The organism is Candidatus Methylomirabilota bacterium (assembly GCA_035764725.1).
GTDB lineage: Bacteria > Methylomirabilota > Methylomirabilia > Rokubacteriales > CSP1-6 > DASRWT01.
The window spans coordinates 1-57,671 of the sequence record DASTYT010000115.1 but is presented as its reverse complement, the minus strand read 5'-3'; the positions used below and the strand labels follow the sequence as shown (position 1 = coordinate 57,671).

The 57,671-nt window shown below is 70.5% G+C and carries 51 protein-coding genes and 1 riboswitch (1 of these 52 running past the window's edge); of the genes, 24 read left to right on the top strand and 27 right to left on the bottom strand.

Features of this window, described 5'->3' with window-relative positions; genetic code table 11:
• The 3 genes in view from VFX14_18630 to VFX14_18620 are tightly spaced (at most 22 nt apart) and all read left to right on the top strand, a layout consistent with a single transcriptional unit that may run on beyond the window.
• Positions 1-209: the final stretch of a CBS domain-containing protein gene (locus VFX14_18630; protein HEU5191707.1), read on the top strand. It extends 226 nt beyond the left edge of the window; the window shows 209 of its 435 coding nt (coding positions 227-435); the start codon falls outside the window, past its left edge; the stop codon is at positions 207-209.
• Positions 210-231: 22 nt separating this feature from the next.
• Complete coding sequence (locus VFX14_18625) at positions 232-378, top strand: hypothetical protein (GenBank protein HEU5191706.1); 147 nt, start codon at positions 232-234, stop codon at positions 376-378.
• Entirely contained in the window at positions 375-608 is a 234-nt protein-coding gene (locus VFX14_18620) for a response regulator (GenBank protein HEU5191705.1), read from the top strand. The genes VFX14_18625 and VFX14_18620 overlap by 4 nt, the downstream gene beginning before the upstream one ends.
• 15 nt (positions 609-623) lie before the next feature.
• On the opposite strand, the gene VFX14_18615 is transcribed toward VFX14_18620, so the two are convergent.
• Positions 624-1,325: a Crp/Fnr family transcriptional regulator gene (locus tag VFX14_18615; GenBank protein ID HEU5191704.1), complete on the bottom strand. Its 702-nt coding sequence runs from the start codon at positions 1,323-1,325 to the stop codon at positions 624-626.
• A gap of 196 nt (positions 1,326-1,521) precedes the next feature.
• Here VFX14_18615 and VFX14_18610 point away from each other — a divergent pair, with 196 nt between their 5' ends.
• The 8 genes from VFX14_18610 (at position 1,522) to VFX14_18575 (ending at position 9,890) form a co-directional block, all read left to right on the top strand.
• Positions 1,522-2,019, top strand: a complete 498-nt coding sequence (locus VFX14_18610) for a CBS domain-containing protein (protein HEU5191703.1) — start codon at positions 1,522-1,524, stop codon at positions 2,017-2,019.
• 97 nt (positions 2,020-2,116) lie between these two features.
• Positions 2,117-2,263: a universal stress protein gene (locus VFX14_18605; GenBank protein HEU5191702.1), complete on the top strand. Its 147-nt coding sequence runs from the start codon at positions 2,117-2,119 to the stop codon at positions 2,261-2,263.
• Between the two features lie 79 nt (positions 2,264-2,342).
• Complete coding sequence (locus tag VFX14_18600) at positions 2,343-3,959, top strand: ABC transporter substrate-binding protein (protein ID HEU5191701.1); 1,617 nt, start codon at positions 2,343-2,345, stop codon at positions 3,957-3,959.
• Between the two features lie 10 nt (positions 3,960-3,969).
• Positions 3,970-5,514, top strand: coding sequence for an AMP-binding protein (locus VFX14_18595; protein HEU5191700.1), 1,545 nt, complete (start codon positions 3,970-3,972; stop codon positions 5,512-5,514).
• A 96-nt stretch (positions 5,515-5,610) separates the two neighbouring features.
• Positions 5,611-6,084: a VOC family protein gene (locus VFX14_18590; protein HEU5191699.1), complete on the top strand. Its 474-nt coding sequence runs from the start codon at positions 5,611-5,613 to the stop codon at positions 6,082-6,084.
• Between the two features lie 246 nt (positions 6,085-6,330).
• Complete coding sequence (locus VFX14_18585) at positions 6,331-8,604, top strand: ABC transporter substrate binding protein (GenBank protein HEU5191698.1); 2,274 nt, start codon at positions 6,331-6,333, stop codon at positions 8,602-8,604.
• 85 nt (positions 8,605-8,689) lie between these two features.
• Complete coding sequence (locus VFX14_18580) at positions 8,690-9,073, top strand: response regulator (GenBank protein ID HEU5191697.1); 384 nt, start codon at positions 8,690-8,692, stop codon at positions 9,071-9,073.
• 34 nt (positions 9,074-9,107) lie between these two features.
• The gene (locus VFX14_18575) at positions 9,108-9,890 is read left to right on the top strand and encodes an SDR family NAD(P)-dependent oxidoreductase (GenBank protein ID HEU5191696.1); all 783 of its coding nucleotides are present in this window, start codon (positions 9,108-9,110) and stop codon (positions 9,888-9,890) included.
• A gap of 10 nt (positions 9,891-9,900) precedes the next feature.
• Here the strand turns inward: VFX14_18575 and VFX14_18570 are convergent, their stop codons facing one another.
• From VFX14_18570 to VFX14_18485, 18 genes are all read right to left on the bottom strand, one after another.
• Positions 9,901-11,448 carry an amidase gene (locus VFX14_18570; GenBank protein ID HEU5191695.1) on the bottom strand — a complete coding sequence of 516 codons (1,548 nt, stop codon included), beginning with the start codon at positions 11,446-11,448 and terminating at the stop codon, positions 9,901-9,903.
• Entirely contained in the window at positions 11,445-12,401 is a 957-nt protein-coding gene (locus VFX14_18565) for an ROK family protein (GenBank protein ID HEU5191694.1), read from the bottom strand. Before VFX14_18565 ends, VFX14_18570 begins: the two co-directional genes overlap by 4 nt.
• Positions 12,398-13,105 carry a HemK2/MTQ2 family protein methyltransferase gene (locus VFX14_18560; GenBank protein HEU5191693.1) on the bottom strand — a complete coding sequence of 236 codons (708 nt, stop codon included), beginning with the start codon at positions 13,103-13,105 and terminating at the stop codon, positions 12,398-12,400. The genes VFX14_18565 and VFX14_18560 overlap by 4 nt, the downstream gene beginning before the upstream one ends.
• Positions 13,102-14,145: a glycosyltransferase gene (locus VFX14_18555; GenBank protein ID HEU5191692.1), complete on the bottom strand. Its 1,044-nt coding sequence runs from the start codon at positions 14,143-14,145 to the stop codon at positions 13,102-13,104. The genes VFX14_18560 and VFX14_18555 overlap by 4 nt, the downstream gene beginning before the upstream one ends.
• A 109-nt stretch (positions 14,146-14,254) precedes the next feature.
• Positions 14,255-15,334: an aspartate-semialdehyde dehydrogenase gene (gene asd / locus VFX14_18550; protein ID HEU5191691.1), complete on the bottom strand. Its 1,080-nt coding sequence runs from the start codon at positions 15,332-15,334 to the stop codon at positions 14,255-14,257.
• A 243-nt stretch (positions 15,335-15,577) separates the two neighbouring features.
• Positions 15,578-16,423: a DMT family transporter gene (locus tag VFX14_18545; protein ID HEU5191690.1), complete on the bottom strand. Its 846-nt coding sequence runs from the start codon at positions 16,421-16,423 to the stop codon at positions 15,578-15,580.
• 55 nt (positions 16,424-16,478) lie between these two features.
• Positions 16,479-17,894 carry an adenosylhomocysteinase gene (gene ahcY / locus VFX14_18540; protein ID HEU5191689.1) on the bottom strand — a complete coding sequence of 472 codons (1,416 nt, stop codon included), beginning with the start codon at positions 17,892-17,894 and terminating at the stop codon, positions 16,479-16,481.
• A gap of 24 nt (positions 17,895-17,918) precedes the next feature.
• Positions 17,919-18,008, bottom strand: a riboswitch (S-adenosyl-L-homocysteine riboswitch).
• A 57-nt stretch (positions 18,009-18,065) separates the two neighbouring features.
• On the bottom strand, positions 18,066-19,082 hold the full coding sequence (locus VFX14_18535) for a branched-chain amino acid ABC transporter permease (GenBank protein ID HEU5191688.1): 1,017 nt from the start codon (positions 19,080-19,082) through the stop codon (positions 18,066-18,068).
• Entirely contained in the window at positions 19,079-19,954 is an 876-nt protein-coding gene (locus VFX14_18530; protein ID HEU5191687.1) for a branched-chain amino acid ABC transporter permease, read from the bottom strand. The genes VFX14_18535 and VFX14_18530 overlap by 4 nt, the downstream gene beginning before the upstream one ends.
• 4 nt (positions 19,955-19,958) lie before the next feature.
• Positions 19,959-20,657, bottom strand: coding sequence for an ABC transporter ATP-binding protein (locus VFX14_18525; GenBank protein ID HEU5191686.1), 699 nt, complete (start codon positions 20,655-20,657; stop codon positions 19,959-19,961).
• Complete coding sequence (locus VFX14_18520; protein HEU5191685.1) at positions 20,654-21,325, bottom strand: ATP-binding cassette domain-containing protein; 672 nt, start codon at positions 21,323-21,325, stop codon at positions 20,654-20,656. Before VFX14_18520 ends, VFX14_18525 begins: the two co-directional genes overlap by 4 nt.
• 56 nt (positions 21,326-21,381) lie before the next feature.
• Positions 21,382-22,677, bottom strand: a complete 1,296-nt coding sequence (locus tag VFX14_18515; protein ID HEU5191684.1) for an ABC transporter substrate-binding protein — start codon at positions 22,675-22,677, stop codon at positions 21,382-21,384.
• Between the two features lie 18 nt (positions 22,678-22,695).
• Complete coding sequence (locus VFX14_18510; GenBank protein ID HEU5191683.1) at positions 22,696-23,688, bottom strand: hydroxyquinol 1,2-dioxygenase; 993 nt, start codon at positions 23,686-23,688, stop codon at positions 22,696-22,698.
• Positions 23,689-23,698: 10 nt separating this feature from the next.
• The gene (locus tag VFX14_18505) at positions 23,699-24,142 is read right to left on the bottom strand and encodes a hydroxyquinol 1,2-dioxygenase (GenBank protein HEU5191682.1); all 444 of its coding nucleotides are present in this window, start codon (positions 24,140-24,142) and stop codon (positions 23,699-23,701) included.
• Positions 24,037-24,573, bottom strand: a complete 537-nt coding sequence (locus VFX14_18500) for a MarR family winged helix-turn-helix transcriptional regulator (protein ID HEU5191681.1) — start codon at positions 24,571-24,573, stop codon at positions 24,037-24,039. Before VFX14_18500 ends, VFX14_18505 begins: the two co-directional genes overlap by 106 nt.
• Before the next feature lie 147 nt (positions 24,574-24,720).
• Positions 24,721-25,491, bottom strand: a complete 771-nt coding sequence (locus tag VFX14_18495) for a sulfite exporter TauE/SafE family protein (protein HEU5191680.1) — start codon at positions 25,489-25,491, stop codon at positions 24,721-24,723.
• Between the two features lie 10 nt (positions 25,492-25,501).
• The gene (locus tag VFX14_18490; GenBank protein ID HEU5191679.1) at positions 25,502-26,539 is read right to left on the bottom strand and encodes a cobalamin-independent methionine synthase II family protein; all 1,038 of its coding nucleotides are present in this window, start codon (positions 26,537-26,539) and stop codon (positions 25,502-25,504) included.
• On the bottom strand, positions 26,536-27,300 hold the full coding sequence (locus tag VFX14_18485; protein ID HEU5191678.1) for an enoyl-CoA hydratase/isomerase family protein: 765 nt from the start codon (positions 27,298-27,300) through the stop codon (positions 26,536-26,538). The genes VFX14_18490 and VFX14_18485 overlap by 4 nt, the downstream gene beginning before the upstream one ends.
• A 125-nt stretch (positions 27,301-27,425) precedes the next feature.
• Between VFX14_18485 and VFX14_18480 the strand changes: the two genes are divergently transcribed.
• The 5 genes from VFX14_18480 to VFX14_18460 all read left to right on the top strand — a co-directional run bounded on the left by VFX14_18480 (position 27,426) and on the right by VFX14_18460 (position 35,425).
• Positions 27,426-28,514 carry a hypothetical protein gene (locus VFX14_18480; protein HEU5191677.1) on the top strand — a complete coding sequence of 363 codons (1,089 nt, stop codon included), beginning with the start codon at positions 27,426-27,428 and terminating at the stop codon, positions 28,512-28,514.
• On the top strand, positions 28,511-31,579 hold the full coding sequence (locus VFX14_18475) for a hypothetical protein (GenBank protein ID HEU5191676.1): 3,069 nt from the start codon (positions 28,511-28,513) through the stop codon (positions 31,577-31,579). Before VFX14_18480 ends, VFX14_18475 begins: the two co-directional genes overlap by 4 nt.
• Before the next feature lie 49 nt (positions 31,580-31,628).
• Positions 31,629-32,735 carry a DUF6282 family protein gene (locus VFX14_18470; GenBank protein ID HEU5191675.1) on the top strand — a complete coding sequence of 369 codons (1,107 nt, stop codon included), beginning with the start codon at positions 31,629-31,631 and terminating at the stop codon, positions 32,733-32,735.
• A 27-nt stretch (positions 32,736-32,762) separates the two neighbouring features.
• Positions 32,763-34,835 carry a molybdopterin oxidoreductase family protein gene (locus tag VFX14_18465; GenBank protein ID HEU5191674.1) on the top strand — a complete coding sequence of 691 codons (2,073 nt, stop codon included), beginning with the start codon at positions 32,763-32,765 and terminating at the stop codon, positions 34,833-34,835.
• 410 nt (positions 34,836-35,245) lie between these two features.
• Positions 35,246-35,425 (top strand): hypothetical protein, encoded by a 180-nt coding sequence (locus tag VFX14_18460; protein HEU5191673.1) that lies wholly within the window; start codon positions 35,246-35,248, stop codon positions 35,423-35,425.
• 23 nt (positions 35,426-35,448) lie between these two features.
• Here the strand turns inward: VFX14_18460 and VFX14_18455 are convergent, their stop codons facing one another.
• From VFX14_18455 to VFX14_18445, 3 genes are read right to left on the bottom strand one after another with little or no spacing between them, the layout of a single operon-like run.
• Positions 35,449-36,567 carry a zinc-binding dehydrogenase gene (locus tag VFX14_18455; GenBank protein ID HEU5191672.1) on the bottom strand — a complete coding sequence of 373 codons (1,119 nt, stop codon included), beginning with the start codon at positions 36,565-36,567 and terminating at the stop codon, positions 35,449-35,451.
• 34 nt (positions 36,568-36,601) lie between these two features.
• Positions 36,602-38,227, bottom strand: coding sequence for a DHA2 family efflux MFS transporter permease subunit (locus VFX14_18450; GenBank protein HEU5191671.1), 1,626 nt, complete (start codon positions 38,225-38,227; stop codon positions 36,602-36,604).
• Between the two features lie 9 nt (positions 38,228-38,236).
• Positions 38,237-39,115, bottom strand: coding sequence for a TauD/TfdA family dioxygenase (locus tag VFX14_18445; protein HEU5191670.1), 879 nt, complete (start codon positions 39,113-39,115; stop codon positions 38,237-38,239).
• 151 nt (positions 39,116-39,266) lie between these two features.
• Here VFX14_18445 and VFX14_18440 point away from each other — a divergent pair, with 151 nt between their 5' ends.
• On the top strand, positions 39,267-40,538 hold the full coding sequence (locus tag VFX14_18440; protein ID HEU5191669.1) for a serine hydrolase domain-containing protein: 1,272 nt from the start codon (positions 39,267-39,269) through the stop codon (positions 40,536-40,538).
• 4 nt (positions 40,539-40,542) lie between these two features.
• Here VFX14_18440 and VFX14_18435 read toward each other — a convergent pair whose 3' ends face one another.
• On the bottom strand, positions 40,543-42,462 hold the full coding sequence (locus VFX14_18435; protein ID HEU5191668.1) for a hypothetical protein: 1,920 nt from the start codon (positions 42,460-42,462) through the stop codon (positions 40,543-40,545).
• A 112-nt stretch (positions 42,463-42,574) separates the two neighbouring features.
• On the opposite strand from VFX14_18435, the gene VFX14_18430 reads away from it, so the two are divergent.
• The gene (locus VFX14_18430) at positions 42,575-43,693 is read left to right on the top strand and encodes a 5-methyltetrahydropteroyltriglutamate--homocysteine S-methyltransferase (GenBank protein HEU5191667.1); all 1,119 of its coding nucleotides are present in this window, start codon (positions 42,575-42,577) and stop codon (positions 43,691-43,693) included.
• 7 nt (positions 43,694-43,700) lie between these two features.
• On the opposite strand, the gene VFX14_18425 is transcribed toward VFX14_18430, so the two are convergent.
• The gene (locus VFX14_18425; protein ID HEU5191666.1) at positions 43,701-44,582 is read right to left on the bottom strand and encodes a helix-turn-helix transcriptional regulator; all 882 of its coding nucleotides are present in this window, start codon (positions 44,580-44,582) and stop codon (positions 43,701-43,703) included.
• A gap of 100 nt (positions 44,583-44,682) precedes the next feature.
• Here VFX14_18425 and VFX14_18420 point away from each other — a divergent pair, with 100 nt between their 5' ends.
• The 6 genes from VFX14_18420 to VFX14_18395 all read left to right on the top strand — a co-directional run bounded on the left by VFX14_18420 (position 44,683) and on the right by VFX14_18395 (position 50,958).
• A complete protein-coding gene (locus VFX14_18420; protein ID HEU5191665.1) occupies positions 44,683-45,090 on the top strand; it encodes a PaaI family thioesterase in 408 nt (135 codons plus the stop codon).
• Positions 45,087-46,076 carry a 2-hydroxyacid dehydrogenase gene (locus VFX14_18415; protein HEU5191664.1) on the top strand — a complete coding sequence of 330 codons (990 nt, stop codon included), beginning with the start codon at positions 45,087-45,089 and terminating at the stop codon, positions 46,074-46,076. Before VFX14_18420 ends, VFX14_18415 begins: the two co-directional genes overlap by 4 nt.
• 21 nt (positions 46,077-46,097) lie before the next feature.
• Positions 46,098-46,946 (top strand): SDR family NAD(P)-dependent oxidoreductase, encoded by an 849-nt coding sequence (locus VFX14_18410; GenBank protein HEU5191663.1) that lies wholly within the window; start codon positions 46,098-46,100, stop codon positions 46,944-46,946.
• Between the two features lie 71 nt (positions 46,947-47,017).
• A complete protein-coding gene (locus VFX14_18405; GenBank protein HEU5191662.1) occupies positions 47,018-47,986 on the top strand; it encodes a DUF6607 family protein in 969 nt (322 codons plus the stop codon).
• A 13-nt stretch (positions 47,987-47,999) separates the two neighbouring features.
• Positions 48,000-49,961, top strand: coding sequence for a cytochrome c/FTR1 family iron permease (locus VFX14_18400; GenBank protein HEU5191661.1), 1,962 nt, complete (start codon positions 48,000-48,002; stop codon positions 49,959-49,961).
• A gap of 13 nt (positions 49,962-49,974) precedes the next feature.
• A complete protein-coding gene (locus VFX14_18395; GenBank protein ID HEU5191660.1) occupies positions 49,975-50,958 on the top strand; it encodes an aldo/keto reductase in 984 nt (327 codons plus the stop codon).
• 10 nt (positions 50,959-50,968) lie between these two features.
• Here the strand turns inward: VFX14_18395 and VFX14_18390 are convergent, their stop codons facing one another.
• The 3 genes from VFX14_18390 to VFX14_18380 form a co-directional block, all read right to left on the bottom strand.
• On the bottom strand, positions 50,969-52,363 hold the full coding sequence (locus VFX14_18390; protein HEU5191659.1) for an efflux RND transporter periplasmic adaptor subunit: 1,395 nt from the start codon (positions 52,361-52,363) through the stop codon (positions 50,969-50,971).
• The gene (locus VFX14_18385) at positions 52,360-55,461 is read right to left on the bottom strand and encodes a multidrug efflux RND transporter permease subunit (protein HEU5191658.1); all 3,102 of its coding nucleotides are present in this window, start codon (positions 55,459-55,461) and stop codon (positions 52,360-52,362) included. Before VFX14_18385 ends, VFX14_18390 begins: the two co-directional genes overlap by 4 nt.
• A 13-nt stretch (positions 55,462-55,474) precedes the next feature.
• Positions 55,475-57,671, bottom strand: a 2,197-nt coding sequence (locus VFX14_18380) for an efflux RND transporter permease subunit (protein ID HEU5191657.1), incomplete at its 5' end; no start/stop codon positions are given.

Sequence of the window (57,671 nt, the reverse complement as noted above, 5' to 3'; positions counted from 1 at the left end):
TCACCGTCGGCGACGTCATGACCGAGACCGTGATCTCGGTGGGTCCCACGCGGCCGGCGCGGGACGCCGCCCAGCTGATGGTGGACCGCCGGATCGGCGCGCTGCCGGTGGAGGATGCCGGTCGCCTGGTGGGGATCGTCACCGAGACGGACCTCCTGCGCGCATTCATCAAGATGGAAGCTCCCGTCGGGACGGCGGGGCGCCCCTGAGGGACCGCCGACGGCCTCGGCCATGACGGTGCGGGTGCTCGTGGTCGACGACGAGGTGGACTTTCTCGCGACCTACGAGCGCCTCCTCCGCCGCCAGCGGTACGAGGTCACGGCGGTGTCCTCGCGTGCCGCCGCGCTCGACGCGGTCGCTCACGAGTCCCGTCCCTGATCATCTCGGATCTGCGCCTTGCGGACGGCGAGGGGCTGGACATCGTTCGCGCGGCCCGCGCGGGGCCGCGCCCCTTGCCGGTCATCGTCGTGACGGGCTACGCTTCCGAGGAGCGGCGGCGGGCCGCGCTGGCGGCGGGAGCGACGGCCTTCTTCGCCAAGCCCTTCCTCGCCGCCGCGCTGCTTGCCTCCGTGCGCACCCACCTGGGACGCTCAGTCCCAGAAGACTGACCGCGCGGCCGCGCCCTAGCGCGCTTGCCCCTCCGCCCGGGCGCGCAGGGCGTCGAGATCCCCCAGCACGAGATGGCCGCCCACGTCTTCCAGTAGACCCTCCTTGAGCCAGCGGCCGATGATGCGGATGGTCGTCTCCACGGTGGTGCCGGTCATGTCGGCCAGGCTCTGTCGCGTGAGGTGAATGGGCAGCGTGACTCCGTCCTTGCCCCGGGTCCCCTCGCGGGCGGCCAGACGGAGGAGGGCCGCGGCCAGACGCGCTTCCACCGGATCGACGGCGAGCGACGTCACGGAATCGTGCGCGGCGCGCAGCCGGCGTCCGATCAAGCGCGCCATCTCGCGAATGAAGCTCGGGTGCCGGTCGGCGAGGGCGATCATGGGCTCGGCCGCGATCTTGATCACGACTGCCGGTTCGATCGCCTGCGCCGCCGCTGGATACGGCCGTTTCTCGATCACCGCGACGCCGCCGAAGATCTCTCCCGGCCCGAGCAGCTCGAGCACCACGTCCTTGCCACTCTTCGAGTGCCGCACGATCTTGATGTGCCCGGTCTTGACCAGGTAGAACCAGCGGGCCTGATCTCCCTCCATGAAGACGTAGTCGCGCGCGCGATGCGGTTCCTCCAGGGCGAGCCGGGCCAGCGACTCGATCTCGCGCGGGGGAAGTCCGGCGAAGGCGGGATTCTGGGTCAGGAACGTGAACAGATCCTTCGGGGACATCGGCGGGAGGATAGCACGGCGTTCGCGCGACTTCGGTGCCCCACCCGAGGCGGCCGCGCCCCAACGCCCGACGATCGACTCGCGCAACTGCCCGGAATGTCTCGGTGATGCGGTGGCACCCGCGTTGCAACGCATATCGTTGCAACGCATGTCAGCGAGACGGTGCGCAGACGCGCGCCGGGGGGGGGAGGCCGCCATGCTGGTCCGCGATGTCATGAGCAGGAAGCTGACGACGATCGCGCCTACGGGAACCTGTTTCGAGGCGGTGCAGCGTATGCACATGGGCCGGATCCACCATCTTCCGGTGGTCGCCGCAGCCGATCGGCTCGTCGGCATCCTGACCGACCGCGATCTGCGCCACCACCTCTTCTCGCCCGCGGTATTCCCGGTGCTCGGCATGACACCCGTCGACACGCTGCTCGGGGCGATGCGCGTGTCCGACGTCATGGTCACCGACGTGATGACCGTGCGGCCGGACCAGTCACTCGGCGAGGCGGCACAGCTCATGATGACGAGGCGTGTCGGATCGCTCCCGGTGATCGAGGAGGGGCGACTCGTCGGTATAATCACCGAGACAGATATGCTCCGCACGATCGTTCGAGGCGACGTGGGGGCGGCGTGCGCGGACATCATCGTCGCCCTTCCGTGGGGGAGGGGGCCAGTGCCGGATGCGCTAGAGGGCCGGTGGCGATGAAGACACCTCGCCGGATCGCTTTCGGCATCGACGGCTCGACCCCGGCCCGGCGCGCCGTGGAGTTCGTCGCGCGCTTGGCGCCACCACGCTCGCGGGCCTGCTCGACGCCGTGAAGAGGTCGCGCGCCGACGTTTTGGTGCTCGGCGCCAGGGGCCCGGGCGGCCGGGCCGCGCGGGCGCTCCTGGGCAGCGTGGCCGACGGCGCGGTCAAGCGGGCCTCCGTCTCGGTGGTGATCGTCAAGTAGCGCGATCCCGCTCCCGCTCGTTCTCCGCGTCGGGCATGGTATGGTTACCGACACCTTCCACCCCACACGGAGGTCGGACATGGCCCCATTCCCTCGGCGCGCTCTCCTGCTGCGCACCCTCTCCCTGGGCGTGGCCGCGCTCGCCGTCGCGCTGGCCGGCGTCCTCCCCGCCGCCGCGCAGGACAAGCCGCGCGCCGGCGGCGAGCTCGTCTTCATCGTGCCTGCGGAGCCCCCGAGCTTCGACGCCCATCGCGAGGAGACGTTCGCGATGCTGCATCCCGGCGCCCCCCACTACAGCCTCCTGATGCGGGTCGATCCCACCGACAAGACCGGGACCAAGTTCATCGGCGACCTCGCCGAGTCCTGGAGCTCGTCGGCCGACAAGCGGACGTGGACGTTCAAGATCCGCCGGGGCGTGAAGTTCCACGATGGCAGCGTGCTCACGTCGAAGGACATCAAGGCCTCGTACGACCACATCATCTTCCCGCCCCAGGGCGTGGTGTCGAGCCGCAAGGAGCAGTACCGGCCGGTGGAGGCGGTGGAGGCGCCGAACTCCGACACCGTGGTGTTCCGGCTCAAGTGGTACGAGGCCTCGTTCCTCGCCACGCTCGCCTCGCCGTGGAACTGGATCTACAAGGCCGACATCCTCGCCACGGACCCGCGCTGGTACGAGAAGAACGTCATGGGCACCGGGCCCTTCGTGTTCGGCGAGTACGTCCGGGGCTCGCACTGGACGGGGAAGAAGTTCGCGGACTACTGGGACAAGGGCAAGCCCTACCTCGACGGCTTCCGCGCCATCTTCATCCCCAGCGCCTCCGCGCAGGTGGCAGCGATCCGGGGCGAGCGCGCCATGATCCAGTTCCGCGGCTTCACCCCCGCGGACCGCGACGCTCTCGTGGCCGCGCTCGGTCCCAAGATCACCGTGCAGGAGAGTCCCTGGAACTGCTCGATCCAGGTGGCGATGAACCAGCAGAAGAAGCCCTTCGACGACAAGCGCGTCCGCCGGGCCCTCACCCTGGCCCTGGACCGCTACGAGGGGTCGAAGGCCCTGTCCCGGATCGCGCTCGTGAAGGAAGTCGCCGGCATCCAGGTGCCCGGCACGCCGTGGGCGACGCCGCCCGAGGAGCTGGCCAAGCTCGCCGGCTACAGCCATGAGATCAACGCCTCCCGCGCGGAGGCGAAGCGCCTCCTCAGGGAGGCAGGCCAGGAGAACCTCACCTTCACGCTCACGAACCGCGCCGTCCCCCAGCCGTATGAGCCGGTGGGGATCTGGCTCATCGACCAGTGGCGGCAGATCGGCGTCAATGTGAAGCAGGAGGTGCTCGAGACCGCGCAGTGGCTGCAGAACCAGAAGAACGGCGACTTCCAGGTGTCCACCAACGCCCCCTGCAACTCCATCGTCGAGCCGGACATGGATCTGCACTGGTTCCTCACCACGTCGCCGGTGAACTTCAGCAAGCACAAGGACACCGTGATGGACGACCTCTATACGCGGCAGTCGCGGGCGCAGGATCCGGAGGAGCGGCGGAAGCTCCTGCGGGCATTCGAGAAGCGGCTGTACGACGAGGAGGTCCACTACATCCACACCTTCCAGTGGCAGCGCATCGTGCCGCATCTCGCCAAGGTGCGGGGGTGGACCATCACGCCCAGCCACTACATCAACCAGCAGCTCGACACCGTCTGGCTGTCCGAATAGGAGGCCACGCATGATCGTCCCCCTCACCCTCGCCGACTTCCTCGAGCGCGCCGAGCAGGTGTACGGCGACCGCGTGGCGGTGGTCGACGAGCCGTCGCCGCCGGGCGGTGGCCTCGGCCGCGTCACCTACGCCGAGTTCGCCCGCATGGCGCGGAGCCTCGCCACGACCCTCGACGCGCTCGGTGTGGGGGAGGGGGAGCGAGTGGCCATCATCTCGCCGAACGCCGGCCGCTTCCTCGTGAGCCTCTACGGCGTGAGCGTGTTCGGGCGTATCCTCGTGCCCGTCAACTTCCGGCTCAATGCCGACGAGATCCGCTACATCCTCGAGCACTCCGGCTCGACGGTGGCCCTGATCGATCCCGAGATGGAAGAGATCGTTCGCCCCATCTCGGTGAAGCATCGCTTCATCCTCGGCACCGACACCGACGCCGCGCTCTTCGGCCGCCGCGACGCCCCGCCGCGCTTCACGACCACCGACGAGAACGCCACCGTGTCCGTCAACTACACCTCGGGCACCACCGCGCGCCCCAAGGGCGTGCAGCTCACGCACCGTGGCTGCTGGCTGAATGCGGTCACCTTCGGCTGGCACGTGGGGGTCAGCGACCGCGACGTCTACCTGCACACCCTGCCCACCTTCCACTGCAACGGCTGGGGCATGCCCTACGCGGTCACCGCCATGGGGGTGAAGCAGGTCGTCATCCGCAAGATCGATGGCGAGGACATCCTCGCGCGCATCGAGGCCGAGGGCGTGACGCTGCTCAACGGCGCGCCCGCGGTGGTCGCCGCCGTGCTCAACGCAGCCCAGGCCCGCCGGCAGCGGGGGCAACCCGTGCCGGGGGCCGGGACGGTGCGCATGGTCGTGGCGGGCGCACCGCCTCCGTCCAAGACCATCGAGCGCGTGGAGACCGAGCTCGGCTGGGAGTTCATCCAGATCTACGGGCTCACCGAGACCTCGCCGCTGCTCACCATCAATCGCGCGCCCGAGGAGTGGGACGCTCTGGACGCCTCCGAGCGCGCCCGGCGACTGTCGCGCGCGGGCGTACCTGCGGTGGGGGTGCGCATGACGGTGGACAAGGAGGGCGAGATCCTCGCCCGTTCCAACCACGTCTACGAGGGCTACTGGCATCAGCCGGAGGAGACCGCCAAGGCCATCGTGAACGGCTGGTTCCACACCGGCGACGGCGGCTATGAGGACGGCGCCTACATCGTCATCGCCGACCGCAAGAAAGACGTGATCATCACGGGCGGCGAGAACGTGTCGTCCATCGAGGTCGAGGACTGCCTCTTCCAGCATCCCGCGGTGCTGGAGGCGGCCGTCATCGGCGTCCCCGACGAGAAGTGGGGCGAGACCATCAAGGCTTTGGTGGTGCTGCGGCCCGGGCACGCCGCTACCGAGCGCGACCTGATCGACTTCTGCCGGAGCCGCATGGCGCACTTCAAGTGTCCGTCCTCGGTCGAGCTCCGCGACGCGCTCTCGCGCACCGCCACCGGAAAGCTCCAGAAGTTCAAGCTGCGCGAGCCGTACTGGGCTGGACGCGATCGACGCGTGAGCTGACCTCCAGGTTGCACGACGCGCGGGGCGACGGTACGCTCCGCCATCGAGTCGATGGACAGCAGACCCTGAGATCTCGATGACCGAAGGAGGACACTCATGGCCAAGGTCAAGCCGATCCCCGATGGTTACCACAACCTCACGCCCTACCTGATCGTCGACGGCGCCGCCAAGGCGATCGACTTCTACAAAAAGGTGTTCGGCGCCACCGAGAAGATGCGGATGCCGGCGCCGGGCGGCAAGGTCGGCCACGCCGAGCTGACCCTCGGCGACTCGATGATGATGCTCGCCGACGAGCATCCCGAGATGGATCACCGGGGCCCGCACGCCTACAAGGGAACCGCGGTGAGCCTGATGGTGTACGTCCAGGATGTCGACGCCACCGTGAAGACCGCCCTCGCCTCGGGCGCCAAGGTCATCCGGCCGGTCGAGAACCAGTTCTACGGCGACCGCATGGGGACGATCGAAGATCCGTTCGGCCATCAGTGGTACGTCGCGACGCATGTCGAGGACGTGCCCCAGGAGGAGCTGGCCAAGCGGGCCGCCGCCGCGATGGCGAAGAAGTCCGGCTAGGAGCCGGAGCCGCACGCTCAGAATCTGCCCATCCTGAGCCGCCGTTGGAGTACCATCGGGAGGTCGCGGGCATGCTCGCGACGGCACTCGATGCGTAACGGTTCCATGACAAGCCCGGCCCCGGGTCGGCGAAATCGCCGACCCGGGGTTCTTGTTGCCGTCCTCGTGCTGGGACTCATAGGCGCGGCCCCGGCCGGCGCGGCTCCCGCGCCGGCTCCCGTCGATGAGAGCGGTTCCCAGCGCAGCGTGCTCCTGCTGTACGGCGAAGCCCGGGCGCTGCCGGCGTCTCTCGACATCGACGATAGCATCCGGAGCCGGCTCCAGACCGCCGGCTTCGAGGTCCGCTTCTTCACCGAGTACCTGGACCTGTCCTGGGCGTCCGACCCCGACTACCTGGATCGCCTGCGCGCGTTCCTGGCGTCGAAGTATCAGAATCGCCGCATCGACGTGATCGTCACCGTCGGGGCGCCGGCGCTGCGCTTCGCCCTGGAGCATCGCGCGGCCCTCTTTCCCGGGGTGCCGCTCGTCTTCACCGCCGTGCCGCGCGGTGGCGCCGTCCCGATGGGCGAGGAGCAAGGAGTGACCGGCGTGTGGATGGCCACGGACGCCGCGGCGACCGTGGACGCGGCGCGGCGGCTCCAGCCCCAGGCGCGGCGGCTCGTGGTGGTGGCGGGATCGGCCACGCAGGATCGCTTCTTCGTGGAAGACGTTCGACGTGACCTCAAGGGGCGGGAGCTGGGCCTCGAGACGTCCTACCTGGTGGGCCTGCCGATGGCGCGCCTCCGCGCGGCGCTGGCCGGGCTCTCGCACGACGCGATGGTGCTCTACGTCTCGCTGCTCCGGGACGGCGACGGGAAGGCGTACTCGACGCGCGAGAGCCTGAGTATCCTCGTGCCGGCCTCGGGCGCGCCGATCTACGGGCTCTCCGAGACCATGATGGGGCAGGGCATCGTCGGCGGCCGCGTGGTCAGCTTCCGCGCGCAGGGGACGCAGGCCGCCGACCTCGCCCTCCGCGTGCTGCGTGGTGAGGCAGCTGCGCGCCTGCCCCCGGAGGCCGCGCCCACCAACGTGTTCATGTTCGATCGTCGCGCGCTCACCCGCTGGGGCCTGCGTGAGGCGGACCTGCCCGAGGGCAGCGTGATCATCAATCGTCCCCCCTCGCTCTGGGCCACGTACGGGATGCATCTCGCACTCGGTGCCACGGTGATCGCGGCCGAGGGCGCGCTGATCGTCATGCTGCTCGTCTCGCGCCGCCGGCGCCGCCGAGCCGAGGCCGCCCTCCGTGAGCGCCTGGCGTTCGAGCGGTTGGTGTCGGAGCTATCGGCCACCCTGGTGGCCGCGCACGGAGCCGACGTCGAGCCCGCCATCATCCGCGGGCTCCGGCAGGTGGGCGAGCACCTCGGGGTGGACCGCGCGTCCATCGTCGAGATCTCGCCGGAGCGCGAGGTGGACTTCAGCTACGTCTGGGTCGCCCCCGGCATCGAGCCGGCGACCCTCGTGGACCTTCGGGAGTTCCCCTGGGCCTCGGAGCGGCTGGGCCGCGGCGAGAGCTACGCGTTCGCGAGCCTCGACGAGCTGCCCGCCGCCGCGGCGGTGGATCGCGAGTCCTACGCGCGCCGGGGGATCACGTCGTCCGTGGCCTGCCCCCTCCGGATCGAGGGCACCACCGTCGGCGCGCTGTCCCTCAGCCTGATGCGCGCCGGGCAGGCCTGGCCGGTGGACCTGATCGCGCGCATCGACTTCATGGGTGGGATCTTCGCCACCGTCCTGTCCCGTCGGCGCGGCGAGCACGAGCTCCGGGCGCTGCGTCGCGACCTCACGCACGTGGGGCGGGTGGCGTCCATGGGCGAGCTGGCCGCCTCGATCGCCCACGAGCTCAATCAGCCCCTGACCGCCATCCTGAGCAACGCGCAGGTCGCCCAGCGGCTGCTGGAGCGAGGCAACCTCGACCATCAGGAGCTGGAGTCGATCCTCGCCGACATCGTGTCGGACGATCGCCGCGCGGGCAGCGTGATTCGCCGGCTGCGCGCGTTCGTCCGCAAGGACGAGGCGCAGCGCAGCTTCGTCGACATGAATGCGGTGGTGGAGGACGTGGCCGGCCTGGTCCGGAGCGACGCGATCTTCCGCAACGTCGCCCTCGCGGTGGCGCTGGCGCCGCGATTGCCCCTCGTGGTGGGCGACCGCATCCAGCTCCAGCAGGTCGTCCTCAACCTCGTCCTCAACGGCCTCGACGCCATGAAGGACGCCGTGGAGCGGCATCTGCTCGTCACCACCAGCGCCGACGAGGAGAACGGGGTGAGCGTGATGGTGAGCGATCACGGGCCCGGGGTGGCCGAGCGCGACCTCCAGCGCATCTTCGAGCCCTTCTACACGACCAAGGCCCACGGGTTGGGCATGGGACTGGCGATCGCACGTTCGCTGGTGGAGAGCCACGGCGGCCGGCTGCGCGTCGAGAACAACAAGAACGACGGCGCCACGTTCACCTTCACGATTCCCGCCGTGGAGGCGTCCGGCGACTGAGGGCCGCGCGTGGGCCGAGGTGCCTACGCGAATAGGGCCAAGGTCTCATTTCTCTCCGGCGCGGAGGCGCCTACAGTCCGTGATCATGGCCCCGATGGCCGCGCGGCCGGTGCCCCGGATCTCGATCGTGGACGACGATCCCTCGGTCCGGCGCGCGCTGGGCAGGCTGGTCGAGGTGGCGGGCTTCGACGTGCAGACCTACGCATCCGGCGCCCAGGCCCTCGACGGGGGGCTGCCGTCCGACGTGGCCTGCCTCATCGTTGACGTGTACCTGGGCGACATGACCGGGTTCGAGCTCTCGCGCCGGCTCGCCGCGCGCGGGCTCACGGCGCCCACGATCTTCATCACCGCCCACGACGACGCGGTGACCCACACGGAGGCATGCCGCGCCGGCGCCGCCGCCTACTTCACCAAGCCGGTGGACGGCGAGCTCCTGGTGGACGCCATCAACGCCGCCATCCGCCCTTGACGCGGCCCGCCGAAGCAGGCGACCATTCGGAGCCATGGACCTCTTGACCGGGAAGGTCGCGATGATCACGGGAGCGAGCAAGGGCATCGGGCGCGTCATGAGCCGCCTCTTCGCGCGGGAGGGAGCCGCCGTGGTCTGCACGGCGCGCTCGGGGGCGTTGGTCGAGGAGACCGCGGCGCTCATCAAGAAGGACGGCGGCCGGGCCATCGCGGTGACCGGCGACGCCGCCCGCGAAGCCGACGTCCGCCACGTCATCGCCGAAGGCGTCAAGGCCTTCGGCAAGATCGACACCTTGGTGAACAACGCGGGCGACGGCGGGCCGACCAAGCCCGTGCAGGAGTACACCGAGGAGGACTGGTTCTACACGATCAACTCGTGCCTGACTTCCTCCTACATGTGCATCCGCTTCGTCGTGCCCGAGATGATCAAGGCGGGCGGCGGCGCCATCGTGAACATCTCCTCCGGCGCGGGACGGCGCGGCCTGCCGTTCCGCATCGGCTACTGCTCGGCCAAGGGCGGGCAGGTGGGCATGACCTATGGCATGGCGCTCGAGCTGGCCCCGCACAACATCACGGTGAACTGCGTGGCCCCGGGCGCCATCGAGGGCGACCGCATCGACCGGGTCATCGAGGGGCAGGCCAAGCAACGGGGCCTGTCCGTCGAGGCCATGCGCAAGGCCATGCTCGAGCGCTCGCCGCTCAAGCGCATGGCCACCGCGGAGGACATCTCGGCGGCGGCGGCCTTTCTCTGCAGCCCGGCCGCGCGAAACATCTCCGGCCAGGTGCTCCCCGTCAACGCCGGCGAGCCCGCGGGCTAGCGCGCGCCCCTCAGAAGCCGGGCGGCGGGCGGAAGCCGCCCACCACCTCGGCGAGCCGTCCCGCCACGTCGATCGGCGTGGCGTCCTCGAGGTATGGCCCCAGGATCTGCATGCCCACCGGCAGGCCGCCGCGCGTGAGCCCCACCGGCGCGGTGGTCGCGGGCAGCCCCGCCACCGACGCGAAGGAGACCCAGAACGTGAGGTCGAGATAAGGACGCGGTCCCGCCGGCGTTGCCAGCACCCTCGCGAGCTGGTCCGGCGAGGCATCGTGCGGGAAGGCGGGCACGAAGGCGGTGGGCATGAGGAACGCGTCGTGCGTCCGGAAGTACGCCCCCCAGATCGCGCGCGCGGCGCGGCGGCGCCCGTCCATCGCCCGGTACTGTCGCACGTCCGCGGTGACGGCGGCGGCCCAGCGGGCGCGCGCCGAGCCGTCGCGGGTGGTGGCGAGCGCGCGCACCGGCTCGAGCTGCTCGTCGCGGAGCGACGGCGTGTAGAGCGCCATCAGCAAGAAGAAGTAGGTCTCGTACTGCTCCTCCACGTTGACGCGCTCCGGCCAGCCTTCCTCAAGAGTCGCGCCCGCCTTGCGGAGCGTCTCCACCGCGGCCGCCAGGGGCTCCGCGACCTCGGGCGACACCGCGCAGCGGGGATGGTCCAGCACATAGCCGATGCGATAGTCCCGCAGCCGTGTGGCACGCGCGGGCGGCAGCGCCCAGCGATAGGCTCGTGCCTCCGCGTCGTCGGGCCCACCCAGCACCTCCATGGCCGCGCGGAGGTCGGAGGCCGAGCGCGCCAACGGCCCGGCCACGGGGAGGAATGACGGGGGTCCCGCGGCGATGCCCGGCGGGGGCGGGACGTGGCCCCGCAGCGGGACGAGATCGAGGGTCGGTTTGTGGCCGTAGAGCCCGCAGAAGTGCGACGGGATGCGGATGGACCCGGCGAGGTCGCTCCCGGGCTCGAGATAGCTGAGCCCGGCGGCGAGCGCGGCGGCCCCGCCCCCCGTCGAGCCGCCCGGCGTGCGCGTGAGATCCCAGGGATTGTTCGTGCGGCCGAAGATGGGGTTGTCGCTCTGCCAGTCTGCCGCGGCCGGCGGCACGTTCGTCTTGCCGAGGATCACCGCGCCCGCGCGCTTGAGCCGCGCCACCACCACCGCATCGCGCGGCGAGATGTGATCCTTGTACTCGGGGAGGCCGGCGGTGGTGCGCACACCGTCCACCTCGTACGTGTCCTTGATCGTGATGGGAACGCCGTGGAAGGGGCCCCAGTTCTCGCCCTTGGCCCGCGCGGCGTCGGCGGCACGTGCGCGGGCTAGTGCGGTATCGGCGGTGAGAGTCACGATCGCGTTGAGCTTCGGATTGTGCTGGGCGATCCGGGCCAGGATGCGGTTGGTCAGCTCCACGGACGAGACCTGGCCAGCGCGGATGGCGCGTGCGGCATCGAGGGCGGAGACGAAGTCGAGGTCCTCGACGGCGGCGCGCGTGGGGCGTGGGCGCAAGAGGCTCGCTCCGGCCAGGGCCAAGCCTCCACCCAGCAGCTCGCGCCGTGTGATCGCTGCGCTCACGACCGCGAGTGTAGCCGCTCGCGCTCGTGGAGGACCAGGGCGGCGCCGCCGCGCACCGAGCTGTCCTTGCCGAGATCGAGGAAGCTGATCTGCGTCGTGGCGAGCGCGCCGGCATAGGCGCGGCGGGCCAGCCGGGCGCGGAGATCGGCCTCGCGCTCGGCGAAGGCGCGCCCCACGCTGCCCGCGACGAGGAGCCGCTCGGGGTTGATGCCGTTCACGATGACGGTGAGCCCCGCGGCGAGGGCCTCGGTGGCGTCGGCAAGCACGGCCTCCGCGGCGGGGTCGCCCTCGCGCGCACGCACGAACAGCGCGGCGGCATCGAGCGGGCGCCCCAGGCGCCGCGTGGCTTCCTCGGCGAGGTCGGGGCCGGCCACGTACGCCTTGAGGCAGCCCCGCGCCCCGCACACGCAGGGGCGGCCGTGGAGATCGATGGGCACGTGGCCCAGCTCGCCGCCGAAGCCGCCGGCGCCACGATAGAGGCGCCCGTCCAGCACCATGCCGCCGCCCACGCCGGTGCCGATGGCGAGGAGCACCAACGAGCGAGCGCCGCGCCCCGCGCCCCAGCGTGACTCACCGAGGGCGAGCGCATTGACGTCGTTGTCCACCACGGCGGCCGCGCCCGCCGTCTCGGCGAGCAAACGCGCCACCGGCACGCCCGAAAGCTCCGGCACGTGATGCGCCTCGCCCCCTACCATGCCCGCGGCCACGTCCACGAGGCCCGGAAGCCCCGCGCCCACGCCGGCGAGGCCCCGCTCGCGCGCGAGCGGGAGTCGCGCGATCTCCGCGGTGAGGGCGAGCAGCCGCTCGAGGGCGCCGCCGCCGCGCGGTCCGTGAGTGGGCTGGCTCCGCGAGAGCAGCACACGTCCGTCGGGGCCGACGAGCCCGGCCGCGGTCGTGGTGCCGCCGACGTCGATGCCGAGGAACAAACCCTCCGCCCGGTCCGGGCCGCTCATGCCGGGAGATGGCCCGCCACCACGTAGCGATCGACGCCGTCGGGGAGAGCGTCCCGCGGGATCGTGCGCTCGGGATCCTGCGTGCGGAGATAGTCGAGGCGCTCGAAGCCGATGCGCGGGAAGCCGTGACGCTCGCGCGCGACCACCACGGGATCGAGGCCGACAGCCCGCAGACGCGCCTTCGCGCCCTCGATGCCGAGGAAGCCGAACAGGGTGAAGAGGAAGCGGCCGCCGGGGACGAGATGCGCGGGCGCTTCGCAGATCAGGCGATCGAGCAGGGCCCAGCCGTCGGGGCCGCCGTTGTCAGCGGCGGCCTCCGCGTCGTCGCGGTCGCGGCCGGGCGGCGTCGGCATCTGGGGCGGGCTCGCGCAGACGAGATCGAAGCGGAGCTCGGCCACGGGGGCGTAGCCGTCGCCGAGCCGCACGTCCACCGCGTCCGCCACGCCGTTGCGCGCGGCATTATCCCGCGTGCAGGCGACCGCCTCGGGACGGACGTCCGTGGCGATCACGCGCGCGCCCGCCCGTGCCGCGAGCACGGCGGCCAGCCCCATGCCCGAGCCGATCTCGAGCACGCGCTCGCCCGCGCGCACGCCGAGATGCCGGCAGAAGAGGAGCGAGCCGGCCTTGGGCGGCTGGGCGCCGGCGCCGATGCGGAACACGCAGCCGCGGTAGTGGAAGAGGAGCAGACCCTCGTCGTCGCTCACACGAGGCTCCGTCCCGCCGCCTGCGCGTAGGTCTCCAGATAGCCGTCGATCTCGCGGGCCGGCGCGAGCCGCGTGGCCACGAGGCGGCGGCCCGCCTCGCCGAGGCGTCGGCGCAGGGCGGGGTCCCCGGCGAGGCGCGCGGCCTGCGCGATCAGCGCCGCCCTGGAATCGAACAGCAAACCGGTCACGTCCTCCTCGATGAGCGAGCGGTTGCCCGGAATGTCGGACGCGAGCACGGCGCGCCCGAGGGCCAGGGCCTCGACCACCGAGTTGGCCATCCCGCCCTCGGACTCCGAGCAGTTCAGCACGATGTCGGCGGCGTCGAGCAGCGCGGGCATCGCCGCGTGCGGCACCGCCCCCAGGTACCGTGCCCAGGGACGGCCGATCAGTCCCTGCTCGAGCCGGCGCAATTCGGCGGATTCGAGCCTCGGGCCCGCGTACCAGAGCCGGAGTCCGGGGCGCTCGCGCTGCAGCCGCTCCAGCGGCTCGAGCGGCAGCAGGGGACGCTTTACGGGGCGAATGCCGGCTGGAAAGAGAATGCAGGGGTCGCCGTCGATCGCGGGGGCTCTCACCTGGCCATCCGGGCTTGGAGGGAATCGCACGCTCTGGGGGACGATGCGAACACGCCCGGCCAGGGACGGCAGGGCGGCCTCGACCTCGGTGGCGATGCTCTCGTGGAACGCGACCACCGCGGCGGCGGAGTCGAGCACCTCTCGGACGCTGGCGGCCCGCGACGGGTCGCGCAGATCATGGCTCACGTCGGTGCCGGTCAACGTCACCACGAGCGGCACGCCCGAGACCCGGGCGAAGGCCAGCGCGAGCCGGCCGGTACGGTAGGCGTGGAAGGCGTGGACCAGCGCGAGCGGCTGCGCGAGCATGCGCTCACCGAGCCCGGGCGTGTCCAGGTCCCACACGTCGAGGTCGACGCCTCGCGCACGCAAGCCCTCGGCGATGCGCCCCACCGTGACGGCATTGCCACGGGGCGAGTCGAGCGGAAACGGCGAGAGGATCGCGACGCGCGGCACCGGACGTGCGGCCAAGGGAGCCATGGCCGCGAACTGTAGGCGCCTTCGCGGCGGAGAGAAATGGGACCTTGGCCCTATTCACATAGGTTACCCGGCCCGGCTGCCCCGCGCAAATGTCAGCGAATTAGAGGTGGCCGCGCGCCGCGAGGTACTCCGCCACCAGCATGGCGCCGCGGGCCGCGCCCATCTTCGTATTGTGGGAGACGAGGACGTACTTCACCCCGTTGGGCAGCGCATGGTCGGGTCGCACGCGCCCCACGCTGGTGAGCATGCCCTGCTCGCGGTCGCGATCGAGCCGCGGCTGGGGCCGGAAGGGGTCCTCGCTCACGTCGATGAGCCGGGATGGGCACGAAGGGAGGCCGAGCCGCGCGAACTCCCGCCCATGCTCGCGCAGGGCGGTCTTGACCTCGTCCATCGTGGCCGCGCGCCGCAGCGCCACGCTCACGGACTCGGTGTGAGCCTCCAGCACCGGCACGCGAGTGCAGGTGGCGGAGACGGGGAAGGCCGCGGGCTCCACCGTGTCGCCGCGCATCACGCCCAGGATCTTCTGCGTTTCTTTCTCGACCTTCTCCTCTTCCTTCGGGACGTAGGGGATCACGTTGTCGACCACGTCCATCGCGATCACGCCCGGCGAGCGGCCGGCACCCGAGAGGCCCTGGAGCGAGGTCATCACGACACGCTCCACGCCGAAGGCAACATGCAAAGGCTTGAGGGTCATGGCCAGCCCGGTGGTGGTGCAGTTCGGCACCGGCGTGACGAAGCCCTTCCAGCCGCGGTTCCCGCGCTGCGCGGCGATGAGGGCGTCGTGGTCCATGTTGACGCCGGGGATGAAGATCGGCACGTCGGGCTCGTAGCGGAAGGCGGAGGCGGTCGAGACCACGGGAGTCGTCTTCGCGTAGCGCGGCTCGAGGTCGCGCGCGGCGTCCGATTCCACGGCGGTGAAGACGAGGTCCACCGACTCTGCGTCGAGCTGGGCCGCGTCCTGCACGGTGAGCGCGGCGAAGGCAGGATCCAGCGGCTCCGCGCAGTACCAGCGCACGGCGCCGGCCGCATCGGTGATGGCCTCGCGGTACCGCTTTCCCGCGGAGCGCTCGGAGGCCGCGAGAGCGGCGACCTCGAAGTAGGGGTGACCGGCGAGGGCGGCCAGGAATTGCTGGCCCGCCACGCCGGTGGCGCCGATCACGGCGACGCGCATCGTCCGCATAGCTTCCTCCATGGATTTCCGAACACCCTGAAACAAGAGAGGCCCGCGACCTTGGGTGGTCGCGGGCCTCGTGGATCCGTTTCGTCGTTCGCTGCGGGGCTAGAATGCCTCGCGGCCGCGCGCCACCGTCGTCGCTGGGCGTCCCGTCGGGGACCCCAGCCGGGTCTTGTCGGTGCTCTTTGAAGTTCGCGCGAGCCGCATGTCGATCACGGATTCGAGTCTACGAAGCGTGCGGCGAGACTGTCAAGCCTGGGCGGTGCCGAGGGCGACGCCGCCCAGGATCAGCACGATGGCCAGGAGCAGGCTCGGCGTGAGCGGCTCGCCGAGGAAGATCGTGGCCGCGATCACGCTCACGACAGGTGTCGCCAGGAGCCCCAGCGATGTGGTAACCGCTGGTAGATAGCGGCTGGCCATGGCCACTGCCCAGTAGGCCAGGGCGGAGCCCGGGATTCCCGCGTAGAGGACCAGCAGCGTCAGCGACGGGGTCCATGCCGGGTGGGGCCAGGGCGAGGAGGCCAGCGCGATCACGCCGAGGATCGCGGTCGCGAGCAGGGTCTCCCACGGCAGGAGCTCGAACGGCGTGGAGATCCAACGATGCCCGCGGATGTGGAGGATGCTGAGTGCCCACAGCATCGCGGCGGCCACGATGGCGAGATGGCCCAGCACGATGGCGCGATCCGACCAGTCGAGCGCGAGTGGGTTGAACAGCGTGAGCAGGCCGGCGAGCCCGATCACCACGCCCAGCCCGCGCCGCCGCGTCAGCCGTTCGTCGAGGAACAGCCACGCGCCCGGAATCACCCAGAGCGGCGTGGTGTAGGCGAGCACCACCGAGCGGCCGGCGGGCACGCGCATGAGGCCCCAGGTCGAGAGCACCGAGAAGCCCACGATGTGCAGCAGCGTGATCGAGAGGAGCACGGGCATGTCGCCCCGGGGCGGCCGGACCAGCCGGCCCCGGAGCGATGCCACGAGCACGAGGACCACCGCCGCGAGTGCGGTGCGCAGCGCCACCGCCCACAGCGGCGGCAGCGATCTCAGGATCACCTTGTTGATCGGCCACGTGAGGCCCCAGGCGAGCACCACCGTGACCAGGAAGAAGAGACCTTCCCGGTAGGTGACGCGGTCGCCCGGTGCGCGCCGCAGACGTCTAGTACCGGTAGTGATCCGGCTTGAACGGCCCGGTCTTCGCCACCCCGATGTACTTCGCCTGCTCGTCGCTGAGCACGGTGAGGGTGGCGTTGAGCTTCTTGAGCTGAAGCCGCGCCACCTTCTCGTCCAGGTGCTTCGGCAGCACATACACGCCGACCGGATACTTGGTGGGGTTATTGAAGAGCTCGATCTGCGCGATCACCTGATTGGCGAAGGACGAGGACATCACGTAGCTGGGGTGACCGGTGGCGCAGCCGAGGTTCACGAGACGCCCTTCGGCGAGGAGGATGATGCGCTTGCCGTTCGGGAACACCACGTGATCCACCTGCGGCTTGATGTTCTCCCACTTGTACTGCTTGAGCGAGGCGATGTCGATCTCGGAGTCGAAGTGGCCGATGTTGCAGACGATGGCCTGATCCTTCATCCGCCGCATGTGGTCATGGCTGATCACGTGGAAGTTGCCGGTGGCGGTCACGAAGATGTCGGCCTTGTCGCAGGCCTCGTCCATCGTGACCACGCGATAGCCTTCCATCGCCGCCTGCAGCGCGCAGATCGGATCGACCTCGGTCACCCACACCTGGGCGGAGAGCGCGCGCAGAGCCTGGGCCGAGCCCTTCCCCACGTCGCCATAGCCGCACACCACCGCCACCTTGCCCGCCACCATCACGTCGGTGGCGCGCTTGATGCCGTCCACGAGCGACTCGCGGCAGCCGTAGAGGTTGTCGAACTTGCTCTTGGTGACGGAGTCGTTGACGTTGATGGCGGGGAACTTGAGCCGCCCCTCCTTGTGCATCTGATAGAGGCGCTTGACCCCGGTGGTGGTCTCCTCGCTCACGCCCTTGATCTTGGCCACGCGCGTCGAGTACCAGGTCGGGTCCTTGGCGAGCCGGGCCCTGATCGAGGCGAAGAGGGCCGTCTCCTCCTCGTTGGTCGCCTTCGCGATCGCGGAGGCGTCCTTCTCCGCCTTCGCGCCCAGGTGCAGTAGCAGGGTGGCGTCCCCGCCGTCGTCCAGGATCATGTTGGAGTGCCCGCCGTCCGGCCACTCGAAGATGCGGTGGGTGTACTCCCAGTACTCCTCCAGCGACTCGCCCTTCTTCGCGAAGACCGCGGTGCCATTCGCGGCGATGGCGGCGGCGGCGTGATCCTGGGTCGAGAAGATGTTGCACGACGCCCAGCGCACCTCGGCGCCGAGGGCCTGCAGCGTCTCGATGAGCACCGCGGTCTGGATGGTCATGTGCAGCGACCCGGTGATGCGGGCGCCCTTGAGCGGCCGGGCGCTCGCATACTCCTCGCGAATGGCCATGAGGCCGGGCATCTCGGTCTCGGCGATCTGTATCTCCTTGCGGCCCCAGTCGGCGAGGGTGAGATCGGTGACGGCGTGGTCGGCGGTGGGCTTGGCGGTCGTGGCGCTCATCTCGCGCCCTCCTCTGAAATCGGGAGTTTGCGAGCGCCGTTCGTCTCGCTGACCGGGTCGGTCAGCCGCCCCGAGCCTGGCGGGATGGCTCCCGTCGCAACGCTCCTCGGGGCAGGTCCTCGGTGATTATCACGCCGGCATCCGCCCGAGGCAAGTCTTTCGGCGCCCGGCTCAGCGCGGCGCGCGCACCCGCCGGCGCACGGGGAACATGTCGAGGCCCCAGCGCTCGGCCACCAGCCCCCACAGGCCCTGTGGGAAGCGCAGCATGGCGACGATCGCGAGCACGCCCAGCAGGATCATGTACCAGGCGCCGTACTCGGACAGGATCTCGCGGAGGAAGAAGAAGAGGAGCGTGCCGACGATGGGCCCCTCGAGCGTGCCGAGCCCGCCGATCACCACGATGAAGATCGTGTAGGCTGTCCAGCTGATGGAAAACGCCGCGTCGGGCGAGATGCGCAGGAGGTTCAAATAGATGAGCGCGCCGGTCACGCCGGTGCCGAAGGCGGCGATGAGGTACACGGTGAGCTTGGTGCGGAACACGTCGATGCCCAGGCTTTCCGAGGCGGGCTCGCTGTCGCGGATGGCCATGAGCCCGAGGCCCTGCCGCGAGCGGAGATAGACGTACATCGCGGCGAGGGCGGCGAGCCCGATGCCGAGCGCGATCGCGTAGGTGCCGAGCTCACGTGTTTCCCGCGCCAGGGGGAACACCGCCTTGAGCGTCCGCCCGGTGCCGCGCCCCAGCGCGTCCGTGTTGGCCACGAGCAGCCGGTACACCTCGGCCACCGCCCAGGTGCCCACCGCGAAGTAGCCGCCGCGGAAGCGGAAGACGAGCACCGCGGTGGGCAGCGCGACCGCGACGGCGACCACGCCCGCGAGCGGGACGGCCAGGAACGGATTCACGCCGAGATCGTCCGCCAGCACGATCAGCGCGTAGCCGCCGAGGCCAACATAGGCCTGCTGGCCGATGGAGACCAGCCCCGCGTAGCCGGCGAGGAGATTCCACATCTGAGCCAGGACCAGCAGCGCGATCAGCTCGACGACCATGCGCATCGTGCCCGAGGTGCCCACCCACGGCAGCGCGATCAGCGCGGCGAGCAGCACCACGCCCGCCACCGCGCCCGCGCGACTCGCGGGCGTGGTGCGCTCCACCACCGGCGCGAGTGGCGCGGCGCTCGCGGGCGCGCTCACGCGTCCACCCGGCGCTTGGGGGAGAAGAGGCCCGAGGGGCGAAGCAGCAGCACGGCGAGGAAGACCAGGTGCCCGGTGAGGATCCCCCAGCCCGGCGAGAGCTTGGCGCCCACCGTCTGCGCCACCCCCAGTACGACACCGCCCACCAGCGTGCCCCAGAGCGACCCAAGCCCGCCGATGATCACCGCCTCGAAGGCGAAGAGGAGGCGATCGGGCCCGCTGCCGAACGTGAACGTGGTGCGGATCCCGAGGAAGATGCCGGCCACCGCGACGATGGCGAGCGAGAGCGCCATGGCGAGGCCGTGCAGGCGCCGGTTGTCGATGCCCATGAGCGCCGCGGTAGCGGCGTCGTCGGACGTCGCACGAAACGCGCGGCCGATCGCGGTGTGGCCGATCAAGAGCTGAAGCCCGCCCAGCAGCAGCACCGCGACGGCGAAGGTGAGCAGGGGGAACCAGCCCACCGCGAGGCCGCCGCCCAGCGAGAGGCTGGCCGTCTCGATGCCGCCCGGGTTCAGCCGCCGCGAGTCCGCGGAGAACGCCTCGAGGAGCCCGTTCTGGATGATCACCGAGAAGCCGAACGTGACCAGCACGGCGGGGAGCACGCCGCGGCCGAGCAGACGATCCAGCACGAGCCACTGGAGCCCGTAGCCGAGCGTTGCCATCAGCGGCACCACCAGCGCGAGCGCGAGCAGGGGATTCAGGCCCCACGCGGCGACCGCGGCGGCGGCGAGGAAGGCGGCGAGAATGCTGAAGTCTCCGTGCGCCAGGTTCACCAGGCGCATGACGCCGAAGATCAGTGAGAGCCCGGTGGCGAAGAGCGCGTAGAGCCCGCCCAGCAGCACGCCCTGCACCACGGTGTCGACCCAGGCCATCGTCTCAGGTCCCGAAGTAGGCGCCGGCGAGCTGCGCGCGCCCGAGCCGCGCGGGCACGCCCTCGAGCGACACCGCGCCCTTGCGCAGGCAGTAGACGCGCTCGGCGACGGCCAGCACCTGGCTTACGTCCTGCTCCACGACGATCAACGTGGCCCCTTCGGCGCGGATGGCCGTCAACGCCTCGTAGAGCCGCTTCACCATCAGCGGCGCCAGCCCCAGCGAGATCTCGTCCACGAGCAGGAGGCGCGGATTGGCCATGAGCCCGCGGCCGATGGCCAGCATCTGCTGCTCCCCGCCGGAGAGATTGGTGCCGGGCTCGCGCCGCCGCGCGGCGAGGATGGGGAAGAGACGCTGCACGCGCGCGAGGCTCCACGGGCCGGGGCGCCCGCGGTAGGCGCCCACGCGGAGATTCTCCTCCACGGTGAGGCTGGGGAAGATCTTCCGTCCCTCGGGCACCAGCACCAGCCCGAGGCCCACCAGCGCCTCCGCGGGAAGGCCCGTCACCGAACGGCCGTCCAGCTCGACGGCCCCACGCGCGCCCGGCACCGCGCCGGCCAGCGCGCGCAGCAGCGTGGTCTTGCCCGCGCCGTTGGCGCCGATCACCGCCACCAGCTCGCCCGCGGCGACTTCCAGGGACACGCCGAACAGCGCCTGGAAGTCACCGTAGAACGCGGACAGCTCGCGGACGCTCAGCAGGCTCACGTCACGTCGATCCCGAGATACACACGCTGCACCTCCGGGCTCCCCATCACCGCGTCGGGCGGCCCGTCCATGATGGCGGCGCCGAAGTCGATGCACACCAGCCGGTCCACCGCGGCGCGGAGCGCGTGCACGATGTGCTCGATCCAGATGATGGCGATGCCCCGCGATCGCACCTCGCGAATCACGCCCACCATGGCCAGCACCTCGGGCTCGGTGAGCCCGCCCGCGATCTCGTCGAGCAGCAGCACGCGCGGCCCGGTGGCGAGGGCGCGGGCCAGCTCGAGCCGCTTGCGCTCGAGGAGAGTCAGCGCCCCCGCGCGGGTGTTGGCCTTGCCGCCGAGCCCGGCCAGCGCGAGCGCGTCGCCGCAGACGGCGTAGGCCTCGCGCTCGTGCCGGCCGCCCCCATGGGTCGCCCCCACGAGCACGTTCTCGAACACCGTCATCGCCTCGAAGGGATGGGGGATCTGATGCGTGAGCACGATGCCGGCGCGCGAGCGGGCATGCGCGGGGAGCGCAGTGATGTCGCGGCCCCCCAGGGTCACGCGCCCGCGGTCGGGGCGGAGTCGCCCCGCGAGGACGTTGAGAGCCGTGGTCTTCCCCGCGCCATTCGGCCCGATGACGCCGACGGCCTCGCGCTCGCCCACCGCGAGGCTCAGGCGATCGAGCACCTGCAGCGAGCCGAACGCCCGCGAAACTTCCTCCAGCGCGAGCAGCGGCGTCGGGCTCAGGCCTGCTTGAGCGGGCGGAGCTTGTCGCCCACCGGGATGCTTGGCGCGCTCTTGTTGCTCGCGATGGTGATGTCGTAGGGGAAGCTCTTGCCCTTGCCCCATTGCCCGCCGACGAGCGGGGTCTTGGTCACGTTGGGCACCGGGCCCTTGCCCCAGGCCACGGGGCCGACCAGCGTGTTGAGATTGGTCTCCCTGATGGCCGCGATGACGGTGCTCTTATCATCGAGGTTCTTCGCGCGCTTGAGCACGTCCAACCCTACCTCGAACAGCGCGTGGACGAAGCCCAGCGGCTGCGTCCACTGCTTCTTGGTCTCGCGCGTGTAGTCCCCGGCGAAGGCGGCGGCGGTGGCGCCGGTCAGCGACGACTTGAACGGATGCTGCGGCGTCCACCACACCTCGGTGGACATGCCGTCGCCCAGCGCGCCCAGCGCCTCCACGGATCTGGGAAAGAGGAGGGCTTTGCCGATGGTCGCCACCTTGGGCCGGAAGCCCTGCTGCGCGGCCTGCTTCCAGAACGTGGTCCAGTCCGGGGGGATCGGCACGCCGGTGACGATCTCGACCTTCTCGCGCTTGAACGTGGAGATCTGGGCGGAAAAGTCGTCCGAGAGGTTTGGGTAGCGGCCGGGATCCACGACCTTGTAACCGGCCTTGCCGAGCGCGGGGGGAAAGCCCCGCTCCTTGTCGCTCCAGGCATTGCCGTCGCCATCATTCGGCCAGAGGGCGCCGACCACCTTGTTGGTCGCGATCGAGCTCCACATGTCGATGAAGACCCCGATGATGTCCTCCAGCCCCCAGAAGAAGTGATACGTCGACTTGAACCCGGCGTCCGGCTTGCCGCCGCGGGCGAAGAACCACGGCTGCCACGGGCACATCGTGGAGATGCACGGCGTGCCGTTCACCTCGCACTGATCGGAGACCGGATTGGTGGTCTCCGGCGTGCTCGCCACCAGCATGAGATCGACCTTGTCGGTGAGGATGAGGCGCGAGGCCACCTCGGCGGCGCGATTGGGATCGGACTGGCTGTCGCGCACGAGTACCTCGATGGGATGTCGGCGCCCGCCGATCCCGAGCCCCTTGCCGAGGGCCTTGCGGATCCCGCCCACCACGAAGCCGTCGGTCTCGCCGAAGCCGGCCAGCGGGCCGGTCTGGGGGCTCACGTAGCCGATCTTGATGGCGCGCCCGGCGCTCTGGGCCCGCGCCGACCCAGGACGCAGCCCGGTCAGTGCGGCGGCGGTGCCGGCGGAGGCGACGCGCAAGAATTGTCGGCGAGCGACGGCGGGGACATCGGCCATGGAAGTCTCCTCTCCGTCCTAGAACTGCACGGGGGTGGGCGGCATCTTGCCGCTCGCGTAGAGCGCGGGCAGGTCGGGGCTGGCGTTCTCCCACACCAGCAGCATCGAGCGCTTGGGCGAGAAGCCGCGGTGGCGGATGTCCGCGGGCATCGCGGCGACGTCGCCCGCCCGCATCGTCACCCGCGCGCGCATGGCGCCGGTGTCGCGGTCTTCCACCTCCCACTGGATCTCGTCCGAGAGCTGCACGAACCACTCCACGCGGTCGTTGCCGTGGATGACGGGCAGGATGTACTCCTCGGTGGTCGGGCAGTAGAGGCTCGCCTTGCACACGGACACGATCGACGGGTTCCACGTCACGTCCGACCGCGAGAGATAGGCGAAGAGGTTGAATGCCACCACCTCGCCCTCGAAGCCGGGCTCGGTGAGGATCTCCGGCTTGTCCTGCGGCACGTCCTTGAAGTGGCGGTTGATGGGGAAGCCGCTCTCGTCCGAGCGGGTGGGCTCGTCGCCGGGGGCGCCGATCATGCGTTTGGCGGTGACGCGATGCCGGGTGATCGCTTCCTTGTTGCTCCCGTTCTTCGGGCCGAACGCGCTGCCCGTCTCCTGGGGGCTCGCGAAGGGATCGAAGGTCTTGTTGGTCCAGTCCTCCAGCATGGCCTCGAACACGCGCTGGATCAGCGGGGTGTCGAAGCGCTGGCTGTGGTCCATCCCCGCCTTGCGGTAGTGCGCGTTGAAGCGGCCCGCGAAGAGGTCCACGGAGCCGTAGTGGTTCATCGTGCCCACCACCGCGTCGAAGTTCACGATGCCGTAGAAGAAGCCCCAGGCGATGTCGCGCTGGAGGGCGCGGAGGAAGGCGTCGGCGGCGATCAGGTGGCTCCCCTTCGGCCACGCGATCTGCACGAAGTACTCGTCGCGGCTGAAGCCGAAGTCGCCCAGCGTGAAGGTGCGGTAGCCATGCCGATTGGGCTCGATGGAGCCGATCTCGGGAACGTTGCTCGTGCTCTGGCTCATGCCTTCCCTCCTAGCGGCCGGGCCGCGGCGCGGTCTGGCAAATGTCGGCCCACTTCTCGACGGTGTCGGCTCCGGCGACGGTCTGGAGCAGAACGACGCCCGGCTTGGCGGCGTGGAACTGATAGGCGCTCCCCACGGGGAGGAGCGTCATGTGGCCGCGCCGGGCGCGCACCACGCCCATCTTCTTGCCCGCGGGTGTGCCGGGGATGGCGACGGAGCCCTTGGCGGCGCCGGCGGGCTTGTCGAGCTTCAGCAGGCGGATCTCCACCTCGCCGTCCATCACCAGCGCGAACTCGTCCTGCGCGGGGGCACGCCAGCCCGAGGTGCCCTCGGCGCGAATCGCCTCGATCACGTATTCGATGTTCTTGCCGACGGCGACCTTCTCGTATGGCTTGGATCGAGAAGCCACGTCGAAGACGTTCGAGAAGACGTAGTTGCGCGCATCGTCGTTGATGACCTCGACACCGCCCTTGGCATAGTCCTGGAGCGATCCGAAGCGGGTCTTGTGTTCCATCGTTCGCCTCCTGTGCGCTCGTCGCGGGCTTCCTCGGGGAGGCCCAGGCGACGGCAGAGTCCCCCCAGCAGCTCCTGCTCGTCTCGCGAGAGCATGCCCATTTCGCGCACGAGCCCGGCCACGTGGCGGGGGAAGATGTCGGTGATGAGGCGCCGGCCCGATTCGGACAGCGCCACGGTCTGATAGCGGCGGTCGTCCTTGCGGCGCGTGCGCCCGACCAGCCCGCGACGCATGAGATTGCCCACCACGACGGCGGTGTTGGCGTCACTGCGGAGGAGCTTCTCGCCCAGCTCGCGCTGGCAGAGGGGCCCGTGGTGGAGCAGGGCCTCGAGCGCGCCGAACTGGCCGATGGTGAGCCCGGCCCCCGCCATCACGCCGCCCACCCGCGCGGTGAGCGACTCTGCCGCGCGCATGAGCTTGATGTACGCGTCGAGGGCCGCCGTCTCCGCGGGGCTGCCAGGGTAGCGCGTCGCCATGGTTCGAATTCGAACTGTTTGTAAGTCTGGCCCCGTGCCTTGTCAAGAGGCCCAGTAGCGCCAGGCGTAGACCACCGTGAGCACCGTGCCCACCGTGATGACGACGCTGCGCAGCAGGCGCGGCGGCAGCACGCGCACGAGCCGTCCGCCCAGGAAGCCGCCCGCCAGCACGCCCCCCATCATGACCGCGACGGGCAGCCACGCGACCACGCCCTGCGAGACGAACACGACCACCGCGACGAGGCTGGTGAGCCCGGAGAGCAGGTTCTTCAGCACGTTGATGGCACGGAAGTCGGCCTCCAGCGTCATCGCCAGGAGCGCGAGGAGCATCACGCTCATGCCGGCGCCGAAGTAGCCACCGTATACGGCCACCGGGGCGAACAGAAGCAGACGCACGGGGCCGGAGGTCCAGTGCCCACCGCCGTCCTTTCCCCACGCGAGGCGCGCACGGATCCGGTTCGACAGGGCGAAGAGCAGGGTGGCGAAGCCGATGAGAAGGGGCACCAGCGCGGTGAAGGCCCTCTCCGGTGTGGCGAGGAGCAGCGCCGCGCCCGCCGCGCTGCCCACGACGGCCACCGCCATCAGACCCAGAAACGAGCGGTCCCAGCGCGGCATCCGCTCGAGGTCGGCCAGGCCGCCGGCGAAATTCCCCGGCGTGAGGGCCACCGTGTTGGAGGCGTTGGCCACGATGGGCGGGAGTCCGGCGGCGAGCAGTGCGGGGAAGGTGATCAGCGAGGAGCCCCCGACCATCGCGGTCACCACGCCTCCGGCCAGACCCGCCCCGAGGAGCATCACCGCCGAGGGGCCGTCCACGGGACGCGCGCTAGCCGCCCAGCTCCGCGCGCACGCGCCGTGTCCCCTCGCAGAGCGCGGTGAGCTTCTGCCGCACGACCCAGCGCGGCGTCTCCCAGAAGCCGCAGTCCGGGTTCAGCCAGAGCCGCTCGGGCGGGATGTGGGGCAGGAAGGCGCGGATGCGCTCGGCCACGTCCTCCGCGGTCTCCGACTTGAAGGCCTTCACGTCGATGACGCCCGCGCCCAGCTCCTTGTCGCGCGGGAAGTCCTTCCAGCGCGCGGGATCCTCCATGCCGCGGTTGGCGAACTCGAGCACGATCTGCGAGCAGCGAAGATCGTGGAGCGTGGGAAAGACGTTCCGGTAGTCGCGCACCGCGCTGAACGGGCGGCCGTAGAGGTTGCCGAAGCAGACGTGCACGGCGATCTTGGCGTCCACGCCGTCCACCGCGCGATTCACGCCCTTGGCCACCTCGTGCACGGAGCCGGAGTACATGCCGTGATGGGGCTCGTCGATCTGGATGAAGGTGGCGCCGGCTGCCACCAGCGCCCGGCACTCCGCGTTGACGATGGCGACGAGGTCGGCGAGAAGGGTCTCCTTGTCACGGTAGCCCCCGCCGAGCTTGAGCGGCACCAGCAGGGTGTACGGGCCCGGCACCGTGGCCTTGATCAGCTTGTCGGTGAGGCCACGGGCGAGACGGAACTCTTCGACGATGCCGAGGCCGCGCGGCGCCGCGATCTTCTCCGTGACCTCGAACGGCGTGTTGGTGTCCCAGAGCGGCTGGCCGAGCTGTCGCGGCGGGGGCAGGGGGCGGATGCCGGTGATGCGGTCGTAGAAGCCGATGATGAAGCGCACGCGCATCATCTCGCCGGTGGAGACCACGTCCACCCCGGCGCGCTCCTGGTCCAGGATGGCCACCTGGGTGGCATCCTCCATCAGCTCGCGCACGTCGAGGGCGCCCATGCGGCCGGCCTCCATGGCCTCGCGGGCCAGCCACACCCAGCCAGGCAGGCCGTGGCTGCCGACCACGGAGGTGGGCAGGATGCGCGGCGTGGCAATGGTCGGGCTCATGGGACCTCCGGGCGCGCCGGCCGCCCGTGGCGAAACGCTGCCATCGCCGCCTTGTGCTCGGGCGAGTCGAGCATCGGCTCGAGGGCCGTGTTCATGCGCTCGCGGAACGGGTCGCGGTCGAGATCGAAGGCGAGGCCGGTGAGGCGCTTGCTGGCGCGGACGGTGGTGGCGGGCAGCGCGAGGAAGCGCTTCACGGTGCTCTCCACCGCCTCCGCGAACTCCGCTGCCGGCACCACGCGGTTCACGACGTTCAGGCGCTCGGCCTCGCGGGCGCTGATGTTCTCGCCCAGCAGGATCAGCTCGCGCGCGCGGGCCAGACCCACCAGACGCGGCAGGCGATAGAGCGCGAGGGAGGGGATCAGCCCCTCCTTTACCGCGGGCAGCCCGATCAGCGCCGCGTCGCTGGCCAGGCGGTAGTCGCAGACCAGCGCGAGCTGCAGCCCCCCGCCCAACGCGTGCCCGTTGATGGCGGCCACGAATACCGTGTTCATGTCCTCGATGGTCACCATGGCGTCTTCCCAGGCGCGGAAGTCGGGGAAGCCGAACTCGCCGCGCGCCAGCGCGCCCAGGTCCACGCCGGTGCAGAAGGCGCGGCCGGCGCCCGTGATCACCGCGACCCGCACGCCTCGCGCGTCGCCAATGCGCGACACCGCCTCGCCGAGATCACGCACCCATTCCCGGTTGCCGGCGTTCAGGACATCGGGGCGGTCGAGGGTGAGTCGGGCCACCTCGTCCGTGATCTCGAGCCGCATCGTGCGCATGCGGCCGGAATACTAGCACCTGGAGCAACGGCGCGGACATCCATGTGGGCGCCGGGCAGACGGCGGGGACCGAGGGTGGCACCGATCTGGTGCGCCCCGAGCCGCTGTGAGATAGTCCCCGCGGCATGAAGCCGGTCCCGGTACCCTCGTTCGGCCCACGCGTCGTCGCGCGCCGTCTCCTCCTCGCTCTGGCCGCCCTCGCCCAGCTCGGCTGTCAATCGGTCGGGTACCTTCCCGCTGGACAGGGGCAGATCCTGCTCGAGGGTGTGACCATGGAGCCGGACTTCGTGACCTCCCGGGCGAGTCTCCCCGCCGTCGTGCGGTACTGGACGGCGGAGGACCCGCACGTGACCGTGCGCTGGCAGAAGATCACGACGGGCCCCGCGTGTGACCTCTGCGCCGTGCCGAACCGGTGCGGAGAGGATGAACGGTCCGGCGTGCTCACGGCGCTGCCCGAGGTCGCGGTCACACGCCGGGCGCTGATGTCCCGGGACTTCGAGCCGGTCACGAGGTTTCCCTACGCCTCGGGCTGTCGCGACCAGGCCGCGGCCGTCTTTCTGCCGCCGGTCACGGCGAGCTACTTCGCCAGCCTGCAGTTTCCGGACTCGGCGGCGCTCGTTCCGTCGATGGACGACGCGGGCACGCTCATCCAGGTCCAGCCGGGCGGTGTGACCCTGCCGCTGCGTCGGCTGATCCGGGTGCCGGACACGTCCACCTGGACGTGGCGCGAGCCCGCACGCGACGGCCGGATCAAGGAGGCCTTTGACCCGCGGCTCCATGTCGCCCAGGTGCGCGTGTTCCAGGCCACGTGCACGGGCCTCCACAACGGGGTGGGCCCGGACCCCGATGGCGATGAATGTGCCGGCAATGTGCCGATGGACGCGATGTTCCGCGTCGTCAAGCCCCTCTCCGTCCGTGCCGGCGACGCCGAAGGAACGCGCCGCACGTGCGAGGCCGACGCGCTCGCCGATGATGGCGACATCGACTTCGGGATGGAGCGAGTGAGCTCGGCGGGCCTGCGCTGCCGGCCCGAGGATCGCGCGACGTTCTTCACCCCGGCCTACCGGGTCAACGAGACCGAAGCAGGCGCCGCGACGATGCCGTGGACGGTGGAGCTCAGTCCCGAGGTGGTCGCGCAGCTCCCGGAAGCGGTGCAGCAGCAAAACGGCAACACATGGCTCTGGGTCCAGTTCACCCTCAAGCGGTCGCCATGAAGAAGGCGGTCGGTCTCGCGCTGCTCGGGCTCGTGTTGAGCGGCTGCTCGCCCGCCTTCTATCTGACCAGCTACGACGTCGCCAGCTATACGCAGCAGCTCGGCACCGAAGAGGCGGCGAATGACGCGCTGGCCACCTGGCGCGGGGCGGTCGTGCAGATCGACTTCGCCATGGTCGACGGGGTGCCCAGGATCAGCTCGAGCAATCTGCGTGAGGTCTTCCGCCAGCGCGGCGCGCTTCGCTTCGCCCCCGAAATGATGGATCGGGCCGCGGACGAAATGCAGCGGGAGCTCGGGCCCTGGATCGGACCGGAGCTCGGCCGGCTCGCGGAGCGGCTGGGCGCCCGCCTCACGAGCCTTCGCCGCCTACGCCTCGAGGTGCTGGACCCGCCCGTGTTCCGGTTCGACCTCGGAGCCGGCGAGATCGCCTTCATGCTGCGCGTGCGTGCGACCGCGGGAGGCTCGCTCAAGGTCCCCGACGTGGACCAGCCGCTGTCGGTGTCGCTCGACGTCAACGACTATCGGCTGAGCGGCACGCTGCGCCTCGGCGCCCCCCATCCCCAGGGGACCATGGTCCGCCTCGTCGCGACACCAGGGCCCGGCTCCATCAACATCTCCGGCATTCCAGACCGCCAGATCACGCGGAGGGTGGCGGATCTCCTCGGGCCTCCGCTCTCGGCCCCCGTGGACGTCACCCGCCTTCTCTCCTACGATCGCTTCGCCGTGCCGGAGCTGCGTCTGCGCCGCGAGCCTTGGACCGGCGGCATCGTCCGTACGCGGCTTCGTGCCTCGTATCTCGTCCGTCCCGACGCGCCGGAGCCGGTGCTCCACGCCGTGGTGCGCTCGCCGTCGGGCCAGCTCCATCACGGGCGTCGTGTGGACGGCGCGTGGACCGGCTTCGCCGCGATCGCGGCCGACGCGCTGGCCGCCGCCGATCCCGCGCTGGTCGGAAGCGGCGCCGACCGCCTCGACGCGGTGGCCGTCGACGCGTCCGGACGACTCCGACACGTCCGCCATCGCGAGGGCGCGTGGTCCGAGGTGTCGATTCCAGACCCAGGCTCGGCGATGCGGCTCGACGCGCGCCGGCCCGCCCTCCTCGCCACCGCCCCCGGCCAGCTCGAGGTGGTCGCGGTGGCGACGGACGGCCGCCTGCAGCACGTGCGGCGTGTCGACGGATCGTGGCAGAGCCTCCGCCCGGTGCCCATGCGAGGCGCCGCGCCGGTGCCGCCGCTCCGCGATCCCGCGCTCGCGCAGTCGGGCAGCAAGCTCCTGCTCCTCTTCGTCGATCAGGGGGCGCGACTCTTCGGGATCGCGTTCGACCTCGAGACCGGGTATTGGGGCGCGGTGCAGCAGCTCGCGAGCCAGGGGGTTCGCGGCGCCCTGGCGACGGCAGCTTGCGGCGATGGACGCGTGGACGTGGCGTATATCAGCCGAGCCCATGGCTCGATCGTGCATCAGACCGTGTCCGCGACCCTCGACCCGTTCCGCGCCGACGAGGGAGCCGCCGGGCTCTCCGCCTCGGCATGGTCGCTGGTGAGCGGGGTGACGCCCGCCGACGATCCGACGCTCGCCTGCTCCGGTCATCGGCGCGTCGAAATGTTCGTCGCCGGGGGGGATCAGCAGCTCTTCCACAATCACTTCTCGCCGGCGGCGGGCGAAGTAGACGGGCGCCGCTATTCGATGGGGTGGCAGGGCTGGCAGCCGGTGGGCCTGCCCCTCGTGCGATCCGGGGTGAGTCCCTTCGTCCGGGTCGGGGCGCCGGTGGCGGCCGCGGTGTCGAGCATGGGTCGCGTTCACGTGCTGGGCGCGGGATGGCCGGGCCGACACGCCGCCGCCGATCCGCGCTCGATGTTCGACAACAGCTTTTCCGCGCAGCAGTGGGGGCGGGCTCCGTGGGTCACCGTCCAGTGGCGCGGGTGGGACGCCATTGTTGGGCCCGCGGTCGTAGGCCGTCCCGCGCTCGCCCTCAGCGATCGACACGCCGACCTCCTGGTCGTGGGCTCGGACACCGGTCTACGCCGTGCGCTCGTGGGGAGCCGTGTCCCGGCCGCCTTCACGGGTGGACCGGCCGTGGGCCGCGCGCGGTATCAGTCCGAGCCGACCGCGCTGATCAGCGGGCCCGGAACACTCGACGTGCTGTACCTCGGGGAGGATCAGCGGCTCCATCATGTCCGGTACCTCGACGGCGTACGTCCGCTCGACGTTCGGGTGGACGAGCGTCCCGGCATCGTCTCCAACGCGCGGCCGGCGGCGGTGGCGCTCGGCGGTCAGCTCGAGGTGGTGGCGCTGGGCCTCGATCGGACCTTGAGACATTGGCGATACCGGCTCGGCCGATGGGAGGCCGGCCCGACTATACCGGACGCCACGTCGGTTCAGGCGCCCCCCGCGCTGCTGAGCGCCGGTGCCGGCCGACTCGAGCTTCTGGCAGTCACGGAGGGCAAGGTATCGCGCTGGCGGTTCCGGGGCGGTCAGTGGGAGGCCGGCCAGCAGGTGGGCGGCGACTTCCTGGTGAGCCCGATCGCCTTCAACGCTCTCGCGGTCTCGTCCTGGGGCGACGGCACGATGGACCTCGTGGTTGCCGAGGAGGGGACGGGTCGAGTGTTCCACTGTCACCTCGTGTCCGAAGAGGTCACCGTGGCCCGTCCGAGATCGAGCGGGAACGTGCCGCCCTTCACCGAGATCGTCGGTCTCGCCGCGGGCAAGCTGGCGCTGGCAGCGCTCGGGCCCACGCGCCTGCTGGTGCTGGGCGAAGCGCGCCACGGCGGTCTCTTCACGGCGCGAAGCGGCGCCGCGTCGCGAGACGTGCTTCGCGAGCTCACGGGGAGGACGCCGGTGGCCCCGCTCGCATGGCGGACGGAGGCGCTGGTGGGTCCCTCCGTCGAGATTACCGGTCTCGTGGCCATCGGGACTCACGAAGTCCTTGCGAGCGGCATCGACGCCCGGGGTCAGCTCTACCTTGACCGCTTCCTCGACTGGCGCTGGGATGGCTATGCCCCGCTGCACGGGCAAACGCCACAGACCCGCTCGTCGCCCCCGATTCCATCGAGCCTCGCTGCGCCGTGGTGACGTCGCTCGGCCGGGCGACCGTGCCGGCAATCGTGTATCATCGCGGTCCGTGATCGACCGGCTCGAGACCACGGCGGTGGTACCGCGTCCTCTCTTCTGCGGCTGCGACCTCGCGCATCGGCCACACGCCGTCGCGCGCGCGGCGCGGCGGTCGCACGGCGGCAGCGACCGCGGCGGGGGCTCGCGGTCCGGGCGGGGCGGCCCGGGCGGAAGCGGCGGAGGCGGCGCGAAAGCGGGAGCCGCCGCCGACGCCAACACCGGCGTGCAGGGCTATTCTCCGCCCCCGCCGCTGGTGAGCCCGATCCGCGGCCTCATCGACTTCCACACACATGCCGCGCCCGACATCTTCGGCCGCGCGGTGGACGACGATGAGCTGGCCACGCTGGCGGCATCGCGCCAGATGGACGCCATCGTGTTCAAGAACCACGTCACCCACACCGCCGACCGCGCCTGGCTCGCCCGGAAGCACGTGCCTGGCATCAAGATCTTCGGCGGCGTGGTGTTGAACCGGGCGGTGGGGGGAATCAATGCCCAGGCGGCGGAGTGGATGTGGCGCATGCAAGGACGCTACGGCCGGGTGGTGTGGTTCCCCACCTTCGACGCCGACAATCACGTGAGGCGCGCGGGCACGGCGCCGGCCGGGATTCGGGTGGTCGACGACCGCGGCGCCGTGCTGCCCGAGGTGCGCGAGGTGCTCGCGGTGTGCGCGCGCCAACGCCTGGTCGTCCACACCGGCCACTCCTCGGGGGAGCAGGCGCTGGCCATCATCGAGGCGGCGCGCGAGGCGGGCTGCGACCGCATCGTGGTCACCCACGCGCAGTTCGACGTGGTGGGCATGACGGTGGCGCAGATGAAGAAGGCGGCCGCCATGGACGCCAAGATGGAGCTCTGCGCGCTGGGCATGCTCACCGGCCCGGACGCCCCGCTCGAGTTCCTGCGCCACTCGGCCAGGGTCGAGGTGGCCGAGACCGCCGCCGCCGTCAAGGCGGTGGGCGCGCGCCACTTCGTGCTCGGCACCGACCTCGGTCAGAGCGGCAATCCCACGCCGGTCGATGGCCTTCAGATGTTCGTGGCCGCCCTCGCCGCCAAGGGCGTGACCCGCGACGAGATCGAGGCCATGGGGCGCGAGGTGCCCGGCAGCCTCCTGATGGGCTAGGCCACGCCGCTACGCTAGAATAGCCGCATGGCCATCGCACGCTCGCCCCGGCTCGAGATCGTGCCCTCCGTCTGCCCGCACGACTGCACCAGTACCTGCGCGCTCGAGGTCGAGAAGATCGACGAGCGCACCATCGGGCACGTGCGGGGCTCGCATCGGAACACCTACACCGACGGCGTCATCTGCGAGAAGGTGGGGCGCTACGCCGAGCGTGTGCATCACCCGGACCGGCTGCTCTATCCGCTGCGCCGCGTGGGGCCGAAGGGTACACGTCGCTTCGAGCGGATCGACTGGGCCGAGGCCCTGGACGCGGTCGCGGAGGCCTTCATCCGCCAGGCCAAGACCTACGGGCCGGAGACGGTGTGGCCCTATTACTACGCGGGCACGATGGGCCTGGTGCAGCGCGACGGCATCAACCGCCTGCGGCACGCCATGGGCTACTCGCGCTGGTACTCCACGATTTGCGTGGCGCTGTCGGACGCGGGCTGGGCCGCCGGCGTCGGGGACAAGCGCGGCGCGGACTTCCGGGAGGTCGACGAGCACACCGATCTCGTGATCATCTGGGGCGGCAACCCCGTCAACACGCAGGTCAATGTCATGCAGCACGCGATGCGCGCGCGGCGGCGCGGCGCCCCCCTCGTGGTCGTCGATCCTTATCGCACCGGCACCGCCGAGAAGGCCGACATCCACCTCGCGGTGAAGCCGGGCACCGACGGCGCCCTCGCCTGCGCGGTCATGCATGTGCTGTTCGCGGAAGGGTACGCGGACTGGACCTACCTCCGCGCCTATACTGATTGCCCCGATGAGCTGGCCGCCCACGTGCGCACGCGCACCCCGGAGTGGGCCAGCGCGATCACCGGGCTCGGCGTGGAGGAGATCGTCGGCTTCGCGCGCCTGTACGGTCGGACGAAGCGCTCCTTCATCCGGCTCCACCACGGGTTCAGCCGCTCCCGGAACGGTGCCGCCAATCTCCACGCGGTGTCCTGCCTGCCTGCGGTCACCGGCGCCTGGCAATACGAGGGCGGCGGTGCCGTGTACGGCCAGACCGGCCTCTACCGCCTCGACCGCTCGCTCATCGAGGGGCTCGACCTCGAGAACAAGTCCATCCGCGCCCTCGACCAGTCGCGCCTGGGTCCGATCCTCACGGGCGACCAGGAGGCGCTGCTGGGCGGCCCGCCCGTGACGGCCATGCTCGTGCAGAACACCAACCCCGCGATGGTGTGCCCGGAGACGCATCTCGTCCACAAAGGCCTGGCCCGCGAAGATCTCTTCCTCTGCGTGCACGAGCAGTTCCTGACCGAGACCGCCGCCTTCGCTGACATCGTGCTGCCCGCCACGATGTTCCTCGAGCACGACGACTTCTACACCGCGAGCGGCCACACCTACTTCCAGGTGGCGAAGAAGGTGATCGAAGCGCCCGGCGAGTGCCGTGAGAACCACTACGTGATCGCGGAGCTGGCCCGCCGGCTCGGCGCCAAGCACCCGGGCTTCACGATGACGGCGTGGGGGATCATGGATGCCACGCTCCGGAAGTCCGGCATGTGGGACGCCGAGACCAACTGGCAGCGCGGCGGCCAGGACTGCGCGCTCCCCTTCCAGACCGCGCACTTCCTGGACGGCTTCCCCACTGCCGACCGGCGCTTTCACTTCAAGGGCGATTGGAAGCGCTTCGGCGGCCGATGGCAGGAGATGCCCGTCCTGCCCGATCACTTCGACGTGATCGACCGCGCCACCACCGAGCGGCCCTTCCGCCTGGTGGCCGCGCCCGCGCGCGGGTTCCTCAACTCCACCTTCTCGGAGACGCCGTCCTCGATCGCGCGCGAGCGCCGCCCCACTGCGCTGCTCCATCCCGACGACTGCGCGGCGCTGGGTGTGGCCGACGGCGACCTCGTCGCCCTCGCCAACGAGCGCGGCGAGGTGCTCGTCCACGCCAGGGCAAAGGGCGGTCAGCAGCGCGGCGTGGTGGTGGTCGAGGGAATCTGGCCCAACGCCCGCTTCGACCGCGGCATCGGGATCAACGCTCTCACCAGCGCGGACCCCGGCTGGCCGAAGGGCGGGGCGGTGTTCCACGACACGTCGGTGTCGGTGCGCCGGGCGTAGGTCGAGCCCCACGCGGCGCCTCTGGGCCGCCTCTCGCGACCCTCACCCTCGTCATCGCCGGTGATGCGAGCGCTCAGTCGCAGTCTCCTCGGTCGCAGCCGGAGTGCAACTTCCGGATCTCGATCATAGATCGCGAGCTCACCACGCCACGGCTCACGACCTACGAGGTCTCGCCTGTCCAGATGACCGCGAGAGCGCTTTCGACCCTGGCCGCTGCTGAGGGGTCACCCGCGCTCCTGCAATTCTACAGGGAGATGAGAGCCCGCGAAGACCGAGCACGGGAGACAGCTCGGACCCGGGCGGCGGCATTTCCGGCGGAGACGAAGTGGGCGAAGACCAGTCCCGACGGCCGCTACGCCGTGATCGGACTCGAAGACCCGAGATCTTGGCCGATGAGAACCGCGCTCCTCGTGGAGATCGCGAAGACCGCCACGGTGCGCGACGTGTCCGTTTCGGGGTGGCGCGATTCCGTCGCCGACACCCAATGGTCATCGCACGCCCGCCACCTCACCGTCCTCCGGACCCGGAACGAAGTGAGCGTGCCGATTGTGGTCGACGTCCGCTTCGGCGAAGGCCTGTTTGCGAAGTAAAAGGGCTAACGCGGCGCGGAGGGCTACGGCTTCAGGATCACCCGCGTCGCGGCGGTGCCGGTGTTCTTCCCCTGCCACTCCGCCATCTCGAAGGCCTTGTTGATGTCCTTGAGCGGAAAGCTGTGGGAGACGAGCGACGAGAGGGGGTACTTCGCTTTCGTGCGCACGAGGAAGTCGAGCGCGGCCGGGATGATCCACGGGTCGTAGTGGGTGACGCCCAGCCACTTGATCTGGTTGGTGATGACGAGCGTGGCGGGCAAGGTCACCGTCTGGGGCACGATGTTGCCGATGTCCACGTATTTTCCGTTCAGGCGCACCATGTTGAGACCTTCCACGGTGGCCGCGGCGATGCCCACCACCTCCACGACCACGTCGGCGCCGCGGCCGTCCGTCAGCTCCTTCACGCGGGCGATGCGCTTCTCGGGAGTCGGGTACTCGTTCATGTCGATGACGTCGGTGGCGCCGCACTGCCGGGCGAGAGCCAGCCGCGGGGTCTGCCCGTCGATGGAGATGACGCGCGCTCCGCCCTTCTCTGCGGCAACGGCCGCCGCGTAGATGCCGAGGCCGCCCGCGCCCTGGATCACCACGACGTCGCCGAACTTCATCTCGGCCGACTCGAGGCCATAGAGCACCTGGCAGAGGGCGCAGTTCACCGGCGGGATGGCGTCGTCCGGCAGCTCGTCCGGCACCTTGAACGCATAGTGCCCGGGCGGGAGATAGTAGTACTCGGCGTAGCCGCCGTCGCAGTAGGGATACTCGTTCAGCGTGAACTGATTGCTCTTGCGCTGGCGGTGGGGGCAGGCGTGATGCTCACCACGGATGCACCAGTAGCAGCGGTTGCAGGGGTTGAAGAAGGGAAAGGCGATGCGGTCGCCTTCCTTGAGCGGCCGGCGCAGCGAGTCCGTCTGCACGCCCTTGCCCAGCGCCGCCACCACGCCGGTGAACTCGTGCCCGGGAACGCGGCGGATGTCGGGACCGGAGTAGTTCCCGTCGTTGCGCCAGTAGTGGAGATCCGAGCCGCAGATGGCGGCGGCGGTGTTCTTGACCAGCAGCCCGCCCGGCTCGACCTCGGGCGTGGGCAGCATCTCGAGGGCCAGCGGCTTCCCCGGCTGCAGCAGGACGGCGGTGAGTCCCTTGGGCACGGTGGTCTCCTTGGGTCTGGATCGCAGGGAATGGTCAGTCCGCGGGCTCGGGAATGGCGTGGTGGGGCGCGGCGGCCGGGGACGAGGCGGACTTCGGTCCCGTCTGGTCGACGCGCACACGGCGCATGAACGGCAGCAGCAGGATGATGCCGCCGAAGAGGATGAGCAGGATCACGTAGGCGTCGCCGTAGGCGAGCACCTGGGCCTGGTCGGTGGTGTCGCGGTAGAGCATGGCCACGGCTTGACGCTTGGCGGTAAAGCCGTCCATGCCCTGGGCGATGAAATGCCGCGTCCACTGCTGGAGGCGCGCGGCCGTCTCGGGATCGAACGCGGTGACGTGGGCGCCCAGCGTCGACTGGTGGTACTGGCTGCGTCGCGCCAGGAGGGTGGTGGCGAGCGCGATGCCCATGCTGCCGCCGAAGTTCCGCACCACCGAGTAGGCGGCGGTGGCGTTGGAGAGGCGCGCCATCGGCACGGTGGCCAGCGCCAGAGTCTGGAGCGGCACGAACGTGAAGCCCTGGCCGAGGCCCTGGACGAAGCGCGGGAAGGCGAGCGCCCAGTAGTCCATACCCATCGTGACCTGGGTCATGAGGAGGAACGAGATCAGGTTGAGCGCGCAGCCGATGCCGAGGATCAGGCGCTGGTCCATGCGCTGCACGAGCCGGCCGGAGATGAGCAGCGCCAGCATGTTGCCGATCCCGCCCGGGGCGAGTACCGTCCCCGACGTCCACGCGTCGTAGCCCATGACCTTCTGGGTGTAGAGGGCGAGCAGCACCGTGCTCGAGAAGAAGCAGAAGCCGACGGCGGCCATGACGACGGAGCCCACGGCAAAATTTCGGTCGTTGAACACGGTGAGGTTCAAGATGGGCTCGTCCGCCGTCAGCTCGCGGTAGAGGAAGGCGAGGATGGCGAAGACGGCGAGGAGTAGCAGCGTGGTGATGCCGCCCGATTCGAACCAGTCGGAGCGCTCGCCGCGGTCGAGCATGAGCTGCAGCGACCCGAAGCCCACCACCATGAGCACCGCGCCCACCCAGTCCACCGAGGTCGGCTTCTTCACGTACGGCGAGTCGAAGAGGAAGACGCTCGCCATCAGGAAGCCCACCACGCCGATGGGGAGGTTCACGTAGAAGATCCAGCGCCACGACCAGTTGTCGCAGATCCAGCCCCCCAGGGTGGGGCCGAGGATGGGCGCCATCATGATGCCGATGCCCCACACGGCCATGGCGAGACCCCGCTGCCTGAGGGGGAAGATCTCCCACATGGTGGCCTGCGCCATCGGCACCACCGGCCCGCCGCCCAGCCCCTGGAGGATGCGCATCGCCACCAGGAACTCGAGATTGGGCGCGAGGCCCGAGAGGAATGACGACGCGGTGAACACCGAGGCGCAGATGAGGAAGAGGCGGCGGCGCCCGAAGTAGCCGGTGAGCCACGCGGTGGCGGGGATGATGATGGCGTTGGCGGCCAGATAGGAGGTGATGACCCAGGAGGTCTCCTCCACGCTGGTGGAGAGCGAGCCCTGCATGTGCGGGAGCGCGACGTTGGTGATGCTCGTGTCGAGCATCTGGGTGACCGTGATCAGCATCACCGAGATGGTGATCGACCACTTGCGCGTCGACGACAGCGAGCTAGCTGGGTGTTCGGGGTGTTCGGGCTCGGTCACGCGGGCGCGCTACCGAGCGGCGAACGCGGGCTCGGGAATGTCCAGCGTGGTCACGCGGCGCAACTCACGGCGGTGCCGGCTGTCGTCGTAGGGCATCCCGCGGTGCATGGTGGCGCGGTTGTCCCAGATGACGAGGTCGCCCACACGCCACGAGTGGCGGTAGACGAACTGGCGCTGGGTGGCGTGCTCGATGAGATCGCGGAGGAGCAGCCGCCCCTCCGGCACGGGCCAGTCGATGATGCGCGAGGCGTGCGAGGCCACGTAGAGCGAGCGGCGGCCCGAGCGCGGGAGGGTACGGATGAGGGGATGCACCGCGCCCTTGAGGACGTCCTGCTCCGTCTCGGAGAACTCGAACCCCAGCGTCTGGCGCGAGTAGGCGATGGAGTGATGCACGCGCAGGCCTTCGCACGTGGCCTTGAGCTCGGCGGGCAGAGCATCGTAGGCCGCGCGCATGTCGGCGTACTCGGTGTCGGCGGGCACGGACGGGACGACCTTGGCCGAGAGCATGGAATAGCGGCCGGGCGGGTCCTGGAAGGACGCGTCGGTGTGCCACAGGCGATTGCCCAGGCTATACATACGGCGGCGGTTATCCGATTTAAGGATCTCGCCGTTCTCGTCGAGGTTCGAGATGTCGCCGAGCGCCTCGTTGCCAAAGCGGTTCTTCTGGAGCGCGCTGATGCCGAGCTTGGTGTGGAGCATGCCGTCCAGCCGCTGGGCGAAGTCGAGCTGCTGGGCGTCCGTGAAGGGCTGATTGCGGAACACCAGCACCGCGTAGGTGTCCATGCCGCCGCGGATCTCGGCGAGGGTGTCCTCGTCGGCGGCGCGGAGGTCCACCGGGCTCACCTCGGCGACGAAGATCGGGTTCAGCTTCGTGAACGTCAGGCCCATGCGGCGCGCCCTCCCGTCGATGGTGGACTTGGGGCCAGACTAAGGCGGCCCCCCGCGGCCTGTCAACCAAGGCCGCCCTGTCTTGACCGGGCGGAACGGCAGGCCGATACTCGCGCCCATCCGACTGACGCACCGACCAGGGAGGTCATCTATGCGGAAGCGAATCGCGATGCTCGTGGCGCTCCTGCTGTACGGGACCCTCCTCGCGGGACTCGCACAGGCGCAGGTCCTGCCACCGGTCAAACCCGAGCTGGTCGGGCTCTCCGGCGAGCGGCTGGGGCAGCTCAGCGGCATGCTGAAGGCCGACATCGACAAGGGCGTCTTCCCCGGCGCGACGCTGCTGGTGGCGCGACACGGCAAGATCGCGTGGTTCGAGGCCATGGGCGCGCTCGATCCGGCGACCCGCGCGCCCATGACCAAGGACGCCATCTTCCGCATCTACTCCATGTCGAAGCCGGTCACCTCGCTCGCGGTGATGATGCTGGTCGAGGACGGTAAGATCGCGCTCGGCGATCCCGTGTCCAAGTACCTTCCCCAGCTCGGTGGCCTCAAGGTCGGGGTGGAGAAGCCCGGCGCCGGCGGCCCGACGCTGGAGCTCGAGCCCGCCCGCCGCGAGATGACCATCCAGGACCTCTTGCGCCACACCTCGGGGCTCACGTACGGGATCTTCGGGACCGGGCTGGTGAAGAAGGCATACCTGGATGCCAAGGTCTGGGAGGACTATCCGAGCAATGCCGAGCATGTGGACCGGCTCGCCAAGCTGCCCCTGATGCATCAGCCGGGCACCACGTGGGAGTACAGCCATTCCATCGACGTGCTGGGGCGCGTGATCGAGGTGGTGTCGAGGCGGACGCTGGGCGAGTTCTTCAGCGCCCGCATCTTCGGTCCCCTCGGGATGCGCGACACCGCCTTCTACGTGGCCGACCCGGCGAAGCACGCGCGCGTCGCGGAGCCCTTCGCCAACGATCGCAGCATCGGAATCAATGCCGAGCTGAACGATCCGCGGGTCGTCCAGAAGTGGGAGTCCGGCGGCGGCGGGCTCGTCAGCACCACCATCGACTACGCGCGCTTCGCGCAGATGCTGCTGAACGGGGGGAGCCTCAACGGCAAGCGTCTGGTGAGCCCGAAGACGGTCGCGTACATGACGGCCGATCATCTCGGCCCGAGTGTGGCGTCGGGGCCCGGGCCCGGCTATGGCTTTGGTCTCGGCTTCGCCGTCCGCAGGGACGCGGGCATGGCATCTCTGCCCGGAAGCGTGGGCGACTACTACTGGGGCGGTGCGGCCGGGACGTACTTCTGGATCGACCCCAAGGAAGACCTCATCGTCGTGTACATGATGCAGTCGCCCAAGCAGCGGGTGGCCGCCCGCAACCTGATCAGGGACATGGTGTACGGCGCGGTCGACAAGGCCGCCACGCGGTAGGCGTCTAGCGGACCACCTCGAGCGGCGGCGGCCCGAGCGGCCGCCGCTCCTCCGACTCGCCCGGCTCCTCCACCAGATGGCGCCGATGCCAGGTGCCGAAGGTGACGAGCAGCAGCAGGAGCCACACGTGGTTGGCGCGCCCGGCGAGGTGCGCCTCGAGGAGCCGGGTGATGGCGGCGGCGTCGAAGATCTCCGGGGGCAGCGCGTCGAAATCGGCGATCGTCTTCGCCACCCGCTCCGCGAGCGCGGGACGGTGCCGCAGCATCTCCGCCATGTTCGGCCATGATCGCTCGGTGAACGTCGGATGGGGCAGCGGCCGCGCGCGGCCGCCCAGGCCGTAGCGCTGCCGCAGCAGCTGGGCCCGCTCGCGCGCGTAGAGGCGCAGCGGGTGCGCGCTCGGCGGCATGCCGGTGTTGCCGTCCGGGATGCGCCAGATGTCCGGGGCGAGGCGCCGCATGGCGCGCCGATAGGCGAGGCCGTCGAGCCGCAGCCGCGGCGGCGTGGCGACGATCGCATCGAGCAGCGCGTTGTGGGTGGTGAGGATCCGGTCCTCGAAGAAGTGGCGGATGCTGAGGACGTTGAGGTAGGCGGGGAAGCGGCCCAGCATCATGTGAAACGACACCGCCTCGAAGCGCGTGATCACGTCGGGGCAATCGTCCCAGTGCTGCCGCAGGATCGCCTCGAGGGTGTCCCGGAGCACCCCTTCGATCGCGCCGCGATATGGCTCGCGCAGGATATCGCGGATGGGGGCGTGGCCGAAGAGCGAGTGCGGATGCTCCACCAGCGTGGTCTCCGCGAGGGCGCGCGAGGCGAGATCGGGCAGCGGCAGGAGGTCGTGGCAGTGCAGGGGCCACCCCCGCAGACGCTTCCGGCGCTTCGGGAGCGAGTTGCCCTTCAAAAAACGGTCGAAAGAGTAGCCGGTGGCGAGCGCGGTGATCTCGGACGGCAGCACCGAACGGAGATGGGCGAACTGCGCGTTGTCGTACCGGTGCGCGCCGTCGCCGAGGGCGACGGCCAGATCCAGGAGGCCCACGTGATGCTCCGGATGCCGCCGGACGAAGGTGAAGGGAAATCCCCGCGAAGCGGCGATCGAGCGGGCGAGCTCGACTTCGCGGTTGTCGAAGTCCGCGAGCGTGACGGCGGGGAGGGGCCGGGGCGAGCAGGCGACTACCGCGCGCGCGTCCAGTCCGCCGCTCAGGAGGAGGGCGAGCCCGCGCCCGTCGTCCACCATGCGGGCGGTGGCCTCCTGTAGCGGCCCGATCAGGCGCTCGGCATGGGCGTCGACCGATTGCCCGTCGTCGGCCGGAGGACGCCAGGACCAGTAGCGTCGAGGCGGTCGCGGTCCGCCGGGATACTCGAGCGACGACGCGGGAGGAAGCGCCCGGACATCGTCGAGGAACGTGCGCTCGTCTACCATCGACTGGAACGCGAGAAATTGCATGACCGCGACGGGATCGAGCCGGCGGCGGGCTCGCGGCAGGCGCAGGAGCAAGCCCGCCTGGCTCGCGAACGCGAACAGCTCCGCCCCTTCGCGGTAGAAGAGCGGGCGCGAGTTGAAGCGGTCCGAGACGAGCGTGATCATGCGCCGGCGCGGCTCGCGCACGACGGCGGCGAAAGCGCCGTCGAGACGCGGCAGCGCCGCGAGACCCTCCCGCTCGCGCATCGCCGCCCACCGCTCCGCCGCGCCCGGGGCCGCGCCGTCGGGGAAGCGCGGCCGCCCGTCGAAGATCATTCGCGCCTCCGCGGCGTCGACGAGAGCGGGAAGCGGAGGCGTGTGCGCGTGATGGACGCGCACGACGATCAGGTGCTCGTCCTCCCAGACGTCCCGCCGGCACTCGCCGGTGAAGTCGAGCCCGGCGGCGGCGCGGCCGACGGCCGCGCGCTCGAGGGCGGAGAGGGGGCGCGTCGCGAACAGCCCGATCATGGCCGTCCGGCGACCGAAGCCGTGTCGTGGGCCAGGGCTTGGTGCTGAAGCATGCGCCGCACCGATCATACTCGGCCGAGGGGCGAGGGAAAAGGGTGCTACCATCCGCGACATGCCGGACGCCCGCCCGCCGTTCCGGGCCGACCATGTCGGGAGCCTGCTGCGCCCCGCCTCGCTCAAGGCCCTGCGCGCGGAGAAGGAGGCCGGGCGCGCCACCGCCGAGGCCGTGACCGCGGCGGAGAACGCGGCCATCCGCGACGCGGTGGCGTTCCAGGAAGGCGTGGGTCTTCAGGGCATCACGGACGGTGAGATGCGCCGGAAGTCCTGGCACATGGACTTCCTCATGCAGTTCTCCGGGCTCGCGAGCGAGGGCAAGGCGCTGCCCGTCACCTTCCATGGCAAGTCGGGGGAGCTGTTCTTCACGCGCCCGGACCTGGCCGTGACGTCACGCGTGACGCGCTCCCGTCCGATCTTCGTCGACGGCTTCACGTTCCTCCGCAGCCTCGTGCATCGCACCGCGAAGCTCACGCTGCCCTCGCCCTCGATGCTGCTCACCCAGGTGGGGCAGCCCAACATCGACCGCCACGTATATCCGGACCTCGACCGCTTCGCCGACGACACCGCCGCCGCGTATCGCGCCGAGATCGCCGACCTCTATGCCGCCGGCTGCCGGTATCTCCAGCTCGACGACGTGAGCCTTGCCTATCTCTGCGACGAGACCATGCGGGCGGAGGGCAAGGCCCGGGGCGACGATCCCGACCGCCAATTGGCGCTTTCGGTCCGAATGGTACGAGAAGTCCTTCGCGACAAGCCGCGCGACCTCGCGGTGTGCACGCATCTCTGCCGCGGCAACTTCCGCTCGTCGTGGCGCGCCCAGGGGGGCTACGAGCGCGTGGCCGAGACCGTGTTCACCCAGATGCCCTACGACGGCTTCTTCCTCGAGTTCGACGACGCCCGCTCGGGCGATTTCTCGCCGCTGCGCCACGTGCCGAAGACGGCGCGCGTGGTGCTGGGCCTGGTGACGAGCAAGACGGGCACGCTCGAGCGCAAGGACGACCTCAAGCGCCGCCTCGACGAGGCCGCGAAGTACCTGCCCCTGGACCAGCTCGGCCTGAGCCCGCAGTGCGGGTTCTCGTCCACCGTCGAGGGCAACGACATCGGCGTGGAGCAGCAGCGCGCGAAACTGGCGCTGTGCGTTGAAACCGCAGGAGAAGTCTGGGGCGCGCTCTAGTGCGGCGCTACGCGCCCTTGTCCGCGGCGAGCCGGCGTAGCCGCGTCTCGCTCGCCTGATCCGCGGGGAAGAAGCACTCCACCCGCAGCTCGTGGAGCGTGATGTCGTATGGCACGCCCAGCCCGGCGAGCAGCGAGAAGAACGAGAGCCGCACGTCGCCCTTGACCAGCTCCACCGCGAGGAAGGGCGCCCGCGCCGCGTCCAGATCGAGCACGCGCCACTGGCGCGGCACATCGGGGTAGGAGAGGAGCTCCTCCAGCAGCCGGCCCGTCTCGGGCTCGCCCACGCCCCGCATGACGTCGCGGTGCAGCCACTGGATGAGCGCGGCCGCGGTGGGCTCCCAGTTCACGATGTAGGGACGCATCCCGCGCGGGTGATAGAAGAGCCGCATCGCGTTCGGCGGGCCGAGGGCGGCGATCTCCGCGGGGGCCAGGTAGAGGCTCAGCAACCGCTGGGCACCGCCATTGCTGAGCACGATGTTCCAGCCGCCGTCGAGGACCAGCGCGGGGAAGGGCTCCTGCTGACGCAGCATGAACTCGAGGGCGCGGCGCACGTCGGCCAGCTCGGGTGCCTCGAGCCCCCGTTCGCGGTAGATGGGGGCGAAGCCCGCCGCGGTGAGCAGCTCGTTGCGCGCCCGGGCCGGCACGTCGAGGGCGCGGGCGAGCAGCAGGACCATCTCGCGGCTGGGCTGGGCGCGGCCGGTCTCCACGAAGGAGAGATGCCGCGTCGAGACCTCAGCCTCCATGGCGAGCCCGAGCTGGCTGAGCCGCCGGCGCTCCCGCCACTGGCGAAGCAGCGTGCCGAAGGGGCTCAGCCGCGCCGCGCGAGGCCGGGGGGCGCGGCGATGCGCGCGGGCGCGGGGCGTGTGGCCGGCGCGGATCGGTGGCATGGGCGGAGTCTACACCGCGGGCGGAACGTGAGACATTACCTCCCAGGTAATTGAGACGGTGACCCGGGCAGCGGAGCATGCCTTCCAGGAGGACGGCGAGATGAGCGAGACCTTCGATCCCAAGGAGCTGAGCGCCCGATGGAAGGGCACGCTCGGCGAGCTGCTCGGCGTCGAGTTCGTCGAGGCGAGCAAGGAGCGCGTGGTGGCGCGCCTGACGATTCGGGATGACCTGCGTACCGTCGGGGGCCCGCTCCACGGCGGCACCCTGATGGCCTTCGCCGACACCATCGGCGCCGTCGCCACCGTGCTGAACCTTCCGCCCGGCGCGGGCACGACCACACTGGAGTCCAAGACGAATTTCTTCGCGGCGGGCCGCGACGGCATCGTCCAGGCGGAGGCGACGCCGCTCCACCGCGGCAAGCGCACCCAGGTGTGGCAGACGCGCATCACGGACGCGTCGGGGCGCATGCTCTCGCTCACCACCCAGACGCAGATGGTGCTCATGTGACCGGATCCGCGAGGCCGCTCCGCGTCGCCTTCGTGGGCGGCTTCGCGGCGTGCTTCGTGGAGCCGGTGCGGGCCCGCGTGGCGACGCCCTGCGAGCTCGTCATGGGCGACGAGCGCGAGGTGCTCGCGCGCCTGGGCGACGTGGACGTGGTGGTGACGCTGGCCTTCACGCCCGCCATGGGCGCCGTCGCGTCCCGGCTGCGCCTGGTCCAGGTGCCCGGCGCCGGCGTCGATCGCATCGACCGCCGCGCGCTCCCGCCCGGCGCCGTGGTCGCCAATGCCTACGGTCATGAGCGGGGCATCGCGGAGTACGTGCTGGGCGCCATGCTCGCCTGGAATCACCGATTCGTCTCGGTCGACGCGAATCTGCGGCGCGGCCGCTGGGACGCCGCGTGGTCCCACGACGCCCCGCCGCCGCCGTTCGTGCCCGAGCTGGGCGGGAAGACGCTGGGCATTCTCGGCTACGGGCGCATCGGCCAGGCGGTGGCACGCCGGGCGCGGGCGTTCGACATGACCGTCCACGCGATACGCCGCGAGCCCAGAGGCACGAGCACCGAGGGCCTGGTCTCGCTCGCGGGGCCGGAGGGGCTCGACGCGCTCCTGGGCGCCGTGGACTATCTGGCGATCACGCTGGCCCTCACCCCGGAGACGCGCGGGATGATCGGCGCCCGCGAGCTGGCGCGGATGAGGCGCCGCGCCGTCGTGATCAACGTGGCGCGGGGCGAGATCGTGGACGAGGATGCGCTCTACGAGGCGCTGGCCGCCGGCACGATCGCGGGCGCGGCGCTGGACGTCTGGTACCGCTATCCCGCCGCGCCGGGCGCCACGCTGCCGTCACGCCGGCCCTTTCACGAGCTGCCGAATGTGCTGATGACGCCGCACGTATCTGGCTGGACCGAGGGCATGCTGGACGCGCGCGCCGCCGTGATCGCGGGCAACATCGAGCGCATTGCCCGGGGAGAGGCGCCGGTCAACCTCGTCGCCTGACGTGGTAGAGTGTGCGGCGCCATGGGCAAGCTCGACGGCAAGGTCGTCCTGGTCACCGGCGCGAGCCGCGGCATCGGCGCGGACATCGCCCGCCTGTTCGCCGCGGAGGGCGGCCGCGTGGTCTGCGCGGCGCGCACGCTTCGGGAAGGAGATCACCCATTGGCCGGCTCGCTCGAGCACACGGTGGGCGAGATCACGGCGGCCGGCGGCCAGGCCACCGCGATCGCGGCCGACATCTCCGAGCCGGACGAGTGCGCCCGCCTCGTCCGGGCCGCCCGCGACGCCTATGGTCCCATCGACGTCCTGGTGAACAACGCCGCGCTGACCTACTTCATCGAGGTCAAGGACTACCCCGTCAACAAGTGGCTGCGCTCGTGGGCGGTGAACGTCCACGCGCCATTCGTCCTCTCCAAGCTCGTGCTGGAGGACATGATCCCGCGCCGCCGCGGCAGCATCGTGAACATTTCCTCGGGCTCGGCCATCGGCCCCGGACGCGGACCCTATCCCGAGCCCGAGCGCTATACCGGCGGCACCTGCTACGGGGCGGAGAAGGCGGCGCTCGAGCGCTTCACCCAGGGGCTGGCACGCGAGGTCTACCCGCACGGCGTCTCCGTCACCGCGGTGTCGCCGTCGCAGGTGGTGCCCACCCCCGGCACCGTGCACCACAAGCTCGTGCGCAGCATGGACGATCCGCGCGGTGAGCCGCCCATCCTGATGGCCCGGGCCGCCCTCATTCTGGCCACCGAGCCGTGCGCGCGCATCACGGGACGGGTGACCTACAGCCAGGAGATTCTCAAGGAGCACGGCTGGATCGCCGAGGCCCGGGGGCGCGGCGTCGACAGCCGGGGCAGCGGCTACTCGCAGATCTGACGGCCGCCCGCGGGCGTCGACGGGGGACATTTCACGTTGACGCTGCCGCCACCTTAGGTATAACTAACTACATGCGTGCGCTCGTCGGCTCGCTCGCCCTGCTCCTGGCGCTCGGCACCGCGGCGCTGGCCGACGTCCAGGACCTGCGCGAGCGTGGGCTCGCCGCGATCCGGAGCCTCACCGGGTGCTTCCTCGTGGACTACAGCTTCGTCGAGGTCGAGAGCCTCCGCCCCGGCTACACGCGGGATCCGCGCGTCTACGACGTCAACCGGGACAAGTCGGTGAAGGAATGGATCACCGCTGAGCAGATCGCGCCGAATCGCATCTGGCTCCAGCGCATCCTCTTCGCCGCCGACCTCGACGGAACTGTTCGGATGGATAGCGTGCTTCGCCATCAGTCGGAGGATTGGGAGTTCGACGCGCCCTTCCTCTACGACTTCACGGGGCCGCAGATCTGGCAGCCGCGCGATCTCCGGGCCACGCCCCATCTCTGGACGCGGCGGGTCACCAATCTCGACGACGGCCCGCGCTATCAGTGCGCGGGGGCGTGGACCGCCGGCGGCTATCCGGAATGGTCGTGCGACAGCTACGCCCCCGTGCCCGGACGGGAGACACGCGACATGGGCCGCTCCGACTATCAGGCGCTGGACCGTCGCACGCGCATCGTGGCCTACGGCTCGAGCTTTCTGGAGCGGCAGAACAACGTGAAGACGCTTCATGCCCAGGGCGTCCGCACCCCCCTCGTGCGCGAGCTCGGCAAGACCTGGTACGTCCGGCTGCCCGAGGGGGAATGTGCGGTGGGCGCGGCGTTCTCCCGCGATCGCGCGGCCTTCTGGGAGTTGCTCCGGGCGACCTGGGACGGCGTGCTGAACGGCGCCGGCCCCTTCGTGGAGCGGACGCCGCCTGGCCAGCCTCCTCGCTTCGTCAAGATGTTCGAGGTGGAGGAGGAATTCATGGGCAAGGATTTCACGGATCCCACGGTGCGCGAGGCGGCCCGCGCGCGCATCCGGGGCGTCATCGACGCGTACCGGGCGCCGTAGCGGGAGCCGACGCGTGCGCATTCGGGATTCGTTCCGCCGCATCGCGCCGCGCGCCGCGCTCGTCGCGGTCGCCTGGCTGCTGGTCGCGAGCCCAGCCACCGCGCAGGCCCCGCCGGGCGCCGAGCCCGATCCCGCGCAGTTGATCCTCCACATCCTGGACTACGTGGCGGTGGACTATTCGGGCGCGGTGCAGGACGGCAAGGTTCTGGACGAGGGCGAGTACCGCGAGCAGGTCGAGTTCGTGGGACAGGCGCGCGCGCTGCTGGGGCGCCTCGAGGCGCGGCCCGAGCGCGCGGGGCTGGAGGCCCAAGCGGACCGGCTGGTCGCCCTCGTCAAGGCCAAGGGGTCCGACGCCGACGTGGCGCGCCTTGCCGGCGGGTTGCGCTGGGCGCTCATCGGCGCGTACCGCGTCGACGTCGCGCCGAAACGTGTCCCCGACCTCAAGCGAGGCGCGGCGCTCTTCGCCGCGCGCTGCGCCCTCTGCCACGGCGCCACGGGCCACGGCGACGGGCCCGCGGCCCAGAGCCTCGATCCCCGGCCCAGCGACTTCTACGACGCCGAGCGCATGAGCCAGCGCAGTCTCTACAGTGTGTTCAGCACGATCACGCTGGGCGTGGAGGGCACCGCGATGGCGGGCTTCCGCGACCTCACCGAGGACGAGCGCTGGGCGCTGGCTTTCCACGTGACCGGGCTCGCCGCGCCGGAGGCGGAGCGCGCCCGCGGCCAGGCCCTCTGGACCGCGGGCAAGGGCCGCGACGTGTTCTCCGATCTCGCGAGCCTTGCCACGCGGAGCCCACGCGAGCTCACGGCGCGCCACGGCGCCGACGCCGCGGCGTTCCTCGCCTATCTCCGCAGCGATCCGGAGGCGCTGGTGCCGCAGGGCAACGCGGCCATCGCCATCAGCCTTCGCCTGCTTCGCCAGAGCCTGGAGGCGTATCGCGGCGGGCGGGCGCGCGAGGCGCAGGACCTCGCGGTGTCCGCCTATCTCGACGGCTTCGAGCTGGCCGAGCCCAGCCTGGACGCGGTGGACCACCCGCTCCGCCTGGCCATCGAGGGCGAGATGCTTCGCTTCCGCGGGCTCGTGAAGGAGGGGGCGCCCCTCGGGGCGGTGGAGACCCAGGCGGGCAAGGTGGAGGCGTTGCTCACCCGGGCGCAGGCGCGGCTCGACACGGACCGGCTCACGCCGGCCGCGACGTTCGTGTCGGCGTTCATCATCCTGCTGCGCGAGGGGCTCGAAGCGCTGCTGGTCGTCGCGGCGGTGATCGCGCTACTCGTCAAAGCGGGCCGGCGCGACGCGCTCCCGTGGGTGCACGGCGGCTGGGTCGTGGCGCTGCTGCTGGGCGGGGTCACGTGGTGGGTGGCGTCCCGCGTGCTCACGATCAGCGGCTCGACGCGCGAGACCACCGAGGGCGTGACGGCGCTCGTGGCCGCCGCGGTGCTCCTCTACGTGGGCTTCTGGATGCACGGCAAGAGCCAGTCGCACCGCTGGCAGGCCTTCCTCGAGGCGCGGCTTGCCGGCGCCCTGTCGGGGCGCACGATGCTCGCCCTGGCCTCCGTGTCCTTCCTCGCCGTATACCGCGAGGTGTTCGAGACCGTGCTCTTCTACGAGGCGCTGGCCGCGCAGGCCGGGCCGAGCGGCGGGCCGGCACTGCTCGGCGGGCTCGCGGCGGCGGCGGTGGCCCTGGTCGCGCTCGGTTGGGTCATCGTGCGCGGCAGCCTCCGGCTGCCCATCGGGCTCTTCTTCGGAGTGTCGGCCATCGTGGTCGGAGTCCTCGCGGTGGTGTTCGTGGGCAACGGCATCGCCGCGCTCCAGGAAGCCGGGGCATTCCCTCAGCACGCGCTGGAGCTTCCCGCCATCCCGCTGCTCGGCATTCACCCGAGCGTCGAGGGGCTGACCGTGCAGGCACTGCTCCTCGTGATCCTCGTCGCGGGCTTCGCGTGGAGCTCGCGCGTGGCGCGCGAACGGCCCGCGTAGTATCCTCGCCGCCATGGAACAGCGCCCCGTCGGTCAAAGCCCGCTCCGCGTCTCCGCCCTCGGTCTCGGCTGCATGTCACTCTCCGGCGTCTACGGCGCCGCCGACGACGCGGCCTCCGTCGCCCTCGTCCAGCACGCGCTGGACCGCGGCATCACGCACGTCGACTCCTCGGACATGTACGGGTGGGGCCACAACGAGACGCTGCTGGGGCGCGCGCTGCGCGGCCGGCGCGATCGCGTGGTGCTCGCCACCAAGTTCGGGCAGACGCGTAACGCGTCGGGGGCGAATCTCGTCAACGGCCGCCCCGAGTACGTGCGCGAAGCGTGCGACGCCAGCCTGACCCGCCTCGGCGTGGACGTGATCGACCTCTACTACCAGCATCGCGTGGACCCGTCCGTGCCCATCGAGGACACGGTGGGCGCGATGAAGGGGCTGGTGGAGGCGGGCAAGGTGCGCGCGCTCGGGCTGTCCGAAGCCGCGCCCGCGACGATCCGCCGCGCGCACGCCGTGCATCCCATCGCCGCGGTGCAGAGCGAGTTCTCGCTGCTCTACCGCGTCGAGGCCGAGGAGACGCTGCGCGTGTGCCGCGAGCTCGGCATCAGCTTCGTGGCCTATTCCCCGCTGGGGCGCGGCTTCCTGACCGGCCAGATCCAGAAGATCGCCGACATTCCCGAGGGCGATCGCCGCCGCGACCACCCGCGCTTCCAGGACGGCAACTTCGGCCACAACGTGGACCTCGTGCATCGCATCGAGGCCATCGCCGCGGAGAAGGGGTGCACGCCCGGGCAGCTCGTGCTGGCCTGGCTGCTCGCGCAGGGGCCGGACGTGCTGCCGATACCCGGGACCAAGCGAAAGGACCGCCTGGAAGAAAATCTTGGCGCGGCGGCGGTGAAGCTCGGCCCCTCGGACGTGGCGCGCATCGCCGCCGCGGTGCCGGCGGGCGCCGCCGCGGGCACGCGCTATCCCGCGCCGCAGATGAAGAGCGTCTACCTCTAGGCGCCGCGTCTCACGGCCTGGCCCCCGGGGGGGCCTTGCCGCCTGTGTCCGGCGCCGCGCCGCCCGGCGTCGCACCGCCGGAGCGCCGCCCGCCGCCCGACCGGCCGCCTTCCTGGGCCGCACGGATCTCGACCTTGGCGCCGGCCACGAGCCGCGGCATGCCGTCGGTCACCACCTTCTCGCCGGGCTTGAGCCCGTCGCCGACCACCGTCTCGTTGCCCTGGGTGCGCTTCACGGTGATCCGCCGCGTCTCCACGGTGGAATCGTCTCTCACCACGAAGACGAACGTGCTGTTGCCCTGGCCGGTCTGGACCGCCTGCGCGGGTACGACGATGGCGTCGGGCTCGGTGGAGAGCACCAGCTCCACATTGGCGAACTGGCCGGGCCAGAGCTTCCGCTCCGCGTTGGTAAAGGTGCCCTTGAGACGGATCGTGCCGGTGGCGGCGTCCACGACGTTGTCCACGAAGCTCACCGTGCCCCGCTGGGGCTGAGCGTCACCGGCGGGGGTCGCCCGCACCTCGAGCGTCCCCTCGGCCATGTAGCGACGGATGGCGGGCAGCTGCTGCTGGGGCACGGTGAAGGAGACGTAGACGGGCTGGATCTGGTTGATGACGACGAGAGTGGAGTCGGACGTCCCGCCCGCGCGTACGATGTTGCCCTCGTGCAGCATGAGGCTGCCGGTGCGGCCGTCGATGGGCGAGGTGATCTTGGTGTAGCCGAGCTGGATCTTGGCGCTGTCCACCATGGCCTCGTCGCCCCGCACCGTCTGCTCGGCGGCCTTGATGGCGGCCTCGTCGGCCCGCACCGTCTCCTCCGCGCTCTTCACGTCGGCCTCATCGGCCCGCACTGTCGCGGCGAGCGCCTCCGCGGTGGTGTGGAACTGCTCGGACTGCTCGAGCGAGATGAGCTCACGCTTGTAGAGCTCCGCGTAGCGCTTGGCCTCGGCGTCCGCGGTGCGCGCCTGCGCCTGGTCGCGCGCGAGGGCGGCGCGCGTCTGGAGCACCCGCGCCCGGTCGCGCTGGAGCGTCGCGCGTGCCTGCTGCACGAGCCCGGTGTCCTTGGCGAGGGTGGCCTCGGCCTGGGCCAGCGCGGCCTCGAAGGAACGCGGGTCGATGGTGAAGAGCAGCGCGCCCTTCTTGACGTCCTGGCCTTCGTTGAAGTGCACCTTCGTCAGCTCGCCGCCCACCTGGGCGCGCACGGAGACCACGGAGAACGCCTCGACGGTGCCGATGGCTTGCAGCTGCAAGGGCATGGCCTTCTGCTCGACGGGAGCGACGGCCACCGGCACCGCGGCGGTCGCGGGCGGCGCCTTGGATTCGGCCTTGTCACGCGAGCAGGCGCCCAGCATGACGACGAGGGCCAAGATCAGCACGACGAGGGGGACGGAGCGCGAGGCCCGGATCATGCGGTCTCCAGGGTCTGCGTCGTCGGGCGGGCCCGGCGCCCATGCCAGGCGCGGAGCCGGTCGAGATAGAGATAGACCACGGGGGTCGTGTAGAGCGTGAGGAGCTGTGAGAGGACGAGGCCGCCCACGATCGTGATGCCGAGGGGCCGGCGCAGCTCGGCGCCGGTACCGAGGCCCAACGCCAGCGGCAGCCCGCCCAGCAGCGCCGCCATCGTCGTCATCATGATGGGGCGGAAGCGCAGGAGACACGCCTCGTAGATGGCTTCGGCGGGGCTCTTGCCGCCCGTGCGCTCGGCGTCGAGTGCGAAGTCGATCATCATGATCGCGTTCTTCTTCACGATGCCGATGAGGAGGACGATGCCGATCATCGCGATGACGGAGAGGTCGGTGCCGAACAGCATGAGCGCGAGAATGGCGCCCACACCCGCGGAGGGCAGCGTGGACAGGATGGTGAGGGGATGGATGTAGCTCTCGTAGAGCACGCCCAGCACGATGTAGACGGCGGCGAGCGCGGCGAGGATCAGATAGGGCTGCGAGGCGAGCGAGGACTGGAAAGCCTGGAGGGTGCCCTGGAAGCTGGCGCGGATCGTGGGCGGCAGCCCCACCTCGCGCTCGGCCGCGCGGACCGCGTTCACCGCATCGCCCAGCGCCACGCCGGGGGCGAGGTTGAACGACAGCGTGACCGCGGGGAACTGGCCCTGATGGGCCACCTGCAGCGGCGTCAGCGTGGGCGTGAAGTGCGCGAGGGTGGAGAGCGGCACGGGCGGGCCGCTCGGCGTCTTTACGTAGATGCCGGTGAGGGCGTCGGGATTCTGCTGGAACGCGGGATCGACCTCCATCACCACGCGGTACTGGTTGAGCTGGGTGAAGATCGTCGAGACCTGTCGCTGGCCGAAGGCGTCGTAGAGGCTGTCGTCGATGCCCTGGGGTAAGATGCCGAGCCGGGAAGCGACGTCGCGGTCGATGACGAGCTTGGCCTGAAGCCCTCGGTTCTGCTGGTCGGTGGACACGTCGCGCAGCTGGGGCAGCGCGCGCAGCTTGGCCAGCATGCGCGGCGCCGCCGCGTTGAGATCGCCCAGCTCCCCGCCCGCGCTCTGCAAGGTGTACTGGAACTGCGCGTTGCTCGCCCGCCCCCCGATCCGTAAGTCTTGCACCGCCTGGAGGAAGAGCGTCGCCCCCGGCACATGGGCGAGCTTGCTCCGGAGGCGCGTGATGACCTGGTCGGCGGTGACGTTGCGGTCGTGCTGCGGCTTGAGGGACACGAACATGCGGCCGGTGTTGGTGGTGTTGCCGCCCCCGGTGAAGGCGACCACGTTGGACACGGCGGGATCGGCCATCACCGTGGTCACGAACTCGTTCATCTTCTGGCGCATGGCGGGGAAGGAGATGTCCTGCTCGGCCTGGATGTTCCCACTGATGCGGCCGGTGTCCTGCTGGGGGAAGAAGCCCTTGGGCACGACGACGAAGAGGTAGATGTTGACACCGATGGTGCCCAGCGTCACGAAGAGGATCAGCAGCGGATGCCGCAGGCACCAGCCGAGCGTCACGCGGTAAAAGGCCAGCGTGCCGTCGAAGGCGCGCTCGCCGAGCCGAGCGAGCCGGCCCGGAGGCCGCTCGCGCTTCGGGCGGAGCAGGACGGCGCAGGCCATGGGCGTGACGGTGAGCGAGACCACCATCGACATCAGGATCGCGAGCGTCAGGACCACCGCGAACTCGCGGAAGAGCCGGCCCACGAGGCCGCCCATGAGCAGGATGGGAATGAACACCGCCACCAGCGACGTGCTCATCGAGAGCACGGTGAAGCCGATCTCGCGCGCGCCGCGGAGGGCGGCGGCGAGGGGTGATTCGCCCACCTCGAGATAGCGGGTGATGTTCTCGAGCACGACGATGGCGTCGTCCACCACGAAGCCGGTGGAGATGGTGAGAGCCATCAGGGAGAGGTTGTCGAGACTGTAGCCGAAGAGGTACATGCCGCCGAAGGTGCCGAACAGCGACAGCGGGATCGCGATGCTGGGGATGGTGGTGGAGCGGACACTGCGGAGGAACACGAACACCACCAGGATCACGAGGGCCACCGAGAGCGCCAGCGTGAGCTGGATGTCGCGGAAGGACGCGCGGATGGTGGTGGTGCGGTCGAGCACGACGGCGAGCGTCATGGCGGGCGGGATGGAAGCGCGCAGCTCCGGCATCCGCTCGAGCACCCGGTCCACCGTTGCGATGATGTTGGTCCCGGGCTGGCGGAAGACGATCAGCAGCACCGCCCGCTCGCCGTTGGCGACGCCGGCGTTGCGGATGTTCTCCACCGACTCGGACACCGTGGCCACGTCCGAGAGGCGCACCGGAGCGCCGTTCCGGTAGGCCACGATCACCGGGCGATACTGCTCGGCGGTGAAGAGCTGATCGTTGGCGGTGATGGTCCAGGCCCGGTCGGGGCCGGCCACCGCCCCCTTGGGCGTGTTGGCGTTGACCGTGCGCAGCGCGCCCCGCACCTGGTCGAGCCCGATGCCGAGCTGGGTGAGACGCAGGGGATCGACCTGCACGCGCACCGCGGGTCGGGCCGCGCCGCCCACGATGACCTGGCCGATGCCCTCCACCTGCGAGAGCTTCTGGGCCAGGATCGAGTCGGCGGCGTCGTAGAGGCGGCCGATGGGCAGGATGCCCGAGGTCACCGCCAGGATCATGATGGGGGCGTCGGCGGGATTGACCTTGCGGTACGTCGGATTCGTGGGCAGGGTCGCGGGCAGGTCGCTGCTCGCCGCGTTGATGGCGGCCTGCACGTCGCGCGCAGCCGCGTCGATGCTTCGGTTGAGGTCGAACTGGAGCACGATGGTGGTGTTGCCGAGCAAGCTCGTGGACGTCATCTCGGTGATGCCCGCGATGCGGCCGAACGAGCGCTCGAGCGGAGTCGCCACCGAGGCCGCCATGGTCTCCGGGCTCGCCCCGGGAAGGTTGGCCTGCACCTGGATGACGGGGAACTCCACCTGGGGCAGCGGGGCCACCGGCAGGACGCGATAGGCCATCGCCCCCGCCAGCAGCACGGCCACGCTCAGCAACGTGGTGGCGACCGGGCGTCGGATGAAGGGCTCGGCGATGTTCATCGCGGCGAGCCCTTCACGAGCCGTCGCCCGCGGGGGCGGGGAGCGGGTGCGGCGCGGCGGCGGCCCGACCGCGTCGGGTGATCCGGTCGAAGGCCAGGTACACCACCGGCGTGGTGTAGAGCGTCAGCACCTGGGAGAGCAGGAGGCCGCCCACGATGGTGATGCCGAGCGGGCGGCGGAGCTCGGCGCCGGTGCCGGTGCCGAAGGCGAGCGGCAGCCCGCCGAGGAGCGCGGCCATCGTGGTCATCATGATGGGCCGGAAGCGCAGGAGACACGCCTCGTAGATCGCCTCGTGCGGAGGCTTGCCGCGCTCGCGCTCGGCGTCCAGCGCGAAGTCGATCATCATGATCGCGTTCTTTTTCACGATGCCGATGAGGAGGATGATGCCGATCAGCGCGATCACGGAGAGGTCGGTGCGGAACAGCATCAGCGCGAGGATCGCGCCCACGCCCGCCGACGGCAGCGTGGACAGGATCGTGAGGGGATGGATGTAGCTCTCGTAGAGCACGCCCAGCACGATGTAGACGGTGACGAGGGCGGCGAGGATGAGGAAGGGCTGGGTCGCGAGCGAGTTCTGGAACGCCTGCGCGGTGCCCTGGAAGGTGGCGCGAATGGAGGGCGGCATGCCGATCTCGCGCTCGGCGTTGCGGATGGCCGCCACCGCATGGCCGAGGGAGGCGCCGGACCCCAGGTTGAACGAGAGCGTCACCGCCGAGAACTGCCCCTGGTGGTTGATGGCGAGCGGCGTCAGCGCCGACTCCCAATGCACGAAGGACGACAGCGGCACCTGGGTGCCCGAGCTCGACTTCACGTAGATGCTCTTCAGCGCCTCGGGGTCCTGCTGGTACTGCGGGGCGACCTCCAGGACCACGTGGTACTGGTTGAGCTGGGTGAAGATCGTCGAAACCTGGCGCTGGCCGAAGGCGTCGTAGAGCGTGTCGTCGATCACCTGCGGGACCACGCCGAGGCGCGACGCAGTGTCGCGATCGATCACCAGCGCCGCCTGAAGCCCCCGGTTCTGCTGGTCCGTCGCCACGTCGCGGAGCTCGGGCAGCCGGCGCAACCGCTCCACCACCTTGGGCGTCCACTCCGCCAGCTCGGCGGCGTCGGCATCCTCCAGCGAGTACTGGTACTGCGTGCGGCTCACGCGGTTCTCGACCGTGAGGTCCTGCACCGGCTGCATGTAGAGGGTGATGCCGTCGACCTCCGCCACCTTGGGCTGCAGGCGCTGGATGATCTCGGAGGCGTCGAGGTCGCGCTCGTCGCGCGGCTTGAGGTTGATCTGGATGCGGCCGTTGTTGGGCGTCATGTTGACGCCGTCCACGCCGATGAACGACGTGAGGCTGGCCACGTCCGGATCCTTCAGGATCACCGCGGCGAGGGCCTGCTGGCGGTCGGCCATGCGGTCGAACGACACCGTCTCCGGCGCCTCCGAGATGCCGAGGATCACGCCGGTGTCCTGGACGGGGAAGAAGCCCTTGGGCACCACCACGTAGAGGACGATCGTGAGGACCAGCGTGGCCGCGGTCACGAGGAGCGTGGCGGGCTGATGCCGCAGCACCCAGGTGAGCGTCCGGCCGTAGAACGCGATGCTCCGGGTGAACATCGCCTCCGTCCAGCGGTAGAAGCGGCCCTGGGCGCGCGCGTGGTCGCGGCCGAGAATCTGCGCGCACATCATCGGCGTGAGGGTCAGCGACACCACCGCGGACACGAGGATCGTCACGGAGAGCGTGACGGCGAACTCGCGGAAGAGCCGGCCCACGATGTCGCCCATGAAGAGGAGCGGGATCAGCACCGCGATCAGCGACACCGTCAGCGAGACGATGGTGAAGCCGATCTGGTGTGATCCCTTGAGCGCGGCCTGGAGCGGCGACTCCCCGGCCTCGATGTAGCGCGCGATGTTCTCGATCATCACGATGGCGTCGTCGACCACGAAGCCGGTGGAGATGGTCAGCGCCATCAGCGAGAGGTTGTCCAGGCTGTAGCCGAGCAGGTACATCCCGCCGAAGGTCCCGAGCAGCGACAACGGCACCGCCACGCTGGGGATGATGGTCGCCCGCGCGCTCCGCAGGAACAGGAACATCACCATGACGACGAGCGCGATGGTGAGCGCGAGCGAGAATTGCACGTCGGCCACCGAGGCGCGGATCGTCGTGGTGCGGTCGGTGAGGATCGTCACCTCGACCGACGAGGGCAGCGAGGCTCGGAGC

Bases quoted from the DNA above. Each gene is read 5' to 3' on its own strand.
- VFX14_18625 (HEU5191706.1), top strand. From the start codon at position 232: ATGACGGTGCGGGTGCTCGTGGTCGACGACGAGGTGGACTTTCTCGCG.
- VFX14_18615 (HEU5191704.1), bottom strand. From the start codon at position 1,325: ATGTCCCCGAAGGATCTGTTCACGTTCCTGACCCAGAATCCCGCCTTC.
- VFX14_18610 (HEU5191703.1), top strand. From the start codon at position 1,522: ATGCTGGTCCGCGATGTCATGAGCAGGAAGCTGACGACGATCGCGCCT.
- VFX14_18600 (HEU5191701.1), top strand. From the start codon at position 2,343: ATGGCCCCATTCCCTCGGCGCGCTCTCCTGCTGCGCACCCTCTCCCTG.
- VFX14_18595 (HEU5191700.1), top strand. From the start codon at position 3,970: ATGATCGTCCCCCTCACCCTCGCCGACTTCCTCGAGCGCGCCGAGCAG.
- VFX14_18590 (HEU5191699.1), top strand. From the start codon at position 5,611: ATGGCCAAGGTCAAGCCGATCCCCGATGGTTACCACAACCTCACGCCC.
- VFX14_18580 (HEU5191697.1), top strand. From the start codon at position 8,690: ATGGCCCCGATGGCCGCGCGGCCGGTGCCCCGGATCTCGATCGTGGAC.
- VFX14_18575 (HEU5191696.1), top strand. From the start codon at position 9,108: ATGGACCTCTTGACCGGGAAGGTCGCGATGATCACGGGAGCGAGCAAG.
- VFX14_18565 (HEU5191694.1), bottom strand. From the start codon at position 12,401: ATGAGCGGCCCGGACCGGGCGGAGGGTTTGTTCCTCGGCATCGACGTC.
- asd (HEU5191691.1), bottom strand. From the start codon at position 15,334: ATGCGGACGATGCGCGTCGCCGTGATCGGCGCCACCGGCGTGGCGGGC.
- ahcY (HEU5191689.1), bottom strand. From the start codon at position 17,894: ATGAGCGCCACGACCGCCAAGCCCACCGCCGACCACGCCGTCACCGAT.
- VFX14_18530 (HEU5191687.1), bottom strand. From the start codon at position 19,954: ATGGCCTGGGTCGACACCGTGGTGCAGGGCGTGCTGCTGGGCGGGCTC.
- VFX14_18515 (HEU5191684.1), bottom strand. From the start codon at position 22,677: ATGGCCGATGTCCCCGCCGTCGCTCGCCGACAATTCTTGCGCGTCGCC.
- VFX14_18510 (HEU5191683.1), bottom strand. From the start codon at position 23,688: ATGAGCCAGAGCACGAGCAACGTTCCCGAGATCGGCTCCATCGAGCCC.
- VFX14_18500 (HEU5191681.1), bottom strand. From the start codon at position 24,573: ATGGCGGGGGCCGGGCTCACCATCGGCCAGTTCGGCGCGCTCGAGGCC.
- VFX14_18490 (HEU5191679.1), bottom strand. From the start codon at position 26,539: ATGAGCCCGACCATTGCCACGCCGCGCATCCTGCCCACCTCCGTGGTC.
- VFX14_18485 (HEU5191678.1), bottom strand. From the start codon at position 27,300: ATGCGCACGATGCGGCTCGAGATCACGGACGAGGTGGCCCGACTCACC.
- VFX14_18480 (HEU5191677.1), top strand. From the start codon at position 27,426: ATGAAGCCGGTCCCGGTACCCTCGTTCGGCCCACGCGTCGTCGCGCGC.
- VFX14_18475 (HEU5191676.1), top strand. From the start codon at position 28,511: ATGAAGAAGGCGGTCGGTCTCGCGCTGCTCGGGCTCGTGTTGAGCGGC.
- VFX14_18465 (HEU5191674.1), top strand. From the start codon at position 32,763: ATGGCCATCGCACGCTCGCCCCGGCTCGAGATCGTGCCCTCCGTCTGC.
- VFX14_18445 (HEU5191670.1), bottom strand. From the start codon at position 39,115: ATGGGCCTGACGTTCACGAAGCTGAACCCGATCTTCGTCGCCGAGGTG.
- VFX14_18440 (HEU5191669.1), top strand. From the start codon at position 39,267: ATGCGGAAGCGAATCGCGATGCTCGTGGCGCTCCTGCTGTACGGGACC.
- VFX14_18435 (HEU5191668.1), bottom strand. From the start codon at position 42,462: ATGATCGGGCTGTTCGCGACGCGCCCCCTCTCCGCCCTCGAGCGCGCG.
- VFX14_18430 (HEU5191667.1), top strand. From the start codon at position 42,575: ATGCCGGACGCCCGCCCGCCGTTCCGGGCCGACCATGTCGGGAGCCTG.
- VFX14_18425 (HEU5191666.1), bottom strand. From the start codon at position 44,582: ATGCCACCGATCCGCGCCGGCCACACGCCCCGCGCCCGCGCGCATCGC.
- VFX14_18420 (HEU5191665.1), top strand. From the start codon at position 44,683: ATGAGCGAGACCTTCGATCCCAAGGAGCTGAGCGCCCGATGGAAGGGC.
- VFX14_18410 (HEU5191663.1), top strand. From the start codon at position 46,098: ATGGGCAAGCTCGACGGCAAGGTCGTCCTGGTCACCGGCGCGAGCCGC.
- VFX14_18405 (HEU5191662.1), top strand. From the start codon at position 47,018: ATGCGTGCGCTCGTCGGCTCGCTCGCCCTGCTCCTGGCGCTCGGCACC.
- VFX14_18395 (HEU5191660.1), top strand. From the start codon at position 49,975: ATGGAACAGCGCCCCGTCGGTCAAAGCCCGCTCCGCGTCTCCGCCCTC.
- VFX14_18390 (HEU5191659.1), bottom strand. From the start codon at position 52,363: ATGATCCGGGCCTCGCGCTCCGTCCCCCTCGTCGTGCTGATCTTGGCC.
- VFX14_18385 (HEU5191658.1), bottom strand. From the start codon at position 55,461: ATGAACATCGCCGAGCCCTTCATCCGACGCCCGGTCGCCACCACGTTG.